Source organism: Streptococcus sp. DD12, from assembly GCF_001578885.1.
In the GTDB taxonomy this organism is placed as follows: domain Bacteria; phylum Bacillota; class Bacilli; order Lactobacillales; family Streptococcaceae; genus Streptococcus.
Genome location: NZ_KQ969495.1, coordinates 114,316 through 171,765, shown reverse-complemented (window position 1 = coordinate 171,765; position 57,450 = coordinate 114,316). Strand labels below are relative to the sequence as shown.

The following is a 57,450-nucleotide window of genomic DNA, read 5'->3' as shown; positions in this document are numbered from 1 at the left end:
AAAAGCCTCTTTAAGATTAAACCTGCCTTTCCTATCATCTTCTTAGCCAATTGAAGTCAAGGAATGCACACACATAAGCTTACCAGCCCCGACGAGGATTCTCGCTTATCAGAACCGCTGAAAAGGCGATACTCATTCTGTCTAAGATTTACACTAGCTATTACCCAAGCAAGCCCTCATCAGCAAATCGAACAACAAAGCCTCCAACCGTTAGAGCTTTTGTGTCTAACAGTTGGAGGCGGTACACTTCTTTGCATTTCATTACTGCAATTTATCAAAAGATTCTAGGCTTTCACGAACAGAGAAACACACTCAGCGGTTCGGACTTAACGTATCATTTCGTCACTTTATCTCCTCTTTCTACGAGTCCTATCGCATGGGCAGAACATCTCCTTCTACTTCGCTGATGAATCAGCTCGTATAAGCAGTGATACTGCCTCAGCGGTTCGGACTTAACGTATCATTTCGTCACTTTATCTCCTCTTTCTACGAGTCCTATCGCATGGGCAGAACATCTCCTTCTACTTCGCTGATGAATCAGCTCGTATAAGCAGTGATACTGCCTCAACATGATGCGTCTGTGGAAAGAGGTCAACGGGTTGAACTTTTTTCAAGCGGTAACCTAGTTCTTGATAGTGCTTGATATCACGCGCCATGGTAGCTGGATTGCAGGAGATGTAGGTGATTTTCTCTGCTTGCATGGCAACACTGGCCTTGATAAAGCTTTCGGTCAGTCCCTTACGTGGCGGATCCACGATAATGACATCGGGTCGGATGCCTTCCTTGCTCCACTGGGCCATGGCAGCCTCAGCTGTATCAGCTACATAGTGCGCATTGGTGATGCCATTTTCTCGGGCATTTTTCTGCGCGTCTTGAACGGCTGCTGGGATGACTTCGACCCCGTAGACGGCCTTTACCTGTTTGGCAAAGGAGAGGCCAATCGTGCCGATACCTGAGTAGGCATCAATGACAAGGCTGTCACTGCTGAGGTCTGAAAAATCAATCGCGGTCTGATAGAGCTTTTCGGCCATTTCTGTATTCACCTGATAAAAGGACTGGGCGGAAATAGCATAGGTATTCCCCAACATCCTATCTGTGATGGTCTCTTGACCAAAGAGCGTCCGAAAGTCAGGGCCAAAAATAGCGTTGGTCTTTTTATCGTTGATATTTTGCTGGATGGACACCACAGCTGGAAAGGCTTCTGTAATCTTGGCGATAATCTGGTCAATCCGAAAGATTTTCGGACGAGTGGTCACAAAAACCAACATCATCTGACCTGTATAGTGACCACGGCGGACAACAAGATGACGGATCAGGCCTGTCTCCTCCTTTTCATCATAAGGTTTGAGATCAAAACGGCGAAGCAGATCACGAACAAAAACAATCAGCTGGTCAATTTCCTTGTCTTGGATGAGAAAATCCTCAATCGGAACCAGGTCATGCGAATTTTTCCGATAAAAGCCCGTTTCAACTTGACCTTTTACCCGTCTGACTGGTACTTGAGCCTTGTTGCGGTAAGCATAAGGGGAGTCCATACCGAGGGTTGGGGCGACCTCTAGGTCACTAATCCCTGCGATTTTGTATAGATTATCAGCAACTTGTTTTTGTTTATAAGCTAACTGTGTCTCGTAATCCATATGGCCAAAATCAGCAATGCCAGTTTGGAGATAGGTTTTGTTAAAATCTGTGCTGCGATGGGGTGACTGACTGAGCCAGTCCTCCACACGGGCAAAGGCGATTTTTTTGTTGACCTTTAAAATCTTGATTTTGACTTTTTCTCCTGGCAGAGCATTGTCTACAAAGACGACCTGACCGTCAATTTTAGCCACGCCAGCGCCTTCGTAGGAAAGGTCAACGATGGTCGTTTCTACGATTTGATTTTTTTCTAACATAGTATCCTCGTTCATGATAAAAGAGATTGGTCGCCAACCTCTTTTGTTTGTTATTCTAATCCCATTTCTTTAAGCTTGGTCTTGTAGCTATCTCGGTCAATATAGAGCGCTGCCCCACCGTATTTGTCATAAACATCTACCCAGTCACCATTGGCTGGAATAGTAGTTTGCTCAATCCCATTGCTGGCATCCTTAACCAGTGAAACGCCATGCGTCAGCAAAAAGGTATAGGGGAGATTTGTCGATGTTAGGCCAAAGACCTTACCAATGGCTTCTGACCCTGTAAAGAGCTTGGTGGGATTTTTAATCTGCGTCATAATAGCCTGCATGACCTGCTGCTGGCGCTTAGTTCGGCCATAATCCCCTTCATCATCCTTACGAAAACGGGCATAGTTGAGCAGGGTCCGACCATCCATCTTTTGCTTGCCAACTGAGATGGTTTGGTTAGGTGTCACCCCATTTGCCGCATTGAGGTCATCAGGTACTTCTACAGAGCTGACCGCTTGGCCATCTACGGTCGCAAATTGGGCATCAATATCGACCCCTTTGGGAAAGAGGGTATCAATAGCTTCGGCAAAGGTCTGAAAGTCGACTAGGGCGTAGTATTTGATTTTGATGCCGAAATTTCGTTTAAGGGTTTGACGCATAAGTTCGGCCCCTTGGTTGTTATTTTGCTCTCCGATACTAAAGGCTGTATTAAGCTTGACATCGGGTTCGGTGGTCGTGTCTGACACATCTTCGATATTCACCAAAGTATCCCGCATAAAGCTGACCATCTTAATTTTACCCTCTTTATTGCCGACATTGACCACCATAATCGTGTCGGTCCGAGCATCTGTGGAGCCTTGCGTCACCCGCTGGTCAGAGCCAAGGATAAGGATGTTGGTCCCATCTTCGCTATCTTCGCCATGAAAGACCTCTTTGACGGCCGGGCTATAATTGGAATTGCTGGCGGTTACTGATTTGTATCCCTTATAGACATTGTAGCCCATCAGCCCCACTATGAGGAGGACTAAGGCACCAATGCAAGCCAAAATGCGTTTCCAGCGAATTTTACGCCGGCGACGAACTTTGGGCGGGCGCTGAGGTGCAGGGTTCCCCTCGTCAGCATAAACAGGTGCTTGTCTTTGTCTGTTGCGCGGGCGATTCGCCGAGGGCTTTTGGTAGGTCTGCAAGCGGTCATAGTAGACATCTTGATCCTCATCAGGCAAGCGCTCCCTATCCTGTGCCCAATCCTCTGGCTCGTAGCTTTGACTTGGTGCTTCATCTGCCCAGTAATCCCTGGTCTGATAGCTTGCTTGCGAAGGGCCTGGATTGGCCTCAAAATAGCCCTTCTTTTTTTGGTCCAAATAATCAAATTCTTCTCGCTCACGCGCACTTAAAAAGGATATATTCTTGAGAAGATAGTTGTAGCGCAACTCTTCATGACGGCTGAGATAAGAATGCCTTGCCATAGATACCTCCTTTTCTACAAAGCATAGACCGTATAGGTCCCAAGTAATTGGTAATAAATGCCAATAGCCTGCAGTTCTTCAAGGGCGTAACGGGGTAAATCAGAGCCATCTACAAGACAGTCCACAATGAAGAAATACTCCCCAAGATTGGTCTTTAGGGGACGGCTCTCAATCTTGGTCAAGTCAATTCCACGCCAAGCAAAAACGGACAGCGCCTTGTAGAGCGCCCCCGGTAAATTATCTGGCAAGGTAAAGGCCAGGCTCATCTTGCGCTCTCCAGCCTTGAGTGGCAAGAGAGGTGTCTTTGCTCCCAAAACCCAAAAGCGGGTGAAATTTTCATCGATTTCTTGGATATCACGGGCCACTATGGTCAAATCATAGGCCCGAGCGGCCTCCTCAGGAGCAATGGCGGCAATGGCAGCTTCCGGATGTTCAGCGACATAGCGAGCCGCATAGGCCGTGCTAGCCGTTGGCACCAATTTCGCCTCAGGGTAATGAGCTTTGACATATTTCTTTGCCTGCGCAATCGCCTGAGGATGTGAATAGATGGTCTCAAAGCTTTCCCTTTGACGCACAGCCAAAAGTTGCTGTTTGATTGGTTGCACCACTTCTGCCACCACAGGCAACTCTCCCTGGTGAAAGAGGTAATCCAGCGATTCATGGACACTGCCTTCAATGGAATTTTCCACAGGCACAATGGCATAGACCACCTGCCCCACTTCATAAGCCTTCATCACTTCCGTAATGGTTGCCATGGGGACAAGTTCAGCTTGAGGAAAGGCCGAGACGGCCACATTATGTGTAAATGACCCAACTGGGCCTAAGTAAGCCACTTTCATTTTATCAACTCTACAATCTCTTGAGGACTTTTGTCACTGACATCAATCACCTGGTTGGCTGCTTCTTCATAAAAGGCCTGTCTTTGTTCAAACAATTGCGCAAATTCTGCAGCATCATTGTTTTCAAACAGGGGACGCTTATTGACCTGGTCCTTTTGGATACGTTTCACTAAGGTAGCAAGGTCAGCCTTGAGGAAAATCGTATGGGCCTTTTGCCGTAAAAGGTCACGGTTGGCTGGACTAATCACCACGCCACCACCGGTAGAAATGACCGCATCAGTCGTCAACAATTCTGCTAAGACTTGCGACTCCACGCATCGAAAGGCTGCTTCACCTTCTTTGGCAAAATAATCCGCAATCGACATGCCAATGCGGTCTGTGATGACGGCGTCCATATCGATAAAATCAGGATCCAGTAGCCTAGCAACCGTCGTTTTACCAGCTCCCATAAAACCAATCAATACTTTAGCCATGACTCAAACGCTCCAGGTCGTCAAAGAAGCTTGGGTAGCTGGTTTTAATCGCTTCTGCCCGTTCGATGGTCACTTGACCTTCCTGGATGATAAGGCTGGCAATAGCGGCCATCATGCCAATGCGGTGGTCTCCAAAGGTATTGACAACAGCCCCGTGCAAAGGCGTTGGCCCTTGGATAATCATACCGTCTTGGGTTGGCGTGATGTCTGCTCCCATGCTATTAAGAGCATCCGCTACGACTTGGATACGGTCAGTTTCTTTTACCTTAAGTTCTTCAGCGTCTCGAATGACCGTTGTCCCTTGGGCTTGTGTGGCTAGCAAAGCGATAATCGGCAATTCGTCAATCAAGCGAGGAATGAGCTCACCCCCGATTTCCGTGCCGACTAAAGCAGAGCTTTCCACTGTCAAGCTGGCAGACTTGGCTACTGGGTCCACTTCTGACAAGCTCACTTGTCCCTTCATGGCTTGGATTACATCTAGAATGCCTGTGCGCGTTTCATTGATACCGACATTTTCCAAGACAATATGCGACCCCGCTGTGATGAGACCAGCAACCAACCAAAAGGCCGCACTGGAAATATCTCCAGGCACAGTGACCTCTTGTCCTTCAAAGGTTTGACCACCAGAAATCCGAATTTCCTTACCATCCACGGATAAGTGGCCCCCAAATTGGACAATCATATCTTCGGTATGGTTACGGGTTTGTTCCTTTTCGATGATGACTGACTCGCCATCAGCTTGAAGGGCAGCAAAAATCAAGGCCGATTTGACCTGAGCAGAAGCCACCGGTAACTGGTAGTGAATAGGACGCAAACTTTTTGACCCAGTCAAGGTCAATGGCGGAAGGTCGCGGTCACCTTGTCCAGAAACGGTAACCCCCATTTGCCGTAGGGGAAGGGTCACCCGGTCCATAGGGCGCTTGGACAAGGAATCATCACCGAACATCTCCACGGTAAAGTCTTGCCCAGCTAAAACACCAGACAAAAGACGGATAGAGGTTCCAGAATTCCCCATATCCAAAGGCCCTTGCGGTGCTTGAAGACCTGAAAAGCCCACACCTTGAATCGTGACCAAGTCCCCTTGATCATCAATGGCAACGCCCATATCACGAAAAGCCTGCATGGTAGACAAGACATCCTCTCCACGCAAAATGTCATGGATGACTGTCTTTCCCTTCGCTAAACTCCCAAACATGATCGCCCGATGGCTGATGGACTTGTCTCCAGGCACACGAATGCGACCAGTCAGACCTTGTTTTATCCCACTTAATTTCATTTACCTACGTATCCTTTTTGTTTAGTCTCATTTATTTTATCATAAATACGAAGAGAAAATCTCAAAAATCCGTTAGCTACTAAGGATTTCACCATTTTCCTTAACATTTTGCGCAACTGCTCCAAAAAAATAGAAATCTTATAGTCAAAAAAAGTCTGGGAACTCATCCCAGACCTTACTTATTTTCCAGAAAATTTTGCAATGATGTCCTGCCAGGTTGATGGGTTTAGCACTTCCAATGGATTGCCCCCACCACCGATAAAACTATAGCCAATCATTAAGCCAAGTGCCAAAAGGGCCAGACATACAAGGGCAATCAGTAAGAGCAGGCGCACTTGCTTTAAGACATAAGTCCATCCATAATCAGTCATTCTCGCCTCACTCACTCACACGCTCGATGCTAGCGCCCAAGGCAGCTAACTTTTGCGGAAATTGGTAATACCCACGGTCCAAATGCTTGAGGTTACCAACTGTCGTCGTCCCTTCAGCCACCATTCCAGCCAAAATTAAGGCTGCTGACGCGCGAAGGTCGGTTGACATAACCGTTGCTCCCTGAAGCGGACTCCCTCCGTAAATCAAAGCGGTGTCTCGCATGATTTCGGAGCGCAAGCCCATACGGCGCATTTCTTCTAAATGTTGAAAACGGTTCTCAAAAACAGTTTCAATCATGGTAGACTCACCTGCCACAACTGCCATGAGGGCTGTGAACTGTGCCTGCATATCCGTCGGAAAACCAGGATGAGGTAGCGTTTTGATGACAACCGGTTTTAACTGCTGGGTATCGGCCTGCACCCGAATACCTGCCTCTTCCTCTGTTACCGAAACCCCCATTTCCATAAGCTTAGCAATGAGCGGGCGGTTGTGTTCCCAGATGGCATCCTTCACCAAGACGTTACCGTTAGTCATGGCTGCGGCCACCATAAAGGTCCCCGCTTCGATACGGTCCTGAACCACTGCGTGTTCAGCGCCATGCAGGCGGTCAACACCTGTAATGGTCAGGGTTTCTGTCCCAGCGCCACGCACCTTGGCACCCATTTCATTGAGCAAAACAGCCAAATCAACAATTTCTGGCTCACGGGCAGCATTTTCAATGGTTGTGGTCCCTTGAGCTAGCGTGGCTGCCATCATCAAATTTTGCGTGGCACCAACACTTGGAAAGTCCATGTAGATATGGGCCCCTCGCAGTTGACCAGTCGCAGTAATATCGCCACCTTCCTGCTGGATGCTAGCGCCCATCGCCTCTAAGCCTTTGAGGTGAAGGTCAATGGGCCGACTCCCAATCGTACAGCCCCCTGGCATGGAAACACGCGCATGCCCTTTTCGCGCCAAAATAGGTCCTAAAACCACGATAGAGGCCCGCATCTGGCTGACGTATTCGTAAGGTGCTAGATCTAAAATATCACCCCTAGCATCAATGCGAACCGTATTTTGCGCCTCATCAAAGGCGACATCGATTCCCAAACCACGGACAACATTGTTCATGGTATAGACATCTGACAAGATGGGCACATTGGTCAAGACAGTCTGCCCTTCCTCTGGCAAAATCGCTGCGGCCAACAGTGGCAAGACAGCATTCTTTGCCCCTTCGATGGTCACTTCGCCCTGAAGACGTGTGTGACCACCTTTGATAATGATTTTATCCATGTAAAATCCCTTTCTTTATGGTTCCTATTGGCATTATACCATAAAAAAGTCGCCTGTCCCTCATTTCAAACTGACAAAGAGGCTTTGGCAAATACTGATGACGACCTGAAAGAAGTTAAAAAGCAGGGTTCCTAAAGCAAGGCTAAGCAGGAGAATAAAGAGCCTTAGACGGGTTGGATTCGCCCATTCTTTGGCATGAACCCATTTGGACCAATCAAATAGGGTCAATAAGAGCTGATTGCTCAGGGCAACAAAGGCAAAAAGGGCTATGAAATTGGCTAAGGTGCCAAATAAACTGGTGGTCATGTCTCTTCTCCTTTTTCTAAGAAATGTTGCCGAACATTTTCAGCAACCTTTTCTGGAAGGCCTGCTGCTGTCAGGTCTGCGAGTTCTGCTTGCTTGATGTTTTGCAGATTTTTAAAGGTTTTCATCAAGGTTTGTTTGCGTTTGGGGCCCAGACCTGCAATACCATCCAACTGCGATGAAAAGGAATTTTTAGACCGCAATTGACGGTGAAAGGTAATGGCAAAGCGGTGCACTTCGTCTTGAATCCGTTGCAAGAGAAAGAACTCTTCCGATTGGCGCCCCAAATCAATAGGCACCAAGGGGTCCCCAAAGAGCAGTTCGTGGGTCTGGTGCTTGTCATTTTTTTGCAAACCAGCAATCGGAATGTCCAAGTGCAAGTCGTCATAGAGGACAGACTTAGCAATATTGACCTGACCTTGCCCACCATCAATGATGATGAGGTCAGGTCTTTCCAGACCATCCTTGATGACCCGACTGTAACGCCGGGTCAAAACCTCACGCATACTGGCATAATCGTCAGGTCCTTGTACGGTTTTAATCTTAAACTTGCGGTAGTCCTTTTTACTAGGCTTGCCATTGACAAAGACCACCATGGCGGCTACAGGGCTGGTTCCCATGATATTGGAGTTATCAAAGGCTTCGATTCGGACAGGGGTTGGGATAGCCAAGCGTTTCCCGATATTTTCGATAGCCCCTTGGGTTTTGACCAAATCTTTTTCCAACAGTTCAAATTTTTGCTGAAGGCTGACTCGAGCATTTTTTGTCGCTAAATTGACCAGTTGTTTTTTTTCACCACGCTTGGGGCTTACCACTTTTGCTGATACCAGAGCCTCCACAGCTTCTTGGTCAATACTTTGAGGAATGAAGATTTCCTTGGGCATGAGATGGGCTGGAGACTGGTAAAATTGTCCAATATAGGTCAAAAAATCTTCTTCTGGCTCATTATAATATGGAAACATATTGACATCACGTTGGATAAGTTTTCCTTGGCGAACAAAGAAAACCTGTACACAGAGCCACCCTTTTTCCGTGTAGTAACCAAAGACATCTCGGTCAATCATGTCTTGATTCATGACCCGCTGTTTGGTCCGCAGGGTTGCAATGGCTTCAAGAAGGTTGCGGTATTCCGCAGCCCGTTCAAACTCAAGGGCCTCTGCCGCTGCTTGCATTTTATCCTTGATTTGGTCGACAATCTGGTCATCCTTACCTGTCAAAAACTGCTTGACTTGGTCAATCATCTGGTCATAGTAAGCTTTATCCGTATGACAGATGGTGTGGGCTGTGCACTGGCCTAGGTGATAATAAAAACAGACCTTATTAGCCGGCTCCTTGCATTTTTTAAAAGGAAAAATACGATCCAGCAATCTTTTGACATCATTGGCAGCCCCAGCATCTGGGTAGGGACCAAAGTAATGGCCACCATCTTTTTTGACCTGCCGAGTTATCACTATCCGCGGGTAACGTTCATTGGTAATTTTAATGAAAGGGTAAGACTTATCATCCTTGAGCCGAATGTTGTACTTGGGCATATTTTCCTGGATGAGGTTAATCTCCAAGAGCAAGGCTTCTGTGTTTGACCCTGTCACAATGTATTCAAAATCAGCAATTTCAGAAACCAACATTTCTGTCTTGGTATCATGGCTCCCACGAAAATAAGAACGTACGCGATTTTTTAAATTTTTAGCCTTGCCAACATAGATGATTTTTCCAGTTTTATCCTTATGGATGTAACAACCAGGGCTATCTGGCAAGAGCTCCAGTTTGTGTTTAATCAGTTGATTCATATGTTTATTTTACCAAAAAGCGGGGCAAAAGGCCCTCTAGGGATACGTCAAAAGGCAGGTCAGACCTTTGGGCTATCTGCTGCCTTTAAGCCTGCTAGATAGTCTCTGACGGTCCTTATAAAGCGTCGACTGGCTGGAGAGAGCTCCCGTCCCAAGGGGATGGCAAGCCCCAAAGACACCGTTCTTTGCGGAGTCAAGGGACGTTGCACAACAGCCCCCGTCCAGTCCTTGGCAATCAGACTTTGGTTAAAACTCACGCCCAGACCTGCGGCCACCATCTGATAGGTGGTAAAACCATCCTTGGTGGTCAAACGCGTCTGCAACTGCAGATTTTCTTGTGCAATCAGTCGGTCTTGGTCCGTGTCCTGATGAGGTAGGGTGTGTAAAAAAGCTTCCTTTTCTAAATCTTTAATGGCATAGCTAGCAGCTTGCGCTTGGGGGTGGTCCTTGGGCAGCCAAACGACCAGAGGATCTTCGTAGAGCCTCTCCCATTCACAGGGGGTTTGAGGGGCAGGCTTGGCACATAAACAAAAGTCAACCTGCCCGTCCCGCAACCAGTCAGCCATTTCTCTATTGCCCCCCTCCAGCATGGTGACAGAAATCTCAGGGTACTGGCGGCTAAAGGTCTGTAATATCTCTGGCATCCAGGCTGCAGAGACACTAAAATAACAGCCAATCGTCAGGTTGCCGCGGGCTAGGCCTAGGATATCAGCCCCAATTTCTTGCGCCTTTTGCGTGCTAACCACCACCTCTCTCAGACTGGGTAAAATCATCTGGCCGTTAGCGGTCAATTGCACCCCTTTTTTTTGACGGCTAAAAATAGCAAAGCCCAGCTCATCTTCTAGACTAGAGACCATGCGCGTGATACCTGACTGGGTATAGCCCAATTTTTCGGCCGCCCGCGTGAAAGAACCCGTCTGCGCGGCCCAAATAACCGCTTCACATTTTACAAGATCCATAGTAATTCCCTTTCATGATGTTTCCTCATGGATAAGATGACAAAATAGCGTTTGTGTAATGATAGATTATAGTCTATACTAAAACTATCTCAAAAACAAGGAAAGAGGTTCTCCATGACAACCAGCAAACCAAACTTTAGCAATGACTACTTACAAGCTTGCCACCCAGCTATTTTAGACCGCATGGTAGCGACAAACACCCTAGAAACCACAGGTTATGGTAGCGATCCGATAACAGCTTCTGCTGTTGAAAAAATTCGTCAAGCCTGTCAAGCTCCCCAAGCTGATGTCCGTTTTCTCATCGGTGGGACCCAGACCAATCAGGTGGTCATCGATGCCCTCTTAAGACCCTACCAAGGCGTGGTGGCAGCGAAGTCTGGCCACATCAGTGTCCACGAAGCCGGTGCTATCGAGTTTGGCGGGCATAAGGTCATGGCACTAGACAGCCCCGATGGCAAGCTGTCTGCCCAACAAGTTCAAGCTGTCATTGCCGACTACTGGAATGATGCCAATCACGAGCATATGGTCATGCCTGGGATGGTTTATATCTCCCAACCAACCGAACTTGGGACCCTTTACAGCAAGGCTGAGCTAGAGGCTATTTCAGCCATCTGTCGTAAAAATGACGTCATCCTCTATGTGGACGGTGCCCGCTTGGCCTACGCCTTGGCTGCGCCTGAAAATGATGTCACTCTGGCTGACTTGGCCCAACTCTGCGACGCCTTTTATATTGGTGGGACCAAGTGTGGGGCTATGTTTGGCGAAGCCATTGTCTTACCAGACCCTAAGCGCATCCCCCATTTCACTTCGATCATCAAGCAACACGGTGCCCTCTTGGCCAAGGGCCGTCTCTTAGGGATTCAATTTGACACTCTCTTTTCAAACGACCTTTATTTAAGCATTGGAGAGCGCGCTATCGCTCAGGCCAACCGCATGCGACAAGCCCTCAAGCAAGCAGGTTACCAACTGGTTGACGAAAACCCAACCAACCAAATTTTCTGTGTTGTCACAAAGGACCAAATGGCCCAGTTGGCTAAAGACATTGACTTTAGTTTTTGGGAAAGTTATGATGACAGCCATACCATTATCCGTTTTGTCACCTGCTGGTCAACTCAGGATAGTGAGGTTGAGCGTTTCTGTCGCATCATCACAGAAGAGGCCAAGGCTACTGACTAATCCAACCATCAAGGCAAGCCATATCGCTAGCGGTCTGCTAACAGCACTTTTTCTTCTTGCTAAAAGTTAAAGGCAAAAGCTTTCGCTTTTGCCTTTTTGCGTGTAGAAAACAGTTTGCTTTTTTAAATATGAAATTAGGTTAGGTTAACTTTAAAAATTAACTTGACTTAATTTTTTTCTTAAAGTATATTAATAGCAAGGAGGTTACCATGATTCGTATTGAACATCTAAGTGTCTCTTATCAGGAGACGCTGGCTTTAGAAGAACTGACTCTCAGGCTCACAGGGCCTAGTATTACAGGGATTATCGGTCCTAACGGAGCAGGAAAATCAACCCTCATCCAGGCGCTCATCGGGCTAATCCCACATCAAGGGCAGGTCCTAGTCGACCAAAAACCTATCAAAAGCCAGCTCGGTAAAATCGCTTATGTGGCTCAAAAGGCTAACTTGGATATGACTTTCCCTCTGACTGTTCGCGAGTGTGTTGCCTTGGGCTCTTATGCTAAAGTGCCCCTTTTTAAGCCCTTGTCCGCAACTATATGGGAAAGCGTCCATCAAGCCCTCAAGCAGGTCGGATTAGAAGACCTTGCCCAGCGTCAGATTAGCCAATTGTCCGGCGGACAATTTCAACGGGTACTTCTGGCACGCTGTCTGATGCAAGAGGCCCAAGTCATTCTCTTAGATGAGCCTTTTGTCGGCATCGACTCGGTGAGTGAAGGCATTATCATACACCTGTTAAAAAACTTGAAAGAGCAAGGAAAACTCATCCTCATTGTGCACCATGATTTGACGACGGTTAGTCGTTATTTCGACCAGATTCTGCTGCTCAATCGCAAACTTATCGCCTATGGCCCAACGCAGACGACCTTTACAGAAGAAAACTTGCGAAAAACCTATGGAGAACACCTCTTTTTCAAAGGAGATAGTCTATGATTGCTGAATTTTTAGATGGCCTGGTCCGTTTTCACTTTTTACAAAATGCGCTCATTACAGCTATTGTGATTGGTATCATCGGTGGGGCTGTTGGCTGTTTTATCATATTAAGAGGGCTGTCTCTTATGGGAGACGCCATCTCCCATGCCGTCTTACCCGGCGTCGCCTTATCCTATATCCTAGGTATCAATTTCTTTATCGGTGCTATCCTTTTTGGACTCTTTGCAGCTGGTCTTATCACAGCTATCAAGAACCACTCTCCTATCAAAAGTGACACCGCCATTGGCATTACCTTTTCAAGCTTCCTAGCCTTAGGTGTCGTTTTGATTGGGGTGGCCAATAGTTCTACTGACCTCTTTCATATCCTCTTTGGGAATATCTTAGCGGTTCAAGACCGAGAAATGTGGGTAACCATTCTGGTGTCTTTAGGCGTACTAGCTTGCATCACTCTCTTTTTCCGTCCGCTCCTTTTAACTTCATTTGACCCTATTTTAGCCAAATCCATGGGGTTCAAGGTCGCTGGCTACCACTACCTCCTCATGGGACTTCTTACCTTGGTGTCCGTGACTGCCATGCAAAGCGTGGGAACTATTCTCATCGTTGCCTTATTTATCACGCCAGCCGCTACAGCTTACCTCTATACCAACAGCCTTAAAGCCATGATTTTCCTCTCTTCTTTTTTAGGCGCTCTGGCTTCGGTTTTAGGCCTCTTTATCGGATATAGCTTTAATATCGCTGCTGGTTCAAGCATCGTCTTAACAGCTGCTGTCTTTTTTGCCATTAGTTTTGTTATCGCCCCTAAACAAGGGAACATCAAAAAAATCTTTTCAGCTCACCATTAGAAAGGCATTCTTATGAAGAAAAAACTTTTTGCACTGACTTGTTTATTTTTAGCCTGCTTGACCCTTGTGGCCTGTTCCAAGCAAAGCAAAACTGCTAGCCATAAACTAAGCGTTGTAGCGACCAATTCCATCATTGCTGACATGACCAAGACCATCGCTGGTGATAAGATTGACCTCCATAGCATCGTCCCTGTCGGCAAAGACCCACATGAATACGAGCCACTCCCTGAGGACGTCAAAAAAACGTCCCAAGCTGACCTCATCCTCTACAATGGGATCAATCTTGAAACTGGCGGGCATGCTTGGTTTACCAAACTCATTAAAAATGCCCACAAAACCAAGGACAAAGACTACTTTGCTGTCAGTGACGGTGTTGACGTCATCTACCTTGAGGGGCAGGCTGAAAAAGGCAAAGAAGACCCGCATGCCTGGTTAAATGTGGAAAATGGTATCATTTACGCTAAAAACATTGCCAAACACCTCATCGACAAAGACCCCAAAAACAAGGCCTTCTACCAAAAGAACCTGGATGCCTACGTGGCCAAATTGGCTCAACTCAATCAAGAAGCTAAGGAAAAATTTAACAGCATTCCAGAAGCCAAAAAACTGATTGTCACCAGCGAAGGCTGCTTTAAATACTTTTCTAAAGCCTACGGTGTCCCTTCGGCTTATATCTGGGAGATCAATACCGAAGAAGAAGGCACGCCAAACCAAATCAAACAGCTGGTCGAAAAACTCCGTCAAAGTCAGGTTCCAGCCCTCTTTGTCGAATCCAGTGTGGACGAGCGCCCTATGAAAACTGTTTCTAAGGACAGCCATATCCCTATCTATGCCAAAATCCTGACAGACTCCATCGCTAAAAAAGGGCAAGCAGGTGATAGTTATTACAGCATGATGCAGTACAACCTAGAGACCATCTATAAAGGCTTAAGCCAATAAAAGCCTTTAAAAAGCTCCTTTTTCAATTTACCAGACAATTCTGTTATACTAGGGTAAGACTATCTCAAAGGAAGACAGATGACACCAAATAAAGAAGACTACCTCAAGGCCATTTACGAAATCGGCAGCCAAGAGGCCAAAATCAGCAATAAACACATTGCCAGCCGCATGCAGGTCTCACCACCTGCTGTGACAGAAATGATGAAAAAGCTCATCTCTGAAGGCTTGATTACCAAGGACAAGAGCAAAGGTTACCTTCTCACAGAGGCAGGACAGGCTGGTGTGGCGGCCCTCTACCGTAAACATCGCCTGATTGAAGTTTTTTTAATCGAGCACTTGCACTATGCCTATGAACAAATTCACCAAGAAGCCGAAGTTCTAGAACATACCGTCTCTGACCACTTTATCAATGCCTTGGACCGTCTGCTGGATTACCCTGAGACTTGCCCGCATGGCGGACAAATCCCAAGAAAGGGGCAAGCCATCCATGAAATCTACAGACAAACCCTAACACCGGACTCGCCACCTGGTGACTATGTCCTTCGACGCGTCCATGACCATAGAGAATTGCTGGAATATTTAAAAACCATCCATCTCTCCATCGGCACCGCATTTACCCTCGAAAACTATGACAGTTACACCGGCCTCTACCACTTGCAGGTCCAAGGGCAGACTGTTCAAGTCCCAGAAAATATCGCCAGCCATTTTTACATTGGCTAAAAGAGGCAGGAAGGCATGATGACGCAAAACAAAGCACCCTCTACAGACTCTGTAGAGGGTGCTTTTTCTAATACCAAGCCGTATTGACTTAGTCAGTCAGGCGAACAATTTTTCCTGCTGCTATCGGCAAGGTCACGTGTTGGTCATAGGCATCCGAAAGCTTGCCACCAACGCTAGCCGGAATTTCCAAGTCCTTGGAGACACCATGAATGTAGACCACCCGTTTTTCCAACTCAAGGTCTCTAGTGCCAAAGACCTCATAAAACTTATCCTTTAGGGCTTCATAGGGGACATCCTTTTGATAGGCATAATAGCCATTTGCATCAGCCACAGGGTAATTATCATGTGGGATACACATGTCATGAGGGGCGTTGTCCAATGGCACCATCGTGGTTCCAGAAACAGCTTCGGTTTCTGGCAAATCAATCCAGCCATCCTGGTTGCTGTCTTGGGCTAGACTAGGCAGATTGGCATCTCGCCCATCTGGAAAGCCATGGAAATGTTCCCAATGTTGGACATTGGCTGGTGTATCAAACATTTCAAGTTCGATATGGAGCTGGTCTCCCCTGATGTCAAAAGTGACAGAGCCATGAGCGGCATGACCGATTTTTTCAGCATTTAAGGGTTTAATATCTGCACGGTAACGAACCATCTGAGGCCTCCTTATTTATTGAGATTGATTTAGTGACTTAGCCCAGCAAGGTTTGTAAAATTGGGATAACAATGACAAAGAGTAAGGTACTGAGGGTAACGACATTGGTTGAAAATTCCACATCGCCATCGCCTTGGTTGGCCAAGATTGGCAAGACCGCCAAAGCTGGTGTTGCAGACTGAATCATAAAGGTCCGAAACTCAGGTGTCGCCATATTTGGGGAGAAGAATTTAAGCACCAACACCATGATGATAGGGGCCAGGATAAAGCGACCCACCAAGGTGATAATGGTATCTTTATCAAAGCGAATGGTTTTCAGACCTGCCTTAGCTAGGACAATCCCGATATAAACAAGTGACAAAGGTGTGGTCAAGCTACCAACATAATCCAAGGTACTTGTCGCAAAGCTTGGGACTGGCAAACGCAAAATCAAGAAGACCAAAGCCACCAAGAAGCCTAAAAGAGGAGCTGGCAACAATTTCTTCCAGTTAAATTCTTGCGCTTTTTTGCTTTCACCATCCTTACTGTCAGAGGTCATCAGATAAACCCCCAAGGTCCAAGTGGATACCGTATTGGTGATATAGTAAATCAAGAAATAAGGTAGGGCTTGGTTACCAAAAAGAGCGATATTTAGGGGCAGACCAATGAAAATGGTATTGGCATTGACAAAGGTATTAATCATGGTACCCCGACGGCCCGGACGCACTCTAAAGAGTTTAACCGCGAGAAAGGCCATAACATAACCTAAGCCAAAGGCGACAAAGGTATAAATCAACCCACCGGACAGGCTAATCAACTTGTCTAAGGTCAAGTATTTTAAAACTGAGGTGAAGATGGCAACAGGCATGGCCACATTCATGATGAGTTTTGACAAGTCATTGCCAAAGCTATCTTTGAACCAACCACGTACCTGTAAGAAATAGCCTAAAACAATGATGGCTATGATGGGGACAATGGACTCAATAGATGTTAAAAGTACTTTCATAACTGCTAGGTTCCTTCTAATTTTTTAAGCGAGGTTAACTTCCTGCTTCAAAGGTATTATACCACCATATCTGGCGGAGGGTCTGAGATTTAACTCCTTTTTTTGGGGCCTACCAGACGGTGGCATCTCACGAAATATTTATGGCATCGGAGCTTGATACATGTTCATGTCACACCCTAATAAAACTGCTCCTTAATAAAAAGCGTCGTGCCACCAACTGACACGAACGCTTAGTGCCCCTTATTTGTATTCAGGATACCATTTGAAATCACGAACAGCCTTGGCCATGTCTTGTTCTTGGGCACGGGCCAAGCCTTGTTCTTGGGCTTTTTTAGCAACAGCTTCTGCGACCTTGATAGAGACATCGCCCACATATTTAAATGGTGGTAAAACAGGCGCCCCTGCTTGCGTAATGTCAGTAATACCTGACAAGGAGTGCGCGGCAGCCCCGATCATTTCATCGGTCAAGAGGCTAGCCTCAGAGGCCAACATGCCCAGGCCAAGCCCTGGATAAATCAAAGCATTGTTGGCTTGACCAATGACATAGTCAACGCCCTTGTAAGACACGGTATCTGCTGGGATACCAGTAGCCACGAAGGCTTTCCCGTCAGACCATTCAATCAAGTCTTTAGCGCTGGCTTCTGCAAGTTTGGTTGGGTTGGACAGTGGGAAAATCACAGGACGCTCGGTATTGGCACACATGGCTTCCACGACTTCCTTGGTGAAGCTACCCGCTTGCGTAGAAGTTCCGACTAGGATGGTCGCCTGAGTCGCCTTGACCACATCCAACAACTTGGTCATATCGCCCTTGCCTTCAAAGTCTGAGCGTTTCTTGGCAAATGGTTTTTGTTCTGGTGTCAAGTCCTCCATGTCGTCAAAGAGGAGACCTTGTTTGTCCACCATAAAGAAGCGTTTGTAGGCTTCTTCCTCAGATAAGCCATCAACCACCATTTCACGCAGGACACGCGCTGCAATCCCTGCCCCAGCGGTACCACCACCATAGCAGAGGTAGACTTGGTCGGTCAACTTTTGCTTGGAAATATCCATAGCCGCAAAGACACCACCTAGCGTCACGATCCCTGTTCCTTGGATATCATCATTAAAGGTTGGGATTTCCTTGCGGTATTTTTCCAGGATATTGGCCGCATTCAAGCGACCAAAGTCTTCCCAGTGCAGGTAGAGTTTAGGGAAAAGTTTTTCAGCCGTTTGCACGAACTGGTCCACAAACTCATAGTAACGGTCGCCACGCACCCGTTCGTGACGGTTTCCGAGGTAGTTTGGATTGTTGCGGAGTTCTTCACGATTGGTCCCTGCATCAATGACCAAAGGCAAGACAGTCGCAGGGTCAATGCCGGCCGCACCGGTATAGACCATGAGTTTACCGACAGAGATATCCACCCCATTGGTGCCCCAGTCACCGATACCAAGGATACCTTCTGCGTCCGTCACAACGATGAGACGAATGTCACGGTCCCCAGCCGCATTTTTCAAGGTCGCTTCAATATTTTCAGGGTGGTTAATATCGAGGTAAGCCGCATACTGTGGATCCACAAAGAGGTCACTGTAGCCCTCGATGGTGTCTGCGATGGTTGGGTCATAGACGATAGGATTGAACTCTTCCAAATGTTGGGAGAAAAGATAGTAGAAAAGGGTCCGATTGGTGTTGAAAATCTCCATCAAAAAGAGCCGTTTTTCCAAATCATTGGCCTTGGCTTGCATATGGGCATAGGTTTGTGCGGCTTGCTCTTCCAGCGTTTGCACATATGGGGGCAAGAGTCCCACCAAACCTAGCTCTTTACGCTCTTCTTCTGTAAAAGCCGTCCCTTTATTGAGTAAAGGGTTGTTTAAAATAGCACGTCCACTCATGACGCTACCTCCTTTTTATGATATCTTATTATAGCATATTTTAAGGAAACATTGTATGCTGTACCGAACGTTGCAGGAACTTTTTAAGCGCCTTGGCCGTCCAATTGTGAAAAGTTCATCAGACCAAGCAAATTCTTTCCCTAAAAGTATGCTATAATAAACAAAGTTTTATTTAAAATGTTACTTTTAGCTGGCAAAATGGGTATCCTTTGCATATGAATACGGATAATTACCTTTCAAAATATATTGCCAACAAAGTCAAACACTTGCGTAAACAACAAAAAATGAGCCAGGAAGAGCTCTCTGAAAAAGCGAGTTTAGGACTAAAATACATCAACCAGCTGGAAAACCAAAATGTCAATCTTACCCTAACGACATTGGAAAAGGTCATTACAGCTTTGGACTTAACCCCTGAAGAGTTTTTCAACTTTAGTAGCCTAGAGGCTCAAGCCTCTCACCGTGAAAACCCTACTCTCAGGCGTCTAACCATGAAAGTCAAACAACTCCCCGCTGAAAAACAAGCAACCCTACTGCGTATCTTTGAGGAAATTGTAGACACCCTCTAGTTTTTCATCCTGGCTCAGGCTTATTTTAAGTCACTATCCGACCTATAGTCAACTCCTGAGGCACGGATAAAAAATACTTATCCATTAGAAAGGGTCTCTTGTGAACCTCAAAGATCTCTATTATTTTGAAGCCCTAAAAGACCTCTCTTCCTACACGGCTGTCGCCAAAAAGTTTGGTATCAGCCAACCCAGCGTTTCCTATGCGATCAAGCGCTTAGAAGAAAGTCTGAATTGCCAGTTGGTCCAACACGACCCCTCCCATCGCACCTTTAAACTCACGCCCCAAGGGGATATCCTCTATCGCCACTTGGAACGCATTTTACCTGAGTTGCGAGCTACCCGAAAGGCCATCGACCGCTCTTTGGCCCATTATGTCACAGTTGGTTTTCCACCGATTATTGTTCACTACCTGCTTCGCGCTATCCAGGCCAAATCAAATAGTCTGGACTTTTTACCCCATATCCGTCCCATCCGCGGAGGCTCCTTGGAGTTATTAGACATGCTCTTTACAGGGGAGCTAGATGCCAGTCTCATCGGTCATATCGCGCCTCTTGATGCGCCTAATCTCTGTAGCCATACGCTTTTTCATAAGCAACTTGACGTGGTGCTTTCCAAAAACCATCCCCTGGCTGGCGAAGATTTTTTAGCCTTCGAGGATTTACTAGACGAATCCTTTATCTTACTGGACGAAAATTTTGTTCATCTCAAGGCTTTTGAACAACTGAACGACCGCTACCAAAATCAAGCCGATGTCTTTTTTAAGAGTGATGATGTCATTGTCATCAAAGAACTCCTCAAAAAGGAAGTCGGCATCAGCTTGCTGGCTGATATGGCCTTGGAGCCTAATGACAAAGACTTGGTCGCCATTCCACTGGCTCCTAAAGACCGAGTGATGTTTACCATTTCTTCTGCCCATCTCAAGTCAAGCCCTCTGACGGCAGATATCCAGGCCCTCTTTGACTGGCTCAAAGAAGCCTATGATACAGATAATTAGGCTTAAGAGCTGATGTCACCAAAAAAACACGCTGAGACAACTGCCTATCTGGCAAGCTATCTCCGCGTGTTTTTGCTATTTATGCTTAAAATGTCATTGGACCTTAGCCTTGGCTGGCTTAAACCTTTAACCTAGCGCCCCTTGGTACTGACCAATCAAATACAGACCAACTAATATGATCAGGATAAAGAGGGTCCACTTAATCAGTCCCTTGACAAAGCGAATGATTAGGGTGAGGATAAGGCTAGCCACAAGCCATGCAATCGGCCCCGAACTAATCAAACCATGCAGGCGATCTAAGCTACCGCCAGCCAGACCCTGCAGCCAGTCTGGGCTATTGGCCATGAGACTTTGCGACCAGCCAAACTGGTTTAAAATCGCTTGTCCAGCCAGTTGTAACCAAGCAAAGACACCTGTGTTAAAAACCAGCAAAAAAGCTTGTTGAGGGTAGGTTTTTATGAGATGAAATACCGTTCGCATGCGCTACCTCCTAGCTTGCGTACAAGGCCTTGACCTTGTTAATATCCGTTTCTTGAATACCATAGTAAGAACCTGCTGACTGCATGACAGAGTCTTCGCTATCATCATGAGATAGACCGATAGCATGCCCCAACTCGTGCTCAGCCGTATGGACAATCCGCTCACTACTATAGCCATAGGCAGCATTGAGCAGATAGTAGGTATTGAGCGTCACATCGACATGGCTAATCTGCCCTGTCAAGGCGTTGGAGGTCGTATCGGCAAGGCCTGCCGCTTGGCTAGAACTGTCTGCTTCATCGCCAGCCACAATATCTGCTTGGTCACTACTTGTTGCATAAGTAAAGGTAAATGCACCTGTCGCATTCCAATTGGCAATCGCCTCTTGGTAAGCACTCACCAAGCGCTCATCTGTCGAACTGATATAGACCGATGCTGTCGGACTGGGCCATTTGACCGTGCCTGACTGACTAGCCGTATCGCCACTCAAACTGAGGGATTTTAGACCATCCGTCGTGGTACTGCCATTGACTTTGGTAACCACCTGATTCCAAACATTGCTAGCGTATTGCCCGATGGAGCGATTGGACGTATGACCAGAGCTAAAATAGGCCCAAATCAAAGCGACTACGACGAAGACACAAGCCGCTTGAAAAAGTCCCCAAATCAAACGCCAAAGTCGGTATAAAAGGCGAAAAGGTAGGCGAATAAGCCATCTAATCATGGGAACAACTCCCTCCTTTCTCCAATAGCAAGAACTGGTCTTACCTAGAAAGGTTATTATAAGCAAGCCAGCTTAAAAATTCCCAAACTCTCAGGACAGGCGTTCTTCTTTGACGTAAGTGATGGGCAACCGTTCCAAAAAGACCTCTAATTGTTTTTCCCAGTAGTACCACTCGTGCTTGCCATGAGCGGTTTGGTAATCAATCTTAAAGCCTTTCTTTTGAAGCTCAGAAACGGCATAATTGTTGGCCGTATAAAGAAAATCTTCCTGGCCACACCAAGCATAGAGGTCCGTCTTTTTGTCGGACTGGTCAGCCAGAGCAATGATTTGTTGGCTAGCTAGAGCGTCTTTATCCGCAAGGGAGCCGAAAACACCTTCCCAGTAGGCGGTTTGGTCGGTCACATCCTCACCCAAATGCGTCAAATCCAAATGAAGAGCCCCCGAAAAGGATCCCGCATAGCTAAAGCGATTGGTCGTTAGGGCCAGCTTAAAGGCCCCATAGCCCCCCATGGACAGACCAGCAATAAAGGTTTTTTCTCGCTTGGTGGACATATTGGGGAAAAAACGTTTGAGCACTCGCGGTAACTCATTGGCGATACTGTCATAGTAGCGCATACCGTAGGTGGTATTTGTATACCAACCAAGATCTGTCGAGGGCATGACAACGATGAGATTGGTTCGCCGTAAGAGTCGTTCAATCGCTGTTCGTTTGAGCCAAGAATCTTCATTACCAGCCATGCCATGCAAGAGGTAGAGCACAGGAACATCCTGACTGGTTGCCTCTTCTGGTGTGACAGAGGAAGCATCGGGGTAGATGACTTGCACCCGACGTTCCATTTCCAAGACATCCGAACGGTAACTAATCGTAAGTAAGGCCATATAAACTCCTTTTTTATGAGAAAGAGAGTGGCCAGCACCAGTCCTCAAATAACCAGCACCTGCTCACTCCCTATACCTAATCCTATTGCTAATCTCTAGGTGCTAGAACAAGCCCCACAACCGATAGAGATTAAGCGTGTTGCATACAAGCGCTGACTTTAGCGAACTTCCATGACCACAGGCAAAATCGCTGGGCGACGTTTCGTCTGATCAAAGAGGAATTTGCTGACCGCATCACGGACTTCACCTTTGAGTTCACCCCAGTCAAAGTCATCTTGAGCCAGATAGTTTTCCACTGTTTGGTTAACAATATCAGCACTCTCCCGAAGAATATCACGGCTCTTTTTCACATAGACAAAACCACGGGTATTGACACGCGCACTAGCAATGATTTTCTTTTGCTTACGACTAACGGTAATCACCACGATAAAGATACCATCTTCAGAGAGAACCTTACGGTCACGCAGGACAATGTTGCCCACATCGCCGATGGCATTACCGTCAATCATGACATCGCCAGCAGGAACAGCCCCTTGATGCAAGAAGCCTTCCTTGGCATCATAGTGCATAATATCCCCACGCTTGACAATATAAACCGCTTCAGGGAGCATTCCCACTTCAAAAGCTAAGCGCGCATGTGCGGAAAGGTGACGGTATTCCCCTTGGATAGGAAAGAGGTAACGTGGACGCAAAAGGTTGAGCATCAGTTGCAAATCACGCGCGTTGGCATGGCCAGAGACGTGGAGATTTTGGGTAATGACTTTCACCACCCCACCTGCTTTATAGATGAGGTTTTCCACACGGGCAACCACAGCTTCTTTAGAGGTTGTCGGCGTTGTGGCAATATAGACCAAGTCACCGTCTTTGATGGCAATAGTACGATGGCGACCAATGGCCATCTTGCGCAAGCCATTGAGGGGTTCTCCCATACGTCCCGTTTCTAGGATAATCAGCTCGTCATCAGCGTATTTTTCAATATCTTTAGCCTTGACCAAAAGACGCTCGTCGGCTAAGTCTAGCTTTTTCAAGCGGATGGCTGTACGGACAATGTTTTCCGCATCAAAACCTGTCAAGACCACACGGCGGTTATTTTTGACCGCTGCGTTAAAGACCTGCTGAATACGCTCAAGGTTGCTGGCTACAGCTGCCACGATGATACGGCCGTCCCAGCCTTCGACCACATCGGCAATCTCACTGGCTACTTCTGCTTCGCTGGCAATTTGCGTGTTCGACAAGGCATTAGCTGAGTCGCTCAAGAGCGCCAGCACCCCGTCATTACCAATCTCAGTCAAGCGGGCAAAATCTGTCTTGTAGTAAGGTTTGGCTGCTTGGTCAAACTTAAAGTCACCGGTGTAGACAATGCTGCCCTCATCCGTTTTAACCACAATCCCCATGGACTCTGCAATGGAGTGCGTGGTTTTAAAGAAGGACACAATGGCATCATCAAATTCAATTTCTGTTTCGGCATCAACCACATGAAAATTTGAAAATTTCTTGGCATCATCATTCTTTTTAACCATTAACTTAGCGAGTTCAATGGTCAAGGGGCTCCCGAAAACCGGGCTATTGAGCTGGCTCACCAGATAAGGCAAAGTACCGATCGCATCCGCATGCCCGTGCGTCAGGAAAATCCCCTGTACACGGTCTTTGTTTTCAAGCAGATAGTCCAGATTTGGAATGACCACATCCACCCCGAGTTGCTCATTTTCAGGGTATTTTAGGCCAGCATCCAAGACGAAGATACTCTCATTGACTTCGACAATATAGAGGTTTTTGCCACTTTCACGGACACCTCCAAGAGCTATAATATTGATATCGCTCATGTAAATCAATCTCCTTTTGTGTGTTTTTTTCATACCAACGGTCCTTAGGCAGGCCTAAGTCGTATTACAGCAGGGCAACAAAAAAGTTGCATACTAAACTAGTATACAACTTTAGCCCTTATTTTTCAATCAATCAAAGAGGCGGTAATAGTCCTCGATGGTCATTTCTGCCTTTTGTTTGGCATTCAAATCTTTGATGATTTCCCCGTCCTTCATCACCAAGAGGCGATTGCCATAAGTCAGGGCATCTTCCATATGGTGGGTAATCATCAGGGCCGTCAAACCATCTTTACGGATAAATTCATCTGTTAGCGCCATCAGGCTCTGAGACGTTTTGGGGTCAAGCGCTGCCGTGTGCTCGTCTAAGAGCAAGAGTTCTGGGCGCTTAATGGTTGCCATCAAGAGACTCAGGGCCTGCCGTTGCCCACCAGACAAGAGACCTGTCGGCGTCTCTAAGTGTTTTTCGAGGCCGTTTCCTGTCCGAGCCAGCAAGGCTTTAAAGTCCGCTTCAAAACTATGGAGACGCCGTGATTGCAAGCCTCGTTTCTCCCCACGGTATTTGGCAATCAGCAGGTTTTCCGCAACCGTCATCCGAGGAGCTGTCCCCATCTTAGGGTCTTGAAAGACGCGTGACAGGTATTTGGCCCTTTTTTCGGCATTGAGGTGGGTAACCCGCTCACCTAAGATATAAACCTCACCACTGGTCAAGGCTAATGTTCCTGCAATGGTGTTGAAAAGCGTTGATTTCCCAGCACCGTTGCCCCCTAAAATGGTTAGAAAGTCCCCAGCCTCAATGGAGAGATTGGCATCTTTGAGAATTGTTTTCTCATCGTCTAACCCATTGCTGACACGGACCGTCGCATTTTTGACTTCAATGATTGCACTCATCTGCTCCACCTCACTCCACTAAAGAACCGTTTCTTCAACTCAGGCACCATCAGGCAGAAGGCCAAGATAATGGCACTGAGCAACTTGAGGTAGTTGGTATTGAAGCCCAAGGCTACCACCGCTAAGATTAAGAATTGGTACAAGATAGACCCCACGACAATGGCCACTAAACGTTCCAACATGGTTAAACGCGTCGAATAGAGCACTTCTCCAATGATGATAGCCGCAAGCCCGATGACAATGGTTCCAATCCCTTTTGACACATCGGCATAGCCATCTTGTTGGCAGACCAGGGCCCCTGCAAGCCCAATCAGACCATTAGACAAGACCAAGCCCATGACTTCCATGGTTTCCGTATGAATACCAAAACTCTTGGCCATATCGCTATTATCACCAGTTGCAATATAGGCCTGACCCAGACGGGTATTGAGGAAATAAATCATGAGCCCAATGACCAAACTAACCATGATAAAGCCAACTAAGAGGAGATTGGTCTTATCTGAAAAAGGAAAGAAATCCTGAATGGTCTTGTCATTTGCCAAACCGAGATTGGCCCTTTGCATAATCATCAACATGATGGAATGACAAGAGGTCATCACGAGAATTCCTGCCAGCAGAGTGGGAATTTTCCCCTTGGTATACAAAAGCCCCGTAACCAGGCCGGCCAAGGCCCCAGCCCCGAAACCTGCCAAGGTCGCCCAAAGAGGACTGACGCCCTTAGTGATTAGGGTAACTGTAACGGCGCCACCCAAGGGAAAAGACCCTTCTGCGGTCATATCCGGAAAATTCAAAATGCGAAAGGTCATAAAGATGCCCAGTCCCAGAATAGACCAAAGCAACCCTTGATAAAATGCTGAAATAATCATGTCTACTCCTTAATGACTTGTGTCGCTTTCTTGAGCACTTGGCTCGGGAATGTAATGCCTAACTGGTCAGCAACCTTTTGGTTAAGGACAGGTGTTCCTTTGCTGTAGCGTTCAACAGGCAGATTGGCCACCTTTTGCCCCTTGAGTACCTTTGCAGCCATCTTACCGGTTTCGACCCCGAGTTGGTATTGGTCAAGAGAGACAGAGGCTAGCCCGCCTTCTTGGACCATGGTGTCAACACTAGGGTAGATAGGGATATGAGCTGTCTGAGCTGCAGAGACAACTGTCGAAAAGGCTGATGCAATCGTATTGTCAATTGGAAGCCAGATGGCATCTACTTTTCCGACCATAACAGACATGGTGGTCGCCACTTCATTGGTCGATGGCACAGAGTATTCGACAACCTTGTAGCCTTTTTTCTCCGCTAATTTTTTAAATGTCTTGACTTGAGAAGGGGAGTTATCTTCGCTGGAAGCAGACAGAACCCCGATGGTCTTGATGTTTGGTGTAATTTGTCCCATCAAGTCCAATGTTTCGGCAATCGGTGTTTGGTCAGAAACCCCTGTGATATTAGCTGTCGGCTTATCTAGGTTGGTCATGAGCTTGGCACCGATAGGGTCAGTTACAGCCCCCATCACAATGGGAATACTCTTTGTAGCGGCAGCCAAGCCCTGCGCTGCTGGGGTCGCAATCCCAATCAGCACATCATTTTTATCCGCTACCAATTGTTGACTCATGGTCTGGATACGGCTTTGGTCCCCTTGCGCATTCATAAACTGCACCTTGACAGCTTTTCCACTGTAACCTTCTTCTTTGAGGCCGGCTAGGATGCCTTGGTATATTTGGTCAAGGGCTTCGTGACTCGTAAACTGCAAGACGCCGACCTTAACGGTCTTTGTCGTAGCCCCTCCACTACTTGGGGAAACCAGCGGATAGAGATAGGCCCCAAACAAGGCCAATGCAAAGAGGACTAAAGTCCCAATCAAGCGCCTATTTTTCATCTTGTCTCCTTTAAGCCTATCTGACACTGACACCAAAAAAGGCGTAAGGGCACCGTCTCTCGCAGACTGCAAGAGGTCCTCACACCTTGTTCGTATTTCTTGTCCAAAAGACAAAACGTGCGATGAGGCTTGGTTATTTCACCTCATATTTTACTTTATTTCACCGATATTTTCAAGATTTTTTAAGTTAAACCTATACCTTAAACACCCGCTTATACCGCTATTTTCGTGGTATTTAAGAGGAGAGAGCTGGTCAAGACCGAAACCGAACTAAAGGCCATGGCCAAACCAGCTATTTCTGGGTTAAGGACCAAGCCCAGTCCAACGAAAAGACCCGCTGCAATAGGAATACCGATGGCATTGTAGATAGATGCCCAAAAGAGGTTGAGTAAAATCCGCTGGAAGGTTTTTTTACTCATATCAAGGGCGCGAACCACACCGAGAAGGTCATTTTGCACCAGGACAATATCCCCAGATTCGATGGCAATATCAGTACCTGACCCCATGGCAATCCCAACATCAGCAATAGACAAGGCTGGGGCATCATTGATACCATCCCCGACAAAGGCAACCACACGCCCTTGCCCCTGCAATTTGTGGATATGGTCTGCTTTCTCAGTTGGAAGCACATCGGCAATAACCTGATCAATTCCCACTTGTTGGGCGATCGAACGGGCTACCGCTTCATTGTCTCCCGTCAGCATGACCGTCTGGATATGTCGTTTCTTCAATTCTGCCATCGCTTGTTGCGATGTTGCTTTTGGAGCGTCTTGAATGGCAATTAAGCCCACGACTTGGTCATCGATGGACAGACTAACGACTGTCTTGGCATCATTTTGCAGAGCCACCATCTTGTCTTTAAGCGCTTGGGGGAAAGTCTTTCCTTCTTGGAGTTTGGCATTTCCCAAAGCCAAGCTTTTGTCGTCAAGACGAGCCATTACCCCTTTCCCTTCGAGAGCTTTAAAGTTAGACAAGGCTTCCAAGGTCACATTCTTTTCCTTAGCCGCTTGAACAATCGCTTTAGCAAGAGGGTGCTCAGATAGACTTTCTAGACTGGCTGCCAAACGCAAGACTTGGTCTTGGTCCCCAACGATATCCGTCACCTGCGGTTTTCCGACCGTAATGGTTCCTGTTTTATCAAAAACAATCGTATCAATCTTTTGCACGGCTTGTAAAACCGTACCGTTTTTGATCAAAACACCCATCTTGGCACTGCGACCCGTCCCTACCATCAGGGCTGTCGGTGTCGCTAAGCCTAAGGCACACGGACAGGCGATGATTAAGACAGCTACCCCATAAAGCATGGCCTGGATAGCGCTAGCCCCCAGAAATACATACCAAACCACAAAGGTCACAATCGCCAAAATAGAGACCACCGGAACGAAAATGCCTGAAATGGTATTGGTCAAATCTTGGATGGGGGCATGACTGGCTTGCGCTTTCTTCACAAAATCCACAATTTGCGCTAGCATCGTGTCATCGCCAACCTTTTGTGCTTCAAAAACAATGGTTCCATTGGTACTGATGGTCGACCCAATGACCGAGTCGCCAACAGCTTTCTTGACAGGCATACTTTCTCCCGTCACCATGGACTCATCTATGCTTGTTTCTCCTTCGATGATGCGCCCGTCTACTGCAATTTTCTCGCCTGGAAGCACTCGCACCCTATCGCCGATAACCACTTCTGATAAGGGCACAGACACATAGGCTCCGTCACGCCAAACGCTAGCCGATTTAGCTTGTAAATCCAAGAGTTTTTCAACCGCACTATTGGCACTATGACGCATACGTTCTTCAAAAACCTGTCCTAACAGGACAAAGAAAATGATGAAGCCAGCACTTTCAAAGTAAACCGGAAGGCCTGTAAACAAGGCAAGGAGACTATAGAGGTAGGCAACCAAAGTTCCCAGAGCCACTAGCGTATCCATATTGGCATTATGCTTTTTAAAAGTTGCCCAAGCGCTGGTGATAAAGGGCCAGCCAGCGACCCACATGATGGGAGTCGTTGCCAAAAAAGTCCCCCAACGCATCAGCTCATGGCTGACAAAACCTGCATACATGCCCACCATGAGATAAAGCAAGGGCAAGACACAGATAAAAGCAATCCAAAACCGTTTCGTCACGGACATAAGCTACTCCTTCCTATTTTACCGTATAGTGACCATAAATCATTTCCATCCCACATGAGTAGTCAAACTTACCCGCTTGATTTGGCGTAAAGCGAATCGTCGTCTTTTCCCCAAGAGGCAAATCTTCTAAAATATCAAAGGCTTTAAATTTTACCTGAGCCAAGCAGCCTGACGGGTCTTTGCGGTCAAAGGTAATCTCTGCAGGGACGCCTTTTGCCAACTGAATGGTTTCAGGCTTATAGCCCCCATCCACTGTGACTGTGACCTTTTGTAGACCATTTTCCACTTCTGCTTTTTGCGCTTTTTTTCCAAATAAATCACCAAACACTGCCATAATAGCCTCCTTTATTACACATACTTCTAACTTTATTCAACAACCAGCTTGCCATGGAGCATATTCATGCCGCAGGCATAGCCAAATTCACCACTTTTATCTGGCGTGATGTCAATCACATAGTCTTCTTTCATGGGCAAATCTGCTTGCACCCCAAAGTCAGGAAAGACCACCTGGTCCACACAGGGAGAAGGGTCTACCCGATTGAAAATCAGTCGCGCTGGCACCCCTTTTTCAAGGACTACCGTGCCTGGACTGTAACCGCCATTAACCGTAATGCGAGCCTCTTGGCGGTCTCCTATGCGCTGGGCCCTGACACCCGATGTCTCATGCTTGGCAAAAAACCACCATAAGATAAAGGCAATCACCCCAAAAGCAAGTAATAAGACCATAAGTTTAAGCATTTGAAACCTCCTCTTTCGTCAGCTCAGGACGAGGGCCCAAGCAATTACAAGCCACTTTTTCGACCAAGTGCTCACGCTTCGCCTTTAAAGCCTCTTCAACAATAGCCACATCCGCCTGGGTCAGGTCCGCTTGCTGAATAATATTTGCCAGCACCTGACTGACCGACTTGGCACAAACCCTGTCCAAAACATCCTGACCAACCAAGCGTGTGCTGTCTTTTTGGCTGATGGCGGGCGAGTAAAGAAAGGCCCGACCAGATTTTTCCTGTGTCAAACCACCTTTTTCGACCAACCGCCGCAAAAGCGTCTTGACCGTCGAGGGCGACCAATCATACCGTTCAGACAAATAAGCAATAATCTCAGAACTGGTTAGGCTCCCTTTCATCCATAAGATACGCATGACCTGCCATTCGGCATTGGATAATCCCATTTTGTCACCTCATTTCTAGAGATAGTTTTCTGTTTACATCTGTAAACCTATCGACAGTTTTATTCTACCACCATGGTTTACACTTGTCAACCATAAAACACTAAAAAATAGGCCACAAGCTTCTGGCCTATCTTTTCATAGCTAAGTTTAGGGCGCCCCTCGCGCCTCTTCTGCCATCAGGCCTAAGAAGAGAGCGGTTTTCATCAGGACTGCTCAAGCTTAGCTAATAGCTCTGACAAGTCCGTTAGGCTCTTGACATCTGCTGGATTGAGCCAGAGATGGGCGTCAGAAAGCTTGACAGCTTCTTGAAAATCTGATGAGGTGAGTTGTTTAAAGGTCTCTTGCCACAAGAGCCTACTAATTTCCTGCAAGTTTTCAGTGACATCGTCCGACAGGATTAGAAAACGCCCTTCGCCTAGGTAAAACACTTCCTGGTGACTCGACAAGGTCAACTTGAGGTACTGGGACATGCGTTTAACTGCACGGCGGGTCTGATGTGGAAAGGCCTGTGTGATTTGAAGATAGTTGGACCACTCCAATAAAAGGGCCTGCCCATTTCGGATGGTTAAACTGTCTAACTTATCCTTGAGGACTTGATAACTCGCTTGAGCCTGCTTTTCTTCCTCCTTAAGATGATTGGGTAACTGGTTATCTCTTGTCGACAACCGATAAAATAAACCTGCCAGCATAGCTAACATAACCTCCCATAAGAGCATGTGAATATAAGCTTTTGATAAATCAGCGAAAAACAAGGCTATGACAATACAAGAAAGTCCCAAAAAGATGAGCCCAAACACCAAAAAATCTGTCAACAAAAAGCCAATCAAAACCATCAACAAGATAAGAAAGGCTTCTGTCCAAAAAAGACCACGAATACAGAAGAAACAGATAGCAAACAAAACCATAAGCAGGGTGACCAAAGCATAGGCCGCCCATTCCAATCGTCTTTTCATCTGCGCCTCCCTTCTCTCTTAAACCATTCGCCAGACAGATGATTTATAAGAAAACTTAACCACATTTCCTGATGTCTTCAGTCTAACATGAGAACCAGCAGACTACAATCTATTTATGTCTCAAATGCAATTCTTAACCTGTATTTAAATCTCGTCATAAATGCTAGGTCAACTGTAATAATCGTGACATTTTTACAGATTAGGACAATTTTTGTGCATTAAAATTGCCATTTAGCAAAGAGTTTCTGCTTTAAATAACCCAACTATTACGTCATATCCGAACATTGTTTTACTATTTATTACATTTGTCATCTTGATAAAAGGCATCAATCTGAGCATCCCTCCTTATGATGGGTAAAGGCTTAACCCTTAGCACCCTTTAAATTTAGATATGCAACAATTTGTTGCAAGTCAAGAAATCGCCTATTGGTCAGCTAGAAATTTTCCGAAATTTTTCCTTTGGCTAGCTTCTGCCCGATTTATTTATGTTCTTATCTTCTTTTAATAGGATGCCGTCATATTTTTGCAAAGAAGTTACAGAAAATGACGGTTTAAAAATAAAAAAAGAGTCCGAACTCTCATTCGTGACTCTTTCGTCTGCTACAAGGCTTCCAAAGCTGACAAGGTTGTCAGAGCTGAATCATAGTAGTTATTGCTTGGAAGATTTTGTTGGAAGATGTACTTGTGTTGTTGCACCAGCTTGGTATAGGCACTATTTTTACTTGCCGCTAAGACCACTGGCGCGATAAAACTAGCTGACTGATGGTAATCTACCACTTTGCCCTTGAGGGAATAACCGCCATAAATCGCTTCTTGGGTCATAAAGAAATCCAAAATGCGATCGGTGACAGCTTGCGCCCGCTTATCTTGACTTTGCGCCAAGTTATAAGGGACCCGACAGGCGTTATAGTAATAGTCATCGTCATAGGAAGATGAGATGGTTCCTGCTTTGGCTGCCGAAACACTGCCGTCTGCATTGACCCACATAAAGTCAGGAACGAGACCGGTCTTGGTTTGGTTACTCATTTTTTCCAGCGCCGTCAACATCTTATCATTGACAGTTAGCCAGGTGTTATCACCAGTCAAGTCATAGAAGGCTTGGAATTGGGCTGGCACCACATCAGAAGTCCGCATCAGGTAATGATTTTTTGAGGCTTCATCTGCCCAGTTTCCAAGGGTCAAAACGCCCGTTGTTCTATTGTAGTTATAGGCTAAAATATCTGCCAAAATGGCTTTTGCTTGGTTTTGGTAGCTTTCAGCTTTGTTTTTCCAGACCTGACTCGCCTGAATGAGGGCATAAGCAATGTAAAGGTCACCGTCTGTCGCATTGTTATCATCATCGACAATCTTATCTGTTGTCACTGTCTGGCGCCAAGACATCAATTGAGTGCCATTGTAGCGGTGTTGCAGATAATAGCGATAGAGCTTATCAAAGTCTTCCTGACTAGCCAGGCCTTTTTGCCCAGCTTCTGCCGCGATCAACATGCCATAACTTTGTCCCTCTGACAGGACAACATCCTGATCCCGTGCAGTGTCTGTTTTAACATAGGCAACATCACCACTTGTTTTGACAAAGGTATTCGCCCACTGATGGTAGAGATTGGTTTTGATTTGTCCTGGGGCTTGTTGGCGAGCAAAGATGACTGCGCCGGCTAGAGCGCCAAGAATCGCAACAAACCAGAAATAACGAAAATATGTTTGTTTCACCGGATCCTCCTATCCTGCAAACCGTTTGGTCTTGACCCACTTGGTCTCGCCACGCTTAAGCACCTTATCCAAAATAATTGACGTCACTGAGTCGATAGACACAATGATGAACAGTTGAGAATAGGTAAAGTAAGAAGCAAAAGCCAGCCAGATTTGTTTGGTCGTTGCTTGTCCAAATTGTGAAGCCATGGCAATGTTGATTTGCAAAAGGTAAATCAAAATCATCAAAATCCAGTTAAACAACATAAATTGGGCAATGTAGATATTCTCTGAATCAAAAGTGAAAGGCATGTCCACCCCTGGGAAAAAGACGTGGAGAATCATGGCTAAGACATTGATAAAGAAGATGATGTCTGACAAGACAATGGCTGCATTGAACCAGAAAAAGGTACAAGAATAGTTGAACACTTCAAGCTTCACGCGCCAGTTGCCACGGCCAAAAAGGTGTTTGAAGTTGTCTAAAATAACTTCGTAGTTTCCTTTAGCCCAGCGTTTTCGTTGCATGTAGTAAGACTTTAAGGTCTCAGGTTCTTGTTGGAAAGCTTCTGAATTATAGGCCAAGGCAATCAATTTGCCCGATTGCATAATCTGGAAGGAGATTTCAGTGTCCTCAGTCAAGGCACCGTTTTTCCAGCCACCGATAGATTTTACAAAGTCGGTATTGATGATAAAGTTGGTCCCTGGGATACGTCCAATTTTAAAGGCATTCCACATGCCAACATGGTGGACCCGTTGCGTTACGACAATTTCTTGGTTGATACAACGCGTCAAGAAGTTTTGATTGGCATTACGTGTTTTATTACGTCCAAAGGAAGCGACATGGCGTTCAGGGTCCTTCATCACTTCTTTGACCAAGAAATAAAGGGCATTCTTTTCAGGCATGGCATCGGCATCGTAGACACAAATGTAATCACCTTGAGCCACTTGCAGGGCATCGTTTAGCACCCCTGCCTTACCACCTGTCCCTGTCCGGGCCACAATTTTAACATTGCGGTCACGGTACTGAGGCTGTTGGTAGACCCGCATCATCTCATCGTAGGTATTGTCATCACAGTTATCGGCATAAAGACGCACTTCGACACGGTCATGTGGGTAATTTAAATCCAAAATCGCCTTGGTCGTTTGCGCAATGACCACATCTTCATTGTGGGCAGGGACAACAATCGTAACCATTGGGTATTCAGGAAGCGGCGATGTGTCCACCTTGAAATCGGAATGTTTCAACCAAAAACGAACACTTGACGCTAAAACGACAATAGCCCAGGCCAAAGAAATCCAAATGGAAATCATGGTGAACATCATTAAAAATTGACTAATCATTATTTGCGCACCGCCTTAAAGTTTTTATTGACGCGATTCGAAATAATCACGTAGCAGATAAAGAGAGTGACAAAACCAAGGGTAAAAATCAAACTCATGACTGCAGATAGAATGAAAAATAGGGTAGAGAGATTCATGAAGCCTCCTTAGTATTCCACGATAATGTCTGTTTCCAACTGGCGTTCCAGATTTTTAGTGGCATCTGCGAAATGGGCAAATTTTTCCAAGTTAGTTTGGTCAAAAGCAAGATAACCACGCTGGTACTGCACCAAACGTTCACTCGAACGTGTCTTAAAGTGAAATTCGGTCAAGCCTTGGCGCCATTCCTTGAGATACCTTTCCTCCAGATTGTCAGACAGGTCGCTAGACAAAATCAGCATGTGCCCCTTGCCCAGGTAATAAACTTTCTCATTCTCAGAAACCTGTTGGTTGAGGTAAGCATGGATACGAGCAATCATTTGGGCAAACTCCTTGGCTGAAATTTGCCAGAATTGTTCATTATGCGCCCAGTGAATCAATAGCGCTTGAAAGCCTTCTGATTGGTTCGCCGCCAAAGCCCCATGAAGCCAATTGTAAGCATTACGCGCTTCACGGTATTCGACTTTTACAGGGGCAAAACGGACCCGACGCGCCCGATTAACACGCAAAGCCAAAAAGAGCACGATAGGAAAGGTGGCTTCTAAGATTAGGACAGCCAGACTGCTGAGGAAATTAACACCAAGAACCAAAGCAATCACAGAGATACCAAATCCCAATAAAATCATCCAAGTCACTAAGGCATCCGTCACAACGGCAATCGTAAAGACGGCAATAACCATGATGAAGGCCTCAACAGCCAAAATACTAGGTGCAACCAGTTGTGTCAAGAGTAAGAAGCCTAGAATAACAATCACTAGCGTCGCTAAGGATTCTTCAAAGGCATACTTGCGGTAAATTCCTTGTTCTTCCATTAGTTTGATTTAAACTCCTCAGGTCGTTCTCCCTTACCAAAGTAAGAGGCAATAGCTTGTGCAATACGTTTGGAGGCGTGACCATCCCCGTAAGGGTTGCTAGCCTGCGACATGCTGTCATAGAGAGCTTGGTCCGTCAAAAGAGCTTCCATGGCTTCTCGGACTGCCTCGCTTTCAGTTCCCACAAGTTTTAGGGTCCCAGCTGCAACCCCTTCAGGCCGCTCTGTCGTATCACGTAAAACCAAGACAGGTTTTCCCAATGATGGGGCTTCTTCTTGAACCCCACCAGAGTCTGACATGATAAAGTGACTGCGCGCAGCGACATTATGAAAATCCAAAACATCCAAAGGAGCGATCAAATGAATGCGAGGGTCATCACTCAAAATTTCTTTGGCCGCTTCTTGAACTGCCGGACTCAAATGCACCGGGTAAATCACTTCAACATCGTCATGCTGATCGACGACATCCCGCAAGGTCCGAAACACGCGACGCATAGGTTCGCCCTGATTTTCACGGCGGTGCATGGTCACAAGAACGATGCGTTTATCAGCAGCAATGGCATCTAAGACCTCATGACGGTAGTCCTCGGTGACGGTTGTATTGAGGGCATCAATAGCTGTATTTCCTGTAATATAGATGGCTTCTTCCGGATGATTTTCCAGTGTTAGGTTGGCCTTACTTTCTGTCGTTGGCGCAAAGTACAAATCCGTCAAATCATCGGTCATTTGGCGATTCATTTCTTCTGGAAATGGAGAATACTTGTTCCAGGTCCTAAGTCCTGCTTCCACATGACCAATACGAACTTGGTTATAAAAAGCAGCCAAACTAGCAGCAAAGGTGGTGGTTGTATCCCCATGCACCAAAAGAATATCGGGCGCTTCTTCTTTGATAATCCCATCTAATTGGTTCAAAATCTTGACGGTGATATCACTGAGGGTTTGGTTTTTCCCCATAATATCCAAGTCATAGTCTGGTTCCACTTTAAAAGTCTCCAGCACCTGGTCAAGCATTTGACGGTGTTGTGCTGTTACAACAGTCACCGTTTCAAATAAATCTGGTTGTGCTTGAAGTTGTAAGACCAACGGAGCCATTTTTATAGCTTCAGGTCGTGTTCCAAAAACCAGCATCACCTTAATCTTTGACATATTGTTCTCCTTTTTTTAATCGCCTCATTGCGCTCACCACGTCGCCTTTTGCAGTCCTGCGATAAGTTTCAAAAGACTTACTAGAAGTGTATCATCTCCCCATCTGATTATCAAAGCAATTACGTCATCTTTTTGTGTTTTAATCTTTATTTAAAATTGGTGTCACAATGGAGCGCTTTCTTGTAACACTTCATTTTTTTTGCAAAGAATTTTTCCTTTTATGATTTGTTAATAACAATATAAGCCACAAGTTAAGATAAAGCTTGTTTAAGTTACGTCAGTTATTTATCCCCTTATATTTCAGATGACTAAAATTAAACTATAATTCTTACTAAGAATTCAACCTTTTCTGTCTTTAATCTTCATAAACACGATCAATAGCATTTCGCATTATAGTAATCAATTATTTTGAGTGCTTTCAGAAAATATCAATTTACAGACATTTCCTCTATTTTCTTAATCAATGCCTTTTTGGACTCTTTTGACTCATTTTTCATCATAATCTTATCATAAACAGACAAATTCTGATTTTTTAACTGTTTTTATTTATGTATATATAGCTCTTTTTCCTTTCTTTAAACTGAAACATTCTGTCATAAAAGAAGAATTAACGTTCGTTTTTCAAGGATTTGAGGGACTCATTTCTCATGGCGACAAAGGCTAGCGAAAATGACCGACAAAAAAAGAACCTCTACGGTTCTTTTTCTATGCTATAATTCATAGACCCCCTCTGAGTCTTAGTTAGTCCTTCTTGGCAAAGTAACGCTTGGTCTCTGAGATGATGACAGGCGACAAAGCCAAGAGGGCGATAAGGTTTGGCAAGGCCATGAGCGCATTAACAATATCGGCAATAATCCATACGGCATTGAGCGACAAGAAGCCACCCAACAGCACCATTGCCACAAAAATCCAACGATAGAGCCAAATATACTTGACCCCAAACAAGAACTCAAAACACCGCTCGCCATAGTAGTTCCAGCCCAAAATTGTCGTAAAGGCAAAGAGGACTAAGAAAATGGTCAAAAGGCTAGGCCCTAAGTTCCCAAAAACGGTTGAAAAAGCTGACTGGGTCAAGGAAACACCGTTGAGGGAGCTATCCCAAACACCTGTCGTCAAAATCGTCAGACCTGTCAAGGTACAGATAATCAAGGTATCAATAAAGGTCCCAGTCATGGATATCAGGCCTTGTTCAACAGGTTCGTTGGTTTTAGCAGCGGCTGCTGCAATCGGCGCAGAACCCAGACCGGATTCATTGGAAAAGACCCCGCGTGCCACACCATTTTGAATGGCCATACGCACACTGGCACCCGCAAAGCCACCTACTGCTGCTGTAGGGCTAAAAGCTGAGGTCACCACCATGATTAAGGTTGGAAGTAATTTGTCCCAGTTAAAGGCAATAACTGTCACCGTACCGATAATATAGATAATGGCCATAAAAGGCACGACTGCCGTTGAAACCTTTGAGATGGATTGCAGGCCACCAAAGACCGCAATCGCAACCAAAACCGCTAAAATAGTGGCTGTAATAGCCGGGGAAATCTGGGTGGTGTTGTAAACTGATTCGGTAATCGAATTCACCTGAGTGAAGGTCCCAATCCCTAAGAGAGCCACTAAGAGGCCAGCAAAGGCAAAGAAGATGGCCAAAGGGCGCCATTTTTCCCCCATCCCAAGGAGGATATAATGCATGGGCCCACCCGCAATCGCCCCATTTGTGTCCTTACGGCGAAACTTGATAGCCAAAAGTCCCTCAGAATACTTGGTTGCCATCCCAAAAAAGGCAGCCATCCACATCCAAAAGAGGGCTCCAGGGCCACCTACCTTAATGGCTGTCGCAACCCCGATAATATTCCCAGTTCCGACGGTTGCCGCCAAGGCTGTACACAAGGCGGCAAAACTAGAAACATCCCCATGCCCCTTGTCTTGGACAAAGATGAGTTTAAAGGCTTTGGGAAGACGGACAATCTGTAAAAGTCCCAAACGCAGGGTCAAATAAATACCTGTCCCCACCAACAAGATCAAAAGAGGCGGCCCCCAAACAAAGCTATCCACTTGATTTAAAAACGTTACCATGTCTACTCCTTTTTGGACCTTTTATTGACTAAAGGGTCCCTATGATTGGCCACGCCACACTACCGTTAGTACGAAAATTGCTTAAGACATGCTCAGGAGTTGGGACTTTACAGGTTGACATCAGAAAATAAAACAGAGCCTAGAACAGCTGTCCTAGACTCTGGAGGGGCAAATCCGTTAACAAACCATTGTTCATAGCTTGTCGGCTTCATCGCTCTGTCCTTTTACCTGAGAGTTTGAGTAGCTCTTGCTACCTTGCCCCTTCGGTGCCTTTACGGTCTCTCCAGAGTTCCGTCCATTTCACAGTCGCAAACGCATGCTTCTGAAAAACTTCATTCGGTTTATGTGTTGTGTTCTTATATTTTAGACAAAAATAAGCTTAAGGTCAATAGGCCTCAGCTTATTTTAATAATGTAAACGTTTTTAACCAGTGTTTTAGGCCTTGACTTGCGCATTTAGCCAAGCGAAAATTGAGTCAAAGCTTTGCCCCTGAGAGTTAGCTTTGGCATCTCCACCAAAAGTAGGGTCTGTTGCGACCATACCAGATAAGCCGTCCCAAGTGCGAGCATTTTCAGGTTTTTGCACGCCATTGACTTGATTATTAAAGAGGCGAACCCATGACCAGTGCCCATTATAAGTCACATCTGGAAATTGACTCCCTCGATTGCTTTCAAACAAGGATAACCACTTGTTGCTAGCACCCGCTTGCAGGATTTGTTTGTAGAAAGGCTCGACATTATCCGATGCGACTACCGTTTGGTCTGAGCTGGTTTGTAATAGCCACATAGGTTGGTTAAATAAGTTGCTTAAGCCTTGGTTCGTCAGGGTTTTATTGCTATCGAGCACAGCCGAAAAAGGAGCTGCAATGGGTACAAGGCTGGCAAAATAATCCGGATAGGTCGCTCCCATCGTGACGACCATCCCGCCACCGTTAGAGGCCCCCAAGAGGTGAATGCGCTTAGGGTCTACGCTAGGGTGACTGGCCACGTAATCTTGCACAGCTGCCATTAAATCTGCTGCCAGGTTAGCACTCCAAGCCTGAGGACTTTGCAGGACCAAAACATGGGCACCCTTGTGCTGTCCTGAACGACTTGTCCAAGAACTTTGTAGATCCTCTTGAGTCAGCCGAACCACATTGCTGGCCAAAATAGGGATATTGACATCCGTACCAACTTCCCCAATCCCATGCAACCAAACCACCAAAGGCACAGGGTCTTCTGCTGTCACCCCATCTGGTTGATAGGCGGCATAGTGCAAGCGCCCATAACTCCCACGCTCACTAAAACGCTCAGTATTGTCATAGAGGCGGTGGTTAATGGCATCTTGACTGGAGTCCAACCACTGGATGTCCTTGGTGCTGTCAGCCTGAAGTTGCAAGTCATCCACATCAATGCGGTAATTGGTCGCCCATTTATTGCTAAAACTAGCCAAATCGAAGGATAAAGGTGTGGCGTTACGGCTCGTATCCTTGGCATCATAAATCACTTCTAACTCCAAGGTCACATAAGAAGAACTATCAAAATAGATGACATGCCCGGAGGCGTCAGAAACGTAAGAATTGGTGATTTTTCGTGGAGAGCCAGCTAAAATAACTTGAGAACCTGCATGAACCACGTCCGGTGTCACTTTTTGATTGAGGGCTAGAATGACTTTAGAAACCGCAGGACCAAACTCATAACTGTCTAAGACCATTGTTGTCTCAACAGTCGCAATCTTATCGCTATCTGTCGTGGCTACCCCAAACTCATTAAGGTGATAAGTTTTCCCGTCAAGCACAAGCGTGCTATTGGTGACCAAATCACCTGTATCCGCTGCATAATAGTAAGCAAATCCATCCCGATTGGCCAACTGTCCCTTGACTTGGCTACCATCTGCATTAAAGTAAAGATTTTGACCATTGATAAGCTGCGCACCTGTCACTTTAAGACCAGAAGCATCCAGATAATACCACTGGCCGTCGACCCCAACAAAACGGTTGGTCCAGCGGTCACCAGTATCTGCATCGTAAAAATACGATTGGCCTTGCGCGTCTGTCGCAAAGGCACCTTTGACTTGCTTGCCATCGGCTGCAAAAAACAGGGTTTGTCCATTAATGGTCTGCGTCCCTGTGACTGCTTGACCATCTGCCCCATAGTAGTACCAACTACCATCGGTTCCTTCCTGAAAACCTGTTAGGTTAGCCGACTGGTTCACAGCCCCCAAAACAGCAGATACAGTGCCATCTGCCGAAACCTTACTATCAGCCAAAAGAACATTTTCATCTGCCTGATCAGAAGGGGTTGCTGTCACAGCAGCACTTTCCTTCTCAGTCTCTTTCGCTTCAAAAGATGGCGATGATTCGGCTTGGCTCTCTGCTCCTTGAAGGCCTGTGGCTTCCCCAGAGACCGATTGATTTTGGGCCTCACTTGGGGCCTGAGCTAACAAGGTCTGGTCGGATTGGTCAGACACAAGAACCTGTTCTTGATCACTTGATGCTTTCGCGTCACTTGTTGCCAAGTCATCAGCAGATACCGTGACTGCCCCCACAAAAAAACTGGCCAGAAGGGTCAGCGAAGCTAAGCCGCCTTTAACCTTACGTAAACTATACCAAGTGGCATTTTCTTTTTTCATCTTATCTCTCCTTTAAGTGATAAGACAATCTTATCATTTCAATGACAGTTTAGCCATACCATTAAGAAAATGTTAAGTAAACCACATCTTTTCGTTACGCTTCTTTAACAATAATTCACAAACAGTTCCTGTAAAATCATTTTTCGCAGTAAAAAAGCCTGGGGGTTGACCCCAGACTCTCTTTTGCTTAACGATTATCAATCACGCGCACGCGCACAATATTTTCACTCCCTTGAAAGGCAGCCAGCAAGTCTTGAACCTTGGCTTCATCACTCTCATCAAGATCCAAAAGCGTATAAGCATAATCCCCTTTGGACTTGTTGATAATGTTTGCGATGTTGATACCAGCTTCAGAGACAGCCGTTGAAATACGAGCCACAATGTTTGGCACGTTTTTGTTGATTAGGGTCAGACGGTAAGGTGCAGACAAGCTCTGTTCCACATTAGGGAAATTGACTGAGTTAACAATCTCACCTGTTTCCATAAAACGTCGTATGGTTTGACCAGCCATAATGGCACAGTTGAGTTCAGCTTCTGCGGTTGATCCCCCCACATGTGGAAAGACCGTGATATGCTCCTGATTGAGCAAGTCCTCAGTCCCAAAGTCTGTGATATAGTTTTTGACGACACCTGTTTCGATAGCATCGAAAAGGGCTTGGTTGTCAACCAACTCACCACGGGCAAAGTTGATAATGGTCACACCCTTTGGCATCAAGGCAAAAGCCTCAGCATCAAAGGTATGTCGGGTGCCATCATTCAAGGGCACGTGGATGGTGATATAGTCAGACTGAGCAAAAATGTCTTTAATATCTTGTACCCTTTGGACATGACTGGAAATGTTCCAAGCGGTTTCGATAGAAACGTAAGGGTCGTAACCAAGAACTGTCATGCCTAAGCGGCGGGCATCATTTGCAATCCGAGCGCCAATAGCGCCAAGCCCGATGACACCCAAGGTTTTACCAGCAATCTCGCTTCCTGCAAAAGCTTTTTTACCCGCTTCTACTTGTTTAGGCACATCAGCCCCACTTAAGGTATTGACCCATGCGTTAGCGCCTAGGTAGTCTCGGGCAGACATGAGCAAGGAAGCAATCACAGCTTCTTTGACCGCATTGGCATTGGCACCAGGTGTGTTAAAGACCACAATCCCCGCTTCCGTCGCTTCTTCAATAGGGATATTGTTGGTTCCAGCACCAGCACGGGCAATCGCTTTTAATTGGCTAGGAAAGACTTGACCGTGGAGGTTTTCACTCCGAAGGATATAGGCATCAGGATTGACAGCCTTCTCCCCATCAATTTGAAAGCCATTGCCCAGTTCTTTAAGGCCAATTTTATTAATATTATTGTAGGTTTTTACGCTATAAACCATTCCTTCTCCTTTTTATTGGAATCCATCTTCTGCATCAATTTCTTGATAGCGTGCTTTTTCGTGGGCTTGCTTAATTTTTTGATAAGCCAGACGCCCCGTGGCTACAGGAACTTGGCCACAATAGACAAAGCCCAAACGCTCTAGCAATTTTTGCATGCCTTTATTTTGGGGATGCGTATCCGCCCGAAAGTCTGGACCTTCATGGCCTTCAATCAAGCCCTGCAAAAAGGTCTTACCGTAGCCTTTGCCCTGATGAGATGGGGAAACCACCATCCGATGAAAGACCGTGTAGATGTGGTTTTTGTGACGCCATTGGCCATCAAAAATCGCATCATAAGCCCTTTCGTGACCGGTGATGACCGCTGAGTAAGCCACAATCTCACCCTCAACTAGGCCCACATAAGCCTGACCTTCCAAAATGTCAGTCAAAATCACGTCTTCATGTGGATAGCCATCTTGCCACTGGTCACTCCCATAGGCAGCCATCTGCTCACGCCCTGCTTCGATAAGGGCCATAATTGGGCCCACCTCATTTGGAAAAGCTTGACGAATCTGCATTAGGCATTTTCCTCTTCAAAACGTTTCATAAAGGCAATTAAATCCTCAACCCCTTGGCGTGGAAAGGCATTGTAAAGGCTAGCACGCATGCCCCCAACGGAACGATGACCTTTGATGTTTTTAAATCCAAGTGGTGTTGCTTCCGCAACAAATTTCGCATCTAAGTCTGGACTTGGGGTCACAAAAGGCACATTGGCGACCGAACGATCTTTTGGTGTTTTAACAGGGTTGCTGTAAAAGTCAGATTGTTCGATAAAATCATAGAGCAGTCCAGATTTTTCACGGTTAGCTGCTTCCATAGCATCAACGCCACCCATTTCTTTAACCCAATCAAAGACCAACTTCGCAATATAGATAGAGTAAGCTGGTGGTGTGTTGTAAAGAGATTGCGCATCTGCTTGAATGCGATAATCCAACATTGATGACAAGACAGGTTGATCGTTGAGGAAATCATCGCGAATAATCACAACCGTTACCCCTGCAGGCCCAATGTTTTTCTGCGCACCAGCATAAATCATGGCAAAATCTTCCACATTGTAACGAACGGCCAAAATATTTGATGACATATCTGCTACAATCGGAACACCGTTGGTATCAGGCAAGTCGTAAATGCTGGTTCCTTCAATCGTGTTATTGGTCGTCAGATGCACATATGCCGCATCCGGATCAATGCTTGTCGCATCAAAGGTCGGGATATGGTCATAGACAGTCTCCTCACTAGAAGCTAGCAAGATTGGTTCAAAAGGAATGGTTTTTGATAACTTAACAGCCTCTGTATAGGCCTTTTTCCCCCAAGAACCACCAACCAGGTAATAGGCTTTTTTCCCTTGGGCCAGATTGAGCGGAATCATGCTAAACTCCAGGGAAGCTCCCCCTTGTAAAAAGAGCACCCGGTAATTGTCAGGAATAGCCATGAGCTCACGCAAAGTTGCCTCTGCCGATTTGATAATTTCATCAAATTCTTTGGAACGATGGGACATTTCCAACACACTCATGCCGGACCCTTGGTAATCCAAGAGTTCTTTTTGCGCTTGTTCTAAGACAGGCTTTGGCAGGACTGCAGGTCCCGCAGAGAAATTATAAATCGTCATAGACATACCTCCGTATAAATATGATGCTATTATAGCATAAAAGTCAGCAACTGGGAATATTTTACTGATTATCAGAAAAATAAATTTATAAAAATTCGGCAATAAAAAAGGAGCTGAGTTTTTTACTCAGTTCCTGTAATGACTGTCGAATAGGTTTCCGTTGGCCCTTGTGACGTGTAGTGGGTAGACCAGGTGGTTTCAGGCTCGTATATCACAGAAGACCAGGTGGTTGTGTTGCCCCCAGTCGTAGTGGTCCCACCCGTTGTTGTCGTGGTGGTTCCTCCTGTCGCTGGTGCCGTATAGGTTGAGTCAGGTACCGTCACTGTCTCAGTCGGAGCACTGGCACTAGATGCTTGTGGCTGACTGCTACTTGCTGGTGTTGCTGGAGCTGACGAACTAGATGACGCTTCCTTGCTCTTATCAGCCTTGTCCTTCTTCTGACTAGCCTTATCACTGGAAGCAGCCTCTTTGACCTTACTGGCTTGTTTTTCGTCTGAGCTACCATCTTGGTCTGGGAAACCGGCATGGTTTCAGCCACACCCGTCACGACCGTTCCACCAAGACTGACAAAAAAGAAAGACATCAAAAGCCAATTGAACATCACGCGCTGATAAGCCACATTACGTACCCCATGGCGTCGAATATAGTGTGCTTCTTTGAGCACTGTTCCAACATAAATGGCAAAAACACCTGCTGCAATAAGTCCCCAGACCTGCATGTCGCCCTCCACATATTATTATGTACTTATTATATCTTAAACGGTCACCTTGTGCAAGTATTTTATCCTTATTCTGTCATGTTTTTATCATGAAACTGTCGATACAAGTCCTGGCGATTGAGCCCCAAACTTTTGGCAACTGTTTTGATTGCCTGATTAGGCTTGTCACCCTGTGCAATTTTACTAGCTACTAGCGCTAAGGGGTCTGCTCCTGCTTCCGCACTAGGGCTCTCAGCCTCGGCGCCGGATACGATGACAAGACATTCGCCTTTGGCAGGGACATCCTCTAAATAAGACATAATTTCAGATAGCGTCCCCCGTTGGTATTCTTCAAATAGTTTTGTCAACTCACGGACCAAAACCACTTGTCGGTCCCCATAGACCTCCTTGAGAGTTGCTAAGGTCTGAGCAATGCGGTAAGGGGATTCGTAAAAAATTTGTGTCTCAGGGTAGGTCTTTTTGGCTTCTAAAAAGCGTTTTTGGGCCCCAGTTTTCCGAGGCAAAAAGCCATAAAAAATATGTGGTTGCGGAGCCAAGCCACTGGCAATCAGCGCTGTTATCCCCGCACTAGCTCCCGGTAGGGCGATGACGGCAATCCCTTTTTCAATGGCAGCCTTCACCAAATCATGGCCTGGGTCTGAAATGCTAGGCATTCCAGCGTCTGACACCTGAGCGATGCTTTCTCCTGCTTGGAGCCGAGCCAGCAAGCCTGGGATTTTTTCGTAGGCATTATGCTCATGAAAACTGATTTGCTTGGTCTTAATCTCAAAATGCTGGAGCAGGATTCCTGTTGTCCGCGTGTCTTCTGCAGCGATAAGGGCCACCTCCTGCAAAATCTTAACGGCACGAAAGGTCATGTCTTCTAGGTTACCGATTGGTGTTGGTACCAGATACAGCTGCCCCTGCTCCCTTTGGTCTTTAAAACTCTTTTGTACCTGCATAGCTACTCCCGATTCAACAATTCATCACAAAACATGCATTCCCCATCTCTGCGTTGGCCATAGTAGGTGTTGCAGACATGAAAGCCATCGTCATAAATGGTGTGGAGATTGTCCACTTGGTGATTGCTCGATTTTTTCACGGGTTTTTCTTCTTGTGTCAAATCAGCCAAGCGTTGCCGTAATTTCTCATTTTCCAGGCGCAGGTTGGCATTTTGCTCTAAAAGGGTATCGAGCTCCTTTTTGAGAGCCTCTACATCCGCTAGAGTGACCATAAGGTTTTGCGAAAAATCATCAAATAAAGATAAGAGACGTCTGCGGTCAGACATTGAATGTTACCTCCTCTAGTGGGTAAATCAGCTGATGTTTGCTAGCGTCCAATCGAACTTTGACAGTTTCAGACAGGATGTTAATGCCAGCAATTTGCCCTGAACCATCCTTTGTCTCGACTGCCTGTCCCAAGTCTGGAAAGCGTTTTTGCGATTCCCGGTAAAAATCCTCTTCGTAGCTCAGACAGCACAAGAGGCGGCCACACAGGCCTGTATTTTTGTTGTTATTGAGTGACAATTGTTGGTTTTTCACCATCTTGATGGAAACCGTTGGAAAATCGCCTAAAAAGCTCGAACAACACAAGGGACGGCCACAAACGCCTAGACCGCCATATACCTTGGCTTCCTCCCGACTATTAATCTGACGCAACTCAATGCGGGCGCGAAAGAGCTTGGCCAAATCTTTTAGCAACCCACGAAAATCCACTCGGTGGTTGGCCGTGTAGGTAATCAAAACTTGCTTGCGGTCCAAGGGGTAAGTGATGGCGACCAGCTTCATGGGCAACTGATGGGCAGCAATCAAGTCCTCGACGGCTTGACGTTTGTCCCTAGCCAAGGCCTCATTGCGCGCATTTTCCGTCAAATCACGATCTGAAGCCAGACCAATGATTTGGTCAAACTCCTTTGGCAAATAGCGGTCTTCGACCTGACGACTGGCTGCCATGACAACAGCCAAATGTGGCGCTTTATTATGTTTAACAATCAGATGTTGGCCTTCTTTATATGCACGGTCTGGGCGCACATAGCCAACTTCCTGCACACTATCAAATTTTACTGCTAAAACTTCTGTCATGACATCACCATATACTCTAATGCGTTTTGAAAGCTCACATGGCTTTGCCACATGGCTTGAGCTTTAAAAGCCTTTTGGGTCCAATGCAGGGCTGATTGGGGCTGTAAAAGACGCAAGGATTGAACTAAAACTTGAAAAATAAAGGCCTGCTCTTCCTTGTCATTGGCCTTACTAGCCAAGCGGTCTGCTTCAATAAAAGCCAAAGGCTGTTCCAGCTGTTTGACGAATCGTTCCACCGCTTGAACCAAATCTAGTAAGTGCTTGTCTGTGACAAAGCGCGCCATCTGCTCCTCACTGCTTAAGACTTCTGTTAATAATTTAGCCTTACTCGGCAAATGTCCTGCCTGCTCAAAGTAGGCTTGAATCAATGGGCGGTTCTTGGAAAAATGAAAACTCTGCACACGGCTACGAATCGTTGGCAAAATGCGGTCCTGCTCTGTCGTTAGAAAAAAGACATAGGAAGCCGACTGGGGTTCTTCGATAAATTTCAGCAAACTATTGGCCGCATTGACGTGCATTTTTTCGGCTTCTTGGATAATAAAGACTTGAGCCTCTCCCTCATAGCCACTTTGGGAGAATTCTCTGGTCATCTCACGGATGGTTTGTGTTTTTATGGTCTGCCCTTCTGGCGCAATCCATTTGACATCTGAAAATTCCCTGGCTGCTATTAAACGACAAGAACGGCACTGACCGCAAGGCCAGGCATCTCGAGACACCTCACAAAACAAACTTTGAGCCAAGGCTTGAGCCATGGCCTTAGCGCCAAAACTGCCACTAAAAAGATAGGCATGACTAAGCCTGTGATTGGCTAGAATGTGTGTGAATTCTTGGTAACGTTCCGGTTGCCATTCCTGCAAGGGAAAATCTTCACTCATGATAAAACCTCAGAAATAAGGGCTAAACTTTCCTCAAGTATAACCTCGGGCGTTTTTTGTGCATCCAGCACTTTGATGCGTTCTGGAACTTGCTCAGCCAAGGTCAAATAGGTCTGGCGCACCTTCTGGTGCATGGTCGCAGCCTCTAAGTCTAAGCGGTTGATTTCCCGACCTTGTCCAGCCATAATCCGGGCCAAGCCCTGTTCAGACGGGATGTCTAAAAGCAGGGTCAAATCTGGTAAAAGCCTATCCGTCGCAAAGGCATTGAGCCATTGAATACTGGCCAAATCCAATCCACGGCCACCCCCTTGATAAGCCACTGACGAATCGATAAAACGGTCCAAAATTACCCATTTGCCTGCTTCTAAGGCTGGAAGGACCTTCTCCACCAAATGCTGGCGTCGAGCTGCCATGTAGAGCAAGAGTTCTGTCTTTTTGTCCATGGTCGTGTGGTTAACATCCAAAATAACCTTACGAATCTGCTCGGCAATCTGCACCCCTCCCGGTTCACGTGAGGTGACAACTTCAACCTCAAATGCCTTGGCCACTGCAGGCGCCAAGATTTCTAATAAAGTAGTTTTTCCAGAGCCGTCTGGCCCTTCAATGGTAATCAGTTTTCCTTGTGTCATATCTCTTTCATTTTACCACAAAAAACAGCCAAGCTTAAGTAGTTTCCGATAAAAAAAGAAGCGGGAAAGTCGACCATTTCCTGCCTCTTTTGGGCTATCAAGGCTTACAAGCCTTCAACATTGTGATAAACCTTTTGAACGTCTTCATCGTCTTCTAAAACATCAATCAGTTTTTCAAAGGTTTCTAAATCTTCACCTTCAAGTGTGACTTCACTTTGTGGAATCATTTCCAACTCAGTGACTTGGAATTCCTCGATGCCATTTGCTCGCAAGGTTTCTAAGGCCTTGTGGAGGTCTGTTGGTTCTGTGTAGACTGTGATGGTGCCTTCTTCTGCTTCGACATCTTCCACATCCACATCAGCTTCTAACAGTTGCTCAAAGATAGCATCCGCATCATCTCCTGAAAAGACAATGACTCCCTTACGGTCAAAGAGGTAGGCTACTGAGCCAGAAGCTCCCATGTTCCCCCCGTTTTTCCCAAATGCTGTCCGTAAGTTAGCAGCGGTACGGTTGACATTTGACGTCAAAGTATCCACAATAATCATGGAACCATTAGGACCAAAACCTTCGTAACGCCCTTCTGTAAAGGTTTCGTCTGTGTTTCCTTTAGCCTTGTCGATCGCTTTGTCAATGACATGTTTTGGTACCTGTGCTTGTTTGGCACGCTCGATGACAAACTTCAAAGCTGAGTTTGACTCAGGATCTGGTTCCCCTTTTTTAGCTGCTACATAAATTTCTACGCCGAATTTTGCGTAAACTTTTGAGTTAGCCCCATCTTTAGCTGTTTTTTTAGCTACAATATTGGCCCATTTACGTCCCATGTTAGTCTCCTTTATGTTTTCAATCGCCTTTCATTATAGCACAAGACAGGCTAGGCCTCAATGCCTAAGCATACTTCCACAGCCTTTTTTAGGTCTTGGACCAGCTAATGCAACTTGACAAAGAAGAGGCAAGTTCCTATAATATGGGAGCTAATGCACAAGAAAAGGAGTACTTTATGCCAATTCGTTTAGCTCGGCCCGCTGACATCCCTGCCTTGCAAGGCTTGTTGCAGCAGATTTTAAGCGTTCACCACCAAGCACGGCCTGATTTGTTTAAGGACTCTGGGAGCAAATACACCGACCAGGACTTAGCAGACCTAATGACCAAACCAGAGACCCCCATCTTTGTCTACGAGGATGAAGCAGGTCACGTCTTAGGCCACCTCTTTATCACAATCAAAGAGCCCAAAGACCATGGTGCCCTCAAACCGGTCAAAACCGTCTTTATCGAGGACCTTTGCGTGGACAGTCAGGCGCGTGGTCAAAAAATCGGTGACCAACTCTTTGCTTTTGCGAAAAATTACGCCCAAGAGATTGGTTGCTATAATCTGACCCTCAATGTCTGGCAGGCGAATGCTGGAGCCCTGCGCTTTTACCAAGGTCAAGGCATGCAGCCTCAGGAAACCACAATGGAAATTATTTTCGACCACTAAATGGTGTTGAAGACATTTTTTAGAAGCCTATCTAGTTATAAAAAAGCAGACGAGTCCTCTCGTCTGCTTTTTAGACATTCAGGAAAATGAAGCGTTTTTCTTTCATCTCCTACTAACTGCATTCGGCCTATTGCAAATTGGCCTGTGTGATTGTGACCTGATTGGCATTATCAGGGTCTTCAGTGAAAATCTTAAAGTCCTGAACACCTGATGTGTTAAAACGAGACACTGTGTAGATTTGCCCATTTGGAAAAGCGAATTCCACACTGTTAGTATCTGTGACCACCGTTAGGGTAATAGACTGCTGACCTGACAGGCCACTATCAGCCAGGTAGCCATTGCCATTGCCCAAGAGACCATTGCGGTAATAGTCTGATGAGACTTGGCCATTGGTTCCGTTATTGAGTTCTGCCGCATAGGCCTTGACATTGTATTTGCCATTAGACGGATCGTAATTAAAGCGGACATAATCCTCACCCTGCCAGATATCAATATAGATACGGCCCTTGTAGCTGGCTTGGCTAGAGCTAAAAGTCAACTGGTAATACTGAGCTGCAGACTGGTTAGGGATATCATAAAGGCCATAAACGTGACCATTGGTATCTTCACGGTCAACCCATTGCTGGCCTGACTGAGATTTTGGGGCATCTTTGGTGACATTGCTATAGGTCACGCTATCTCTTGTCGCTGCCTTAGGAATCATCAAGCTTGACGTAAGGGTCAAGCCATCTGTCAGTTGGACTTCGCGAGCGCTGGAATAAGAACCTAAGCGATGCACAAATTCACTGCTAGCGTTTTGGTCGGTGTGGACACCTGTTGTGAAATAGTTCCAGTTGCCGACCCAACCAAGGGCAATCAGGCTATGATTGACAGTGTCGATGGTATCAGACCCATTGGTATTGGCACCGTAGAAATCTGACCCTTGGTCCAAGCGTTTAGCGGTTGTTTCAGTCACAAAGAGTCCGTTGGCATCCAAATGCCCCACTTCATAGTAAGTCCCTGTGGTCTCTCCGACAGAAGCGTCCTTTGCCCCAAAAATCAAAACTTGCTTGCTTTCACCACTCGGTGTCTGCATGGTTTTAATCACAGGGCACTCAACTGGCGCATTTCCATCCCAGCTGTGACCGTAAAAGAAAGTAGACGCCAAAATTTTTGACCCGCCACTTGGGTCTGCCAGACTCCAAGTTACCCCGTCCGTAGATTGGTAAACCCCAATCTCAGAACCTTCAGCCACATACATGAGCATTTTATTTTGCCAGTAGTAAACCGCAGGGTCACGAAAATCTGTCTTGTTGTTGGCATTGGAGACATCCGCTACAGGTTTGCCATCATTGAGCGGTTGGGTGAAGGTCCGACCGTTATCCTGAGAATAGCTGGCATAAATATTTTGAGTTTTATCGGATTTGCGAATACCTGTAAAATAAGCAACTTTTGCCCCCACGGGAACATTGGGGATATTACCTGTATTGGTCACAATACTTCCTGTCCAGGCAGACTGCCAGCCTTGGGTGTCATCGCCACCACTGGCAGGAATAGCACTATTTTGCTCACCATAATGCAAGAAATCTGAGGTCGTTGTGTGTACCCAGTCTTGACCAGAGCTACCAAACGGATTGGTGGCACCATCTTCAGAATGTAGGAAGTAAACATCGTAGTAGCCTGCGTCATTCCAGACGATGGTTTGGAGGTCGTTTGACCAGCCATGAGCCGTAGTCAAATGCGCCTGCTGAACCTGTTCACCGTTTCCTTCTGCTTGGACATGAGCCGTTGGTGGATTGAGCAAAGTCGCTCCGACCAGTAAACCAAGGATAGCTGAACCAGCGGTAAGCATCCCCCATTGTCCTTTTTTTGTCTTCCAAAAAGCCATTTTTCAATCTCCTTTCTGACATGTATTTATGAAGCCAATGGCTAGAAGATAACAAAAATTGCTGCTTTGAGCTGACCTTTTCCATGAAAGAAAGCTTCATGATTAAATATTGTCATGAAAATGTCATGGTTGTCATCTGAAAGCGTTTTTTCAACAAGACTATTGTAACATGTTTAGAGGATTTTACCGCTGAAAATCTCTTGATTTTCAGGTTCTTTTAAGACGTTTTACAGACATAATACGATAGATTTTTAAATAAAGAAAAAGCATGTTGATTTGCCAGCAAAGCAAACAACATGCTTGTTTATTATTGTTCTTTTTTAATCAATACCAATCGTATTTTCAACCACCTTGGCAATGGTGTCGACGTAATAAGATACTTCGGCATCTGTCGGCGCTTCTGCCATCACCCGCAAGAGAGGTTCTGTCCCACTTGGACGGACCAGAATCCGGCCATTGCCGGCCATTTCAGCTTCCATCTTTTGGATAATCGCTGCAATTTCAGGCACTTCCATGGCCTTCGCTTTCATGTCGTTAGCCACACGGATATTGACGAGTTTTTGAGGGTAGATCGTTACTTCGCTGGCCAGCTCTGACAAAGTCTTACCCGTTTCTTTCATAACCTTGGTCAGTTGCACACCAGTCAACTGCCCATCACCTGTTGTGTTGTAAGTCATGATAATGACATGGCCAGACTGCTCACCACCCAAGGTGTAGCCAGATTTTCGCATTTCTTCAACAACATAGCGGTCCCCAACAGCCGTTACCGCTTTGGCTATATTTTCCCGGTCCAAGGCCTTATGAAAACCAAGGTTGGACATGACTGTTGTGACAATGGTATTTTTTGCTAATTCCCCTTTTTCGGACAGGTATTTGCCAATGATGTACATAATCTTGTCACCATCGACAATGGCACCTGTTTCGTCCACAGCAATGAGACGATCACTATCCCCATCAAAAGCTAGCCCAACTGCTGCACCTGTTTCTTTAACCAAAGCTTGCAGGCGTTCGGGATGGGTGGAACCCACACCAGCATTAATATTTAAGCCATCGGGATCTTCACCAATCACGCTGATATTTGCCCCAAGATCGACAAAAATATCACGTGCTGACGTTGAAGCAGAACCATTGGCCGCATCCAAAGCAACCTTAAGGCCATCCAAGGCGACACCTGTCGATACGAGGAATTTTTCGTACTTACGCAGCCCTTCTGGGTAATCAACAAGCCGTCCCAGACCATCGGCACTAGGGCGAGGTAAGGTATCTTCGCTAGCATCTAGAAGGGCTTCGATTTCCAATTCTCGCTCATCATCTAGTTTAAAGCCATCGCCACCAAAGAATTTAATCCCGTTATCCAAAGCTGGATTGTGGCTAGCTGAAATCATGACACCAGCGCTGGCTTTTTCTGTGCGAACCAGATAGGCAACTGCTGGAGTTGCCAAAACACCCAAGCGATAAACCTCAATCCCTACAGAAAGAAGACCCGCAACTAAGGCAGATTCCAACATCTCACCTGAAATACGGGTGTCCCGTCCGACAAAGACTCGCGGTGTGTCTGTCTCGTGTTGACTGAGGACATAACCACCAAACCGCCCTAGTTTAAAAGCTAATTCTGGTGTTAATTCAACATTGGCTTCTCCACGAACGCCATCCGTTCCAAAATATTTTCCCATAATTATCGTTGCGACGCCTGTCGCTTCATCCTTTCATTTCTCCGTTTATTTGGTCACCGAGAGGGCGATAGTAGCCTTTTCAGGCTCAACCGTCACCCCATCCGCACTTAGTGTAACACTTTTAGATTGCGATTTTGTGACATTAGAAATATCAATAGTGACAGAAATTTGGCTAACCTTGTCCAAAGCCTCTTGGTCGCCAGAAATGGTAGCCGAGCTAACCGAGCTTTGGTACTTCACCTCAGAGACCCCTTCTGCCTTTTGGCCGGTCAGATTAACGACAACCGGCACGACCTTGGTCAGTTTTTTCACTTGCACATCCAAGGTTGCTTTAGAAGGGTCAATAATGCTCGAAATAACCGTTCCATCTGCGGAAACTGCCTGCAAGTTAGCTTGACCTGAATAGTTGTCTGACAGCACCTTATTAGACGGCAGGACCGCTTCAACATGGTCAATTTGCTCTAGGCTATCCTCGTCGCTAGTGACCGTAACTTCGGACAGATTACTACTTGCTTTTTCCAACTGATAACCTGCTGCAAGCTGGTCCTCATCGACGCGAGGCAGGACCTTGAAGGTCTTGGACTTTTTCTTGCCAATGGTGACAGACATGGTGCCTGGGGTAACTCGGGCCGTCACGTCACTTGGTAAATCCTTGATTTGGAGCTTAACAGTTGTCACCCCGGTGTCCGCATTGGTCAAGTCAGCGACCACCTTAAACTTACGGGTACTGCTTGAAATTTCCGAATCCAGTTTGACACGGTTGGTCGAGGTCAGATAAACTTCCGCTTCATAGGAATAACCCGAGATGAAATACTTGTCACTATCGTACTTGATATCAATGGGCACATTTTCAACATTGGCCGAAAAGGTCTCATGGGTCTGTAAATCACGCCCATTATAACTTGTGGAATAGGCTGTCAAAAACAAGACAATGGCAAAAAAGAGGGAGACTAGGGCATAAGACGTTTGTGCCGAAAAAATTTTTCTCAAAACTTTTTTCATCGCTTTTTCCTCCCTAGTTTCTGCCAGAGGGTTCTTGGGGCCTCTTCACCCGTCACAAAAACCTCACGTAGTAAGAGTTCAAAGGCTTCATAGCTCAAATCATGCTGGAAGTTTCCCTTATAGGCAACCGAGATGCCACCTGTCTCCTCAGAAAGGACAAACGTAAAGGCATCTGTTGCTTCAGACAGGCCAATGGCCGCTCGGTGACGGGTTCCAAATTCTTTCGAAATGCCTGAACTTTCTGTGAGAGGCAGGTAAGATGAAGCCGTCACAATCTTATCTCCCTTGATGATAACTGCCCCATCATGGAGGGGGGTATTGGGAATAAAGATATTGATTAAGAGTTGACTTGAGATATCCGCATCTAAAGGGATACCTGTCGTAATATACTCTTGTAAGGTCTGGGTTCTCTCAACAGAGACCAGAGCCCCTATCTTACGTGGGCTCATGTATTTGGCAGCTTCAACGAAAGCTGTAATCATCTTTTCTTCATTAGAGACCTGACGTGTTTGGATAAAATATTGCGGTGTGCGTCCAAACTTTTCTAAAAAGCCCCGAATTTCTGGTGCAAAAATCACAACGGCAGCAATGACACCATAAGTGACAACTTGGTTGATAAGCCATGTGACTGTAGTGAGGCCAATCCATTGCGCCACAAAGCGAATGGCTAAAAAGAGAATCACCCCTTGAATGAGGGTCATTACCCGTGTTCCCATCAGAGATTTGATGAGACGATAAATCACCCAGGCCACAATCGCAATGTCAAGCAGATTGACCACGATGACCTGTGGTGAGGCAACTAAATTAGTGAAAAAATCACTGGAAAAAAAAGACAGCAAGCCCTGACACCCTTTCTAGATTAGTAGTGCCTTTATTATACCACGAAAGAGATGTTTTTCCTGTCTCCTTCCTTATTTTTTTTGGTAGAATAACAAGTATGAAACTACAGACATGTTTAGGCATACTTGCCGGAAAAAGTTCACACGCCATCCTTAGCCGGATGGGCCGAGGGTCAACCCTACCAGGAAAATTGGCACTCAAAATGGACCCAGATATTTTACAGACTTTAGCCAAAGACTATGAAATCGTGGTCATCACAGGAACCAATGGGAAGACACTGACGACAGCCTTGACCGTTGGTATCTTGCAAGAAGCTTATGGCCAAGTGGTGACAAATACCAGTGGCGCCAACATGATTTCAGGGATTACGGCTACGTTTTTGACGGCAAAAAAGGCCAAATCAGGTAAAAAAATTGCCGTTTTAGAGATTGATGAAGCCAGCCTTGCCAAGGTCACGCGCTATATCACACCTAGCCTTTTTGTCTTTACCAATATTTTCCGTGACCAAATGGACCGCTATGGCGAAATCTACACCACCTACCAGATGATTTTAGACGGCGCTGCCCAAGCACCGCATGCCACTATTTTGGCCAATGGGGATAGCCCGCTCTTTCATTCCAAAGAGGTGGTCAATCCTGTGCGCTACTACGGTTTTGACACGGAAAAGACTGAGCCAAGGCGGACGCATTACAACACTGAGGGGGTTCTTTGTCCCAAGTGTCAATCCATTTTGACTTATCGGCTCAATACCTATGCCAATCTGGGAGACTACTCTTGCCCCAACTGTGACTTTAAGCGGCCTGAACTAGACTACCGCTTGACATCCCTCAAGGCCATCACAAATACCTCAGCTGACTTCACCATTGACGGTCAGGACTACCGCATCAAGGTTGGGGGCCTCTACAATATTTATAACGCCTTAGCAGCTGTGGCAGTGGCAGAATTTTTTGGCATTGCTCCTGAAACCATCAAGGCTGGCTTTGAAAAGAGTCGGGCTGTCTTTGGTCGGCAAGAAACCTTCCAAATCGGGGACAAGGACTGTACCTTGGTTCTTATTAAAAACCCTGTCGGTGCCAACCAAGCCTTGGACATGATTGCCTTATCTGACTATGACTTTTCCCTGTCTGTCCTGCTCAACGCCAACTATGCCGACGGTATCGACACCAGCTGGATTTGGGATGTCAACTTTGAACACATTACAGACATGCCTATCCCTGAAATCTATGCGGGGGGTGTCAGACATTCCGAAATCGCCCGTCGCTTACGGGTGACAGGCTACCCTAGCCAAGACATTAGCGAGATGGCCGACCTCAAGGCTATCTTTGAAGCCATCAAGACTCAAAAGACCCAGCATGCCTACATCCTAGCGACCTATACGGCCATGCTAGCCTTTCGGGAATTGCTGGCCAGTCACCAAGCAGTCAATAAGGAGATGCGTTAAATGGTTTATACCTCTTTAGAATCCCCTGAAAACCAGGAAGCTCAGTACGAACTTGCCATTGCTCACCTCTATGGGGACTTGATGAATACCTATGGAGACAATGGAAATGTGCTCATGCTCAAATACGTTGCTGAAAAACTTGGGGCCAAGGTCCGTGTGGATATTGTTTCCCTGGGAGACGACTTTTCCGCGGATGACTACCAACTCGCCTTTTTTGGTGGCGGACAAGACTACGAGCAGACCATCGTCGCCAAAGACCTCCCTCAAAAACGGGCTGAACTGGAGCGCTATATCCAAAGCGAAGGAACCCTCCTAGCTATCTGTGGCGGTTTCCAGCTCCTAGGGCAATATTATGTCCAAGCAGATGGTCAAAAGATTGATGGCCTGGGTATTTTAAAGCACTATACCCTCAATCAGGAAAACAACCGATTTATCGGAGACATCAAAATTTATAACCAAGCCTTCGACGAAACTTACTATGGTTTTGAAAACCATCAAGGCCGGACTTTCTTAGCCGATGATGAAAAGCCTCTGGGCGTCTGCGCCTACGGAAATGGTAACAATGGCCAAGACCAAACGGAAGGCGTGCACTATAAAAATGTCTTTGGTTCCTATTTCCATGGGCCTATCCTCTCTCGCAACCCACGCCTTGCCTATCGCCTAGTGACGACCGCCCTAAGACAAAAATACGGACAAAACATCACCCTAGCAGACTATGACAGCATTCTAGCCCAAGAAGTTGCCGAGGAGTACGCAGATACCAAAAGCAAGGCAGACTTTGACAGTTAACCGACAAAAGCCTCTAACCACTTCTCAGCAAAAAAATCAACCCAGGTTTTCCTGAGTT

Annotated in this window: 55 protein-coding genes, 1 pseudogene and 1 riboswitch; of the genes and pseudogenes, 10 read left to right on the top strand and 46 right to left on the bottom strand. The window is 46.2% G+C overall.

What is annotated here, in order from left to right; translation table 11 throughout:
• Positions 1 to 521: 521 nt before the first annotated feature.
• From rlmD to STRDD12_RS00740, 10 genes are all read right to left on the bottom strand, one after another.
• A complete protein-coding gene (gene rlmD, locus STRDD12_RS00785) occupies positions 522 to 1,892 on the bottom strand; it encodes a 23S rRNA (uracil(1939)-C(5))-methyltransferase RlmD (protein WP_066916162.1) in 1,371 nt (456 codons plus the stop codon).
• Between the two features lie 50 nt (positions 1,893 to 1,942).
• Entirely contained in the window at positions 1,943 to 3,346 is a 1,404-nt protein-coding gene (locus STRDD12_RS00780; protein WP_066913998.1) for an LCP family protein, read from the bottom strand.
• Positions 3,347 to 3,360: 14 nt separating this feature from the next.
• Positions 3,361 to 4,185 carry a prephenate dehydratase gene (gene pheA, locus STRDD12_RS00775; protein WP_066913996.1) on the bottom strand — a complete coding sequence of 275 codons (825 nt, stop codon included), beginning with the start codon at positions 4,183 to 4,185 and terminating at the stop codon, positions 3,361 to 3,363.
• The gene (locus STRDD12_RS00770) at positions 4,182 to 4,658 is read right to left on the bottom strand and encodes a shikimate kinase (protein WP_066913993.1); all 477 of its coding nucleotides are present in this window, start codon (positions 4,656 to 4,658) and stop codon (positions 4,182 to 4,184) included. The genes pheA and STRDD12_RS00770 overlap by 4 nt, the downstream gene beginning before the upstream one ends.
• Positions 4,651 to 5,934, bottom strand: coding sequence for a 3-phosphoshikimate 1-carboxyvinyltransferase (aroA, locus tag STRDD12_RS00765; RefSeq protein ID WP_066913991.1), 1,284 nt, complete (start codon positions 5,932 to 5,934; stop codon positions 4,651 to 4,653). Before aroA ends, STRDD12_RS00770 begins: the two co-directional genes overlap by 8 nt.
• A gap of 179 nt (positions 5,935 to 6,113) precedes the next feature.
• Positions 6,114 to 6,305: a DNA-directed RNA polymerase subunit beta gene (locus STRDD12_RS00760; RefSeq protein ID WP_066913989.1), complete on the bottom strand. Its 192-nt coding sequence runs from the start codon at positions 6,303 to 6,305 to the stop codon at positions 6,114 to 6,116.
• 7 nt (positions 6,306 to 6,312) lie between these two features.
• Positions 6,313 to 7,578 (bottom strand): UDP-N-acetylglucosamine 1-carboxyvinyltransferase, encoded by a 1,266-nt coding sequence (gene murA, locus STRDD12_RS00755; protein WP_066913987.1) that lies wholly within the window; start codon positions 7,576 to 7,578, stop codon positions 6,313 to 6,315.
• Between the two features lie 60 nt (positions 7,579 to 7,638).
• The gene (locus STRDD12_RS00750; RefSeq protein WP_066913985.1) at positions 7,639 to 7,884 is read right to left on the bottom strand and encodes a DUF1146 family protein; all 246 of its coding nucleotides are present in this window, start codon (positions 7,882 to 7,884) and stop codon (positions 7,639 to 7,641) included.
• On the bottom strand, positions 7,881 to 9,668 hold the full coding sequence (gene uvrC / locus STRDD12_RS00745; protein ID WP_066913983.1) for an excinuclease ABC subunit UvrC: 1,788 nt from the start codon (positions 9,666 to 9,668) through the stop codon (positions 7,881 to 7,883). The genes STRDD12_RS00750 and uvrC overlap by 4 nt, the downstream gene beginning before the upstream one ends.
• A gap of 59 nt (positions 9,669 to 9,727) precedes the next feature.
• The gene (locus tag STRDD12_RS00740; RefSeq protein WP_066913981.1) at positions 9,728 to 10,627 is read right to left on the bottom strand and encodes a LysR family transcriptional regulator; all 900 of its coding nucleotides are present in this window, start codon (positions 10,625 to 10,627) and stop codon (positions 9,728 to 9,730) included.
• Between the two features lie 114 nt (positions 10,628 to 10,741).
• Between STRDD12_RS00740 and STRDD12_RS00735 the strand changes: the two genes are divergently transcribed.
• From STRDD12_RS00735 to STRDD12_RS00715, 5 genes are all read left to right on the top strand, one after another.
• Positions 10,742 to 11,803, top strand: a complete 1,062-nt coding sequence (locus STRDD12_RS00735) for a threonine aldolase family protein (RefSeq protein ID WP_066913979.1) — start codon at positions 10,742 to 10,744, stop codon at positions 11,801 to 11,803.
• Between the two features lie 209 nt (positions 11,804 to 12,012).
• Positions 12,013 to 12,735, top strand: a complete 723-nt coding sequence (locus STRDD12_RS00730) for a metal ABC transporter ATP-binding protein (protein WP_066913976.1) — start codon at positions 12,013 to 12,015, stop codon at positions 12,733 to 12,735.
• Positions 12,732 to 13,577, top strand: coding sequence for a metal ABC transporter permease (locus STRDD12_RS00725; protein WP_066913973.1), 846 nt, complete (start codon positions 12,732 to 12,734; stop codon positions 13,575 to 13,577). The genes STRDD12_RS00730 and STRDD12_RS00725 overlap by 4 nt, the downstream gene beginning before the upstream one ends.
• Before the next feature lie 12 nt (positions 13,578 to 13,589).
• Entirely contained in the window at positions 13,590 to 14,516 is a 927-nt protein-coding gene (locus STRDD12_RS00720) for a metal ABC transporter substrate-binding protein (RefSeq protein WP_066913971.1), read from the top strand.
• A 78-nt stretch (positions 14,517 to 14,594) separates the two neighbouring features.
• The gene (locus STRDD12_RS00715; protein ID WP_066913969.1) at positions 14,595 to 15,236 is read left to right on the top strand and encodes a metal-dependent transcriptional regulator; all 642 of its coding nucleotides are present in this window, start codon (positions 14,595 to 14,597) and stop codon (positions 15,234 to 15,236) included.
• Between the two features lie 88 nt (positions 15,237 to 15,324).
• Here STRDD12_RS00715 and STRDD12_RS00710 read toward each other — a convergent pair whose 3' ends face one another.
• The 3 genes from STRDD12_RS00710 to STRDD12_RS00700 all read right to left on the bottom strand — a co-directional run bounded on the left by STRDD12_RS00710 (position 15,325) and on the right by STRDD12_RS00700 (position 18,739).
• On the bottom strand, positions 15,325 to 15,888 hold the full coding sequence (locus tag STRDD12_RS00710; RefSeq protein ID WP_066913968.1) for a hypothetical protein: 564 nt from the start codon (positions 15,886 to 15,888) through the stop codon (positions 15,325 to 15,327).
• A gap of 37 nt (positions 15,889 to 15,925) precedes the next feature.
• A complete protein-coding gene (locus tag STRDD12_RS00705) occupies positions 15,926 to 16,873 on the bottom strand; it encodes an AEC family transporter (RefSeq protein ID WP_066913966.1) in 948 nt (315 codons plus the stop codon).
• 240 nt (positions 16,874 to 17,113) lie between these two features.
• Entirely contained in the window at positions 17,114 to 18,739 is a 1,626-nt protein-coding gene (locus STRDD12_RS00700; protein WP_066913964.1) for a malolactic enzyme, read from the bottom strand.
• Between the two features lie 215 nt (positions 18,740 to 18,954).
• On the opposite strand from STRDD12_RS00700, the gene STRDD12_RS00695 reads away from it, so the two are divergent.
• Both STRDD12_RS00695 and STRDD12_RS00690 read left to right on the top strand, forming a co-directional pair.
• Complete coding sequence (locus STRDD12_RS00695; protein ID WP_066913962.1) at positions 18,955 to 19,305, top strand: helix-turn-helix domain-containing protein; 351 nt, start codon at positions 18,955 to 18,957, stop codon at positions 19,303 to 19,305.
• Positions 19,306 to 19,405: 100 nt separating this feature from the next.
• Positions 19,406 to 20,299, top strand: coding sequence for a LysR family transcriptional regulator (locus STRDD12_RS00690; RefSeq protein WP_066913960.1), 894 nt, complete (start codon positions 19,406 to 19,408; stop codon positions 20,297 to 20,299).
• Positions 20,300 to 20,425: 126 nt separating this feature from the next.
• Here the strand turns inward: STRDD12_RS00690 and STRDD12_RS00685 are convergent, their stop codons facing one another.
• The 29 genes and pseudogenes from STRDD12_RS00685 to STRDD12_RS00550 all read right to left on the bottom strand — a co-directional run bounded on the left by STRDD12_RS00685 (position 20,426) and on the right by STRDD12_RS00550 (position 49,127).
• Entirely contained in the window at positions 20,426 to 20,779 is a 354-nt protein-coding gene (locus tag STRDD12_RS00685) for a hypothetical protein (protein WP_066913958.1), read from the bottom strand.
• A gap of 10 nt (positions 20,780 to 20,789) precedes the next feature.
• Entirely contained in the window at positions 20,790 to 21,500 is a 711-nt protein-coding gene (locus tag STRDD12_RS00680) for a M57 family metalloprotease (RefSeq protein ID WP_066913956.1), read from the bottom strand.
• Positions 21,501 to 21,590: 90 nt separating this feature from the next.
• Positions 21,591 to 22,379, bottom strand: coding sequence for an alpha/beta hydrolase (locus STRDD12_RS00675; protein WP_066913953.1), 789 nt, complete (start codon positions 22,377 to 22,379; stop codon positions 21,591 to 21,593).
• Between the two features lie 158 nt (positions 22,380 to 22,537).
• On the bottom strand, positions 22,538 to 24,202 hold the full coding sequence (locus tag STRDD12_RS00670) for a ribonuclease J (RefSeq protein ID WP_066913952.1): 1,665 nt from the start codon (positions 24,200 to 24,202) through the stop codon (positions 22,538 to 22,540).
• Positions 24,203 to 24,331: 129 nt separating this feature from the next.
• The gene (locus STRDD12_RS00665; RefSeq protein ID WP_066913950.1) at positions 24,332 to 25,090 is read right to left on the bottom strand and encodes an ABC transporter ATP-binding protein; all 759 of its coding nucleotides are present in this window, start codon (positions 25,088 to 25,090) and stop codon (positions 24,332 to 24,334) included.
• Positions 25,087 to 25,956, bottom strand: a complete 870-nt coding sequence (locus STRDD12_RS00660; protein WP_066913948.1) for an ABC transporter permease — start codon at positions 25,954 to 25,956, stop codon at positions 25,087 to 25,089. Before STRDD12_RS00660 ends, STRDD12_RS00665 begins: the two co-directional genes overlap by 4 nt.
• A gap of 2 nt (positions 25,957 to 25,958) precedes the next feature.
• Complete coding sequence (gene trpX, locus STRDD12_RS00655) at positions 25,959 to 26,957, bottom strand: tryptophan ABC transporter substrate-binding protein (protein WP_066913945.1); 999 nt, start codon at positions 26,955 to 26,957, stop codon at positions 25,959 to 25,961.
• Between the two features lie 212 nt (positions 26,958 to 27,169).
• Positions 27,170 to 29,420: pseudogene (locus tag STRDD12_RS00650) on the bottom strand (heavy metal translocating P-type ATPase).
• Positions 29,421 to 29,452: 32 nt separating this feature from the next.
• The gene (locus STRDD12_RS00640) at positions 29,453 to 29,824 is read right to left on the bottom strand and encodes a cupredoxin domain-containing protein (RefSeq protein ID WP_066913939.1); all 372 of its coding nucleotides are present in this window, start codon (positions 29,822 to 29,824) and stop codon (positions 29,453 to 29,455) included.
• Positions 29,817 to 30,254 carry a CopY/TcrY family copper transport repressor gene (locus tag STRDD12_RS00635; protein ID WP_066913937.1) on the bottom strand — a complete coding sequence of 146 codons (438 nt, stop codon included), beginning with the start codon at positions 30,252 to 30,254 and terminating at the stop codon, positions 29,817 to 29,819. Before STRDD12_RS00635 ends, STRDD12_RS00640 begins: the two co-directional genes overlap by 8 nt.
• Positions 30,255 to 30,457: 203 nt before the next feature.
• Positions 30,458 to 31,207, bottom strand: a complete 750-nt coding sequence (locus tag STRDD12_RS00630; protein WP_066913935.1) for a hypothetical protein — start codon at positions 31,205 to 31,207, stop codon at positions 30,458 to 30,460.
• Positions 31,208 to 31,807: 600 nt separating this feature from the next.
• The gene (locus STRDD12_RS00625; RefSeq protein WP_066913931.1) at positions 31,808 to 32,914 is read right to left on the bottom strand and encodes a family 8 glycosyl hydrolase; all 1,107 of its coding nucleotides are present in this window, start codon (positions 32,912 to 32,914) and stop codon (positions 31,808 to 31,810) included.
• Positions 32,915 to 32,923: 9 nt separating this feature from the next.
• A complete protein-coding gene (locus STRDD12_RS00620) occupies positions 32,924 to 34,234 on the bottom strand; it encodes a glycosyltransferase family 2 protein (RefSeq protein ID WP_066913929.1) in 1,311 nt (436 codons plus the stop codon).
• The gene (locus STRDD12_RS08280; RefSeq protein ID WP_197456639.1) at positions 34,234 to 34,371 is read right to left on the bottom strand and encodes a hypothetical protein; all 138 of its coding nucleotides are present in this window, start codon (positions 34,369 to 34,371) and stop codon (positions 34,234 to 34,236) included. Before STRDD12_RS08280 ends, STRDD12_RS00620 begins: the two co-directional genes overlap by 1 nt.
• Positions 34,372 to 34,380: 9 nt before the next feature.
• Complete coding sequence (locus STRDD12_RS00615; RefSeq protein WP_066913927.1) at positions 34,381 to 35,184, bottom strand: hypothetical protein; 804 nt, start codon at positions 35,182 to 35,184, stop codon at positions 34,381 to 34,383.
• Entirely contained in the window at positions 35,184 to 36,329 is a 1,146-nt protein-coding gene (gene wecB, locus STRDD12_RS00610) for a non-hydrolyzing UDP-N-acetylglucosamine 2-epimerase (protein ID WP_066913925.1), read from the bottom strand. The genes STRDD12_RS00615 and wecB overlap by 1 nt, the downstream gene beginning before the upstream one ends.
• Before the next feature lie 741 nt (positions 36,330 to 37,070).
• Entirely contained in the window at positions 37,071 to 38,399 is a 1,329-nt protein-coding gene (locus STRDD12_RS00605) for an alanine/glycine:cation symporter family protein (protein WP_066913923.1), read from the bottom strand.
• Positions 38,400 to 38,605: 206 nt separating this feature from the next.
• Positions 38,606 to 38,696: riboswitch (glycine riboswitch) on the bottom strand.
• 138 nt (positions 38,697 to 38,834) lie between these two features.
• Positions 38,835 to 41,009, bottom strand: coding sequence for a prolyl oligopeptidase family serine peptidase (locus STRDD12_RS00600; protein WP_066913920.1), 2,175 nt, complete (start codon positions 41,007 to 41,009; stop codon positions 38,835 to 38,837).
• A 187-nt stretch (positions 41,010 to 41,196) separates the two neighbouring features.
• On the bottom strand, positions 41,197 to 42,375 hold the full coding sequence (locus tag STRDD12_RS00595) for a phosphoglycerate dehydrogenase (protein ID WP_066913918.1): 1,179 nt from the start codon (positions 42,373 to 42,375) through the stop codon (positions 41,197 to 41,199).
• Between the two features lie 12 nt (positions 42,376 to 42,387).
• A complete protein-coding gene (locus STRDD12_RS00590; protein WP_066913916.1) occupies positions 42,388 to 42,933 on the bottom strand; it encodes a GNAT family N-acetyltransferase in 546 nt (181 codons plus the stop codon).
• Positions 42,933 to 44,024, bottom strand: a complete 1,092-nt coding sequence (gene serC, locus STRDD12_RS00585) for a 3-phosphoserine/phosphohydroxythreonine transaminase (protein ID WP_066913914.1) — start codon at positions 44,022 to 44,024, stop codon at positions 42,933 to 42,935. The genes STRDD12_RS00590 and serC overlap by 1 nt, the downstream gene beginning before the upstream one ends.
• A gap of 122 nt (positions 44,025 to 44,146) precedes the next feature.
• Positions 44,147 to 44,347 carry a hypothetical protein gene (locus STRDD12_RS08155; RefSeq protein WP_156471422.1) on the bottom strand — a complete coding sequence of 67 codons (201 nt, stop codon included), beginning with the start codon at positions 44,345 to 44,347 and terminating at the stop codon, positions 44,147 to 44,149.
• Positions 44,344 to 44,742, bottom strand: a complete 399-nt coding sequence (locus STRDD12_RS00580) for a hypothetical protein (RefSeq protein ID WP_066913913.1) — start codon at positions 44,740 to 44,742, stop codon at positions 44,344 to 44,346. The genes STRDD12_RS08155 and STRDD12_RS00580 overlap by 4 nt, the downstream gene beginning before the upstream one ends.
• A 68-nt stretch (positions 44,743 to 44,810) precedes the next feature.
• A complete protein-coding gene (rsmI, locus tag STRDD12_RS00575; protein ID WP_066913910.1) occupies positions 44,811 to 45,683 on the bottom strand; it encodes a 16S rRNA (cytidine(1402)-2'-O)-methyltransferase in 873 nt (290 codons plus the stop codon).
• A 2-nt stretch (positions 45,684 to 45,685) separates the two neighbouring features.
• Positions 45,686 to 46,009, bottom strand: a complete 324-nt coding sequence (gene yabA, locus STRDD12_RS00570) for a DNA replication initiation control protein YabA (protein WP_066913906.1) — start codon at positions 46,007 to 46,009, stop codon at positions 45,686 to 45,688.
• Complete coding sequence (locus STRDD12_RS00565) at positions 46,002 to 46,802, bottom strand: PSP1 domain-containing protein (RefSeq protein WP_066913905.1); 801 nt, start codon at positions 46,800 to 46,802, stop codon at positions 46,002 to 46,004. The genes yabA and STRDD12_RS00565 overlap by 8 nt, the downstream gene beginning before the upstream one ends.
• Complete coding sequence (locus STRDD12_RS00560; RefSeq protein WP_066913903.1) at positions 46,799 to 47,677, bottom strand: DNA polymerase III subunit delta'; 879 nt, start codon at positions 47,675 to 47,677, stop codon at positions 46,799 to 46,801. The genes STRDD12_RS00565 and STRDD12_RS00560 overlap by 4 nt, the downstream gene beginning before the upstream one ends.
• Positions 47,674 to 48,306, bottom strand: coding sequence for a dTMP kinase (gene tmk / locus STRDD12_RS00555; RefSeq protein WP_066913902.1), 633 nt, complete (start codon positions 48,304 to 48,306; stop codon positions 47,674 to 47,676). The genes STRDD12_RS00560 and tmk overlap by 4 nt, the downstream gene beginning before the upstream one ends.
• 104 nt (positions 48,307 to 48,410) lie before the next feature.
• Positions 48,411 to 49,127 carry a YebC/PmpR family DNA-binding transcriptional regulator gene (locus tag STRDD12_RS00550; protein WP_066913901.1) on the bottom strand — a complete coding sequence of 239 codons (717 nt, stop codon included), beginning with the start codon at positions 49,125 to 49,127 and terminating at the stop codon, positions 48,411 to 48,413.
• Between the two features lie 176 nt (positions 49,128 to 49,303).
• On the opposite strand from STRDD12_RS00550, the gene STRDD12_RS00545 reads away from it, so the two are divergent.
• Positions 49,304 to 49,780: a GNAT family N-acetyltransferase gene (locus STRDD12_RS00545; RefSeq protein WP_066916160.1), complete on the top strand. Its 477-nt coding sequence runs from the start codon at positions 49,304 to 49,306 to the stop codon at positions 49,778 to 49,780.
• A gap of 127 nt (positions 49,781 to 49,907) precedes the next feature.
• On the opposite strand, the gene STRDD12_RS00540 is transcribed toward STRDD12_RS00545, so the two are convergent.
• From STRDD12_RS00540 to cdaA, 4 genes are all read right to left on the bottom strand, one after another.
• A complete protein-coding gene (locus STRDD12_RS00540; protein WP_231853433.1) occupies positions 49,908 to 51,647 on the bottom strand; it encodes a glycoside hydrolase family protein in 1,740 nt (579 codons plus the stop codon).
• Between the two features lie 320 nt (positions 51,648 to 51,967).
• Positions 51,968 to 53,320: a phosphoglucosamine mutase gene (glmM, locus tag STRDD12_RS00535; protein ID WP_066913899.1), complete on the bottom strand. Its 1,353-nt coding sequence runs from the start codon at positions 53,318 to 53,320 to the stop codon at positions 51,968 to 51,970.
• A gap of 45 nt (positions 53,321 to 53,365) precedes the next feature.
• On the bottom strand, positions 53,366 to 54,322 hold the full coding sequence (locus STRDD12_RS00530; protein ID WP_156471421.1) for a CdaR family protein: 957 nt from the start codon (positions 54,320 to 54,322) through the stop codon (positions 53,366 to 53,368).
• Entirely contained in the window at positions 54,319 to 55,161 is an 843-nt protein-coding gene (gene cdaA, locus STRDD12_RS00525; protein WP_066913897.1) for a diadenylate cyclase CdaA, read from the bottom strand. Before cdaA ends, STRDD12_RS00530 begins: the two co-directional genes overlap by 4 nt.
• Before the next feature lie 98 nt (positions 55,162 to 55,259).
• Here cdaA and murT point away from each other — a divergent pair, with 98 nt between their 5' ends.
• Both murT and gatD read left to right on the top strand, forming a co-directional pair.
• A complete protein-coding gene (murT, locus tag STRDD12_RS00520) occupies positions 55,260 to 56,603 on the top strand; it encodes a lipid II isoglutaminyl synthase subunit MurT (protein WP_066913895.1) in 1,344 nt (447 codons plus the stop codon).
• Positions 56,604 to 57,392: a lipid II isoglutaminyl synthase subunit GatD gene (gene gatD / locus STRDD12_RS00515; RefSeq protein ID WP_066913893.1), complete on the top strand. Its 789-nt coding sequence runs from the start codon at positions 56,604 to 56,606 to the stop codon at positions 57,390 to 57,392.
• Positions 57,393 to 57,450 lie beyond the last annotated feature (58 nt).

What these genes read in the sequence shown, in the direction of transcription:
- gatD (WP_066913893.1), top strand. Translation starts at nt 56,604, where the DNA reads ATGGTTTATACCTCTTTAGAATCCCCTGAAAACCAGGAAGCTCAGTAC.
- STRDD12_RS00700 (WP_066913964.1), bottom strand. Translation starts at nt 18,739, where the DNA reads ATGAGTGGACGTGCTATTTTAAACAACCCTTTACTCAATAAAGGGACG.
- STRDD12_RS00550 (WP_066913901.1), bottom strand. Translation starts at nt 49,127, where the DNA reads ATGGGACGTAAATGGGCCAATATTGTAGCTAAAAAAACAGCTAAAGAT.
- STRDD12_RS00730 (WP_066913976.1), top strand. Translation starts at nt 12,013, where the DNA reads ATGATTCGTATTGAACATCTAAGTGTCTCTTATCAGGAGACGCTGGCT.
- STRDD12_RS00670 (WP_066913952.1), bottom strand. Translation starts at nt 24,202, where the DNA reads ATGAGCGATATCAATATTATAGCTCTTGGAGGTGTCCGTGAAAGTGGC.
- STRDD12_RS00725 (WP_066913973.1), top strand. Translation starts at nt 12,732, where the DNA reads ATGATTGCTGAATTTTTAGATGGCCTGGTCCGTTTTCACTTTTTACAA.
- STRDD12_RS00620 (WP_066913929.1), bottom strand. Translation starts at nt 34,234, where the DNA reads ATGATTAGTCAATTTTTAATGATGTTCACCATGATTTCCATTTGGATT.
- STRDD12_RS00715 (WP_066913969.1), top strand. Translation starts at nt 14,595, where the DNA reads ATGACACCAAATAAAGAAGACTACCTCAAGGCCATTTACGAAATCGGC.
- STRDD12_RS08280 (WP_197456639.1), bottom strand. Translation starts at nt 34,371, where the DNA reads ATGAATCTCTCTACCCTATTTTTCATTCTATCTGCAGTCATGAGTTTG.
- yabA (WP_066913906.1), bottom strand. Translation starts at nt 46,009, where the DNA reads ATGTCTGACCGCAGACGTCTCTTATCTTTATTTGATGATTTTTCGCAA.
- STRDD12_RS00595 (WP_066913918.1), bottom strand. Translation starts at nt 42,375, where the DNA reads ATGGTTTATAGCGTAAAAACCTACAATAATATTAATAAAATTGGCCTT.
- STRDD12_RS00530 (WP_156471421.1), bottom strand. Translation starts at nt 54,322, where the DNA reads ATGAAAAAAGTTTTGAGAAAAATTTTTTCGGCACAAACGTCTTATGCC.
- STRDD12_RS00630 (WP_066913935.1), bottom strand. Translation starts at nt 31,207, where the DNA reads ATGAAAAGACGATTGGAATGGGCGGCCTATGCTTTGGTCACCCTGCTT.
- murA (WP_066913987.1), bottom strand. Translation starts at nt 7,578, where the DNA reads ATGGATAAAATCATTATCAAAGGTGGTCACACACGTCTTCAGGGCGAA.
- STRDD12_RS00615 (WP_066913927.1), bottom strand. Translation starts at nt 35,184, where the DNA reads ATGGAAGAACAAGGAATTTACCGCAAGTATGCCTTTGAAGAATCCTTA.
- STRDD12_RS00660 (WP_066913948.1), bottom strand. Translation starts at nt 25,956, where the DNA reads ATGATTATTTCAGCATTTTATCAAGGGTTGCTTTGGTCTATTCTGGGA.
- STRDD12_RS00635 (WP_066913937.1), bottom strand. Translation starts at nt 30,254, where the DNA reads ATGGGATTATCCAATGCCGAATGGCAGGTCATGCGTATCTTATGGATG.
- STRDD12_RS00565 (WP_066913905.1), bottom strand. Translation starts at nt 46,802, where the DNA reads ATGACAGAAGTTTTAGCAGTAAAATTTGATAGTGTGCAGGAAGTTGGC.
- STRDD12_RS00760 (WP_066913989.1), bottom strand. Translation starts at nt 6,305, where the DNA reads ATGACTGATTATGGATGGACTTATGTCTTAAAGCAAGTGCGCCTGCTC.
- wecB (WP_066913925.1), bottom strand. Translation starts at nt 36,329, where the DNA reads ATGTCAAAGATTAAGGTGATGCTGGTTTTTGGAACACGACCTGAAGCT.
- STRDD12_RS00740 (WP_066913981.1), bottom strand. Translation starts at nt 10,627, where the DNA reads ATGGATCTTGTAAAATGTGAAGCGGTTATTTGGGCCGCGCAGACGGGT.
- STRDD12_RS00640 (WP_066913939.1), bottom strand. Translation starts at nt 29,824, where the DNA reads ATGCTTAAACTTATGGTCTTATTACTTGCTTTTGGGGTGATTGCCTTT.
- STRDD12_RS00545 (WP_066916160.1), top strand. Translation starts at nt 49,304, where the DNA reads ATGCCAATTCGTTTAGCTCGGCCCGCTGACATCCCTGCCTTGCAAGGC.
- STRDD12_RS00750 (WP_066913985.1), bottom strand. Translation starts at nt 7,884, where the DNA reads ATGACCACCAGTTTATTTGGCACCTTAGCCAATTTCATAGCCCTTTTT.
- STRDD12_RS00680 (WP_066913956.1), bottom strand. Translation starts at nt 21,500, where the DNA reads ATGATTAGATGGCTTATTCGCCTACCTTTTCGCCTTTTATACCGACTT.
- pheA (WP_066913996.1), bottom strand. Translation starts at nt 4,185, where the DNA reads ATGAAAGTGGCTTACTTAGGCCCAGTTGGGTCATTTACACATAATGTG.
- STRDD12_RS00600 (WP_066913920.1), bottom strand. Translation starts at nt 41,009, where the DNA reads ATGAAAAAAGAAAATGCCACTTGGTATAGTTTACGTAAGGTTAAAGGC.
- tmk (WP_066913902.1), bottom strand. Translation starts at nt 48,306, where the DNA reads ATGACACAAGGAAAACTGATTACCATTGAAGGGCCAGACGGCTCTGGA.
- STRDD12_RS00705 (WP_066913966.1), bottom strand. Translation starts at nt 16,873, where the DNA reads ATGAAAGTACTTTTAACATCTATTGAGTCCATTGTCCCCATCATAGCC.
- trpX (WP_066913945.1), bottom strand. Translation starts at nt 26,957, where the DNA reads ATGAAAAATAGGCGCTTGATTGGGACTTTAGTCCTCTTTGCATTGGCC.
- aroA (WP_066913991.1), bottom strand. Translation starts at nt 5,934, where the DNA reads ATGAAATTAAGTGGGATAAAACAAGGTCTGACTGGTCGCATTCGTGTG.
- uvrC (WP_066913983.1), bottom strand. Translation starts at nt 9,668, where the DNA reads ATGAATCAACTGATTAAACACAAACTGGAGCTCTTGCCAGATAGCCCT.
- STRDD12_RS00580 (WP_066913913.1), bottom strand. Translation starts at nt 44,742, where the DNA reads ATGCAGGTCTGGGGACTTATTGCAGCAGGTGTTTTTGCCATTTATGTT.
- STRDD12_RS00665 (WP_066913950.1), bottom strand. Translation starts at nt 25,090, where the DNA reads ATGAGTGCAATCATTGAAGTCAAAAATGCGACGGTCCGTGTCAGCAAT.
- STRDD12_RS00560 (WP_066913903.1), bottom strand. Translation starts at nt 47,677, where the DNA reads ATGAGTGAAGATTTTCCCTTGCAGGAATGGCAACCGGAACGTTACCAA.
- rsmI (WP_066913910.1), bottom strand. Translation starts at nt 45,683, where the DNA reads ATGCAGGTACAAAAGAGTTTTAAAGACCAAAGGGAGCAGGGGCAGCTG.
- STRDD12_RS00780 (WP_066913998.1), bottom strand. Translation starts at nt 3,346, where the DNA reads ATGGCAAGGCATTCTTATCTCAGCCGTCATGAAGAGTTGCGCTACAAC.
- glmM (WP_066913899.1), bottom strand. Translation starts at nt 53,320, where the DNA reads ATGGGAAAATATTTTGGAACGGATGGCGTTCGTGGAGAAGCCAATGTT.
- STRDD12_RS00590 (WP_066913916.1), bottom strand. Translation starts at nt 42,933, where the DNA reads ATGCAGATTCGTCAAGCTTTTCCAAATGAGGTGGGCCCAATTATGGCC.
- murT (WP_066913895.1), top strand. Translation starts at nt 55,260, where the DNA reads ATGAAACTACAGACATGTTTAGGCATACTTGCCGGAAAAAGTTCACAC.
- STRDD12_RS00710 (WP_066913968.1), bottom strand. Translation starts at nt 15,888, where the DNA reads ATGGTTCGTTACCGTGCAGATATTAAACCCTTAAATGCTGAAAAAATC.
- rlmD (WP_066916162.1), bottom strand. Translation starts at nt 1,892, where the DNA reads ATGTTAGAAAAAAATCAAATCGTAGAAACGACCATCGTTGACCTTTCC.
- STRDD12_RS00675 (WP_066913953.1), bottom strand. Translation starts at nt 22,379, where the DNA reads ATGGCCTTACTTACGATTAGTTACCGTTCGGATGTCTTGGAAATGGAA.
- STRDD12_RS00605 (WP_066913923.1), bottom strand. Translation starts at nt 38,399, where the DNA reads ATGGTAACGTTTTTAAATCAAGTGGATAGCTTTGTTTGGGGGCCGCCT.
- STRDD12_RS00695 (WP_066913962.1), top strand. Translation starts at nt 18,955, where the DNA reads ATGAATACGGATAATTACCTTTCAAAATATATTGCCAACAAAGTCAAA.
- STRDD12_RS00720 (WP_066913971.1), top strand. Translation starts at nt 13,590, where the DNA reads ATGAAGAAAAAACTTTTTGCACTGACTTGTTTATTTTTAGCCTGCTTG.
- serC (WP_066913914.1), bottom strand. Translation starts at nt 44,024, where the DNA reads ATGACGATTTATAATTTCTCTGCGGGACCTGCAGTCCTGCCAAAGCCT.
- STRDD12_RS00685 (WP_066913958.1), bottom strand. Translation starts at nt 20,779, where the DNA reads ATGCGAACGGTATTTCATCTCATAAAAACCTACCCTCAACAAGCTTTT.
- STRDD12_RS00735 (WP_066913979.1), top strand. Translation starts at nt 10,742, where the DNA reads ATGACAACCAGCAAACCAAACTTTAGCAATGACTACTTACAAGCTTGC.
- STRDD12_RS00770 (WP_066913993.1), bottom strand. Translation starts at nt 4,658, where the DNA reads ATGGCTAAAGTATTGATTGGTTTTATGGGAGCTGGTAAAACGACGGTT.
- STRDD12_RS00540 (WP_231853433.1), bottom strand. Translation starts at nt 51,647, where the DNA reads ATGGCTTTTTGGAAGACAAAAAAAGGACAATGGGGGATGCTTACCGCT.